46 protein-coding genes, 1 other RNA gene and 1 other annotated feature are annotated in these 44,911 nt (G+C 37.5%); of the genes, 36 read left to right on the forward strand and 11 right to left on the reverse strand.

What is annotated here, in order from left to right:
* Nucleotides 1-120: 120 nt before the first annotated feature.
* On the reverse strand, nucleotides 121-2,775 hold the full coding sequence (locus tag EGT49_RS08600; RefSeq protein ID WP_135373477.1) for an HAD-IC family P-type ATPase: 2,655 nt from the start codon (nucleotides 2,773-2,775) through the stop codon (nucleotides 121-123).
* Nucleotides 2,776-3,160: 385 nt separating this feature from the next.
* On the opposite strand from EGT49_RS08600, the gene nagE reads away from it, so the two are divergent.
* Nucleotides 3,161-5,143, forward strand: a complete 1,983-nt coding sequence (gene nagE, locus EGT49_RS08605; RefSeq protein ID WP_135373479.1) for an N-acetylglucosamine-specific PTS transporter subunit IIBC — start codon at nucleotides 3,161-3,163, stop codon at nucleotides 5,141-5,143.
* A gap of 238 nt (nucleotides 5,144-5,381) precedes the next feature.
* Here the strand turns inward: nagE and EGT49_RS08610 are convergent, their stop codons facing one another.
* From EGT49_RS08610 to EGT49_RS08620, 3 genes are all read right to left on the reverse strand, one after another.
* The gene (locus EGT49_RS08610; RefSeq protein ID WP_135373481.1) at nucleotides 5,382-6,419 is read right to left on the reverse strand and encodes a PTS sugar transporter subunit IIC; all 1,038 of its coding nucleotides are present in this window, start codon (nucleotides 6,417-6,419) and stop codon (nucleotides 5,382-5,384) included.
* 24 nt (nucleotides 6,420-6,443) lie between these two features.
* Complete coding sequence (locus tag EGT49_RS08615; RefSeq protein WP_135373483.1) at nucleotides 6,444-7,382, reverse strand: 2-dehydropantoate 2-reductase; 939 nt, start codon at nucleotides 7,380-7,382, stop codon at nucleotides 6,444-6,446.
* 85 nt (nucleotides 7,383-7,467) lie between these two features.
* Nucleotides 7,468-8,505, reverse strand: a complete 1,038-nt coding sequence (locus EGT49_RS08620; RefSeq protein WP_135373485.1) for a zinc-binding alcohol dehydrogenase family protein — start codon at nucleotides 8,503-8,505, stop codon at nucleotides 7,468-7,470.
* A gap of 137 nt (nucleotides 8,506-8,642) precedes the next feature.
* Here EGT49_RS08620 and EGT49_RS08625 point away from each other — a divergent pair, with 137 nt between their 5' ends.
* The 7 genes from EGT49_RS08625 to EGT49_RS08655 all read left to right on the forward strand — a co-directional run bounded on the left by EGT49_RS08625 (nucleotide 8,643) and on the right by EGT49_RS08655 (nucleotide 14,655).
* Complete coding sequence (locus tag EGT49_RS08625; protein WP_135373487.1) at nucleotides 8,643-8,984, forward strand: winged helix-turn-helix transcriptional regulator; 342 nt, start codon at nucleotides 8,643-8,645, stop codon at nucleotides 8,982-8,984.
* 554 nt (nucleotides 8,985-9,538) lie between these two features.
* Nucleotides 9,539-10,513 (forward strand): PTS sugar transporter subunit IIB, encoded by a 975-nt coding sequence (locus EGT49_RS08630; protein WP_135373489.1) that lies wholly within the window; start codon nucleotides 9,539-9,541, stop codon nucleotides 10,511-10,513.
* Nucleotides 10,514-10,559: 46 nt separating this feature from the next.
* Nucleotides 10,560-11,378, forward strand: a complete 819-nt coding sequence (locus EGT49_RS08635; RefSeq protein WP_135373491.1) for a PTS mannose/fructose/sorbose transporter subunit IIC — start codon at nucleotides 10,560-10,562, stop codon at nucleotides 11,376-11,378.
* A 17-nt stretch (nucleotides 11,379-11,395) separates the two neighbouring features.
* Entirely contained in the window at nucleotides 11,396-12,307 is a 912-nt protein-coding gene (locus tag EGT49_RS08640; protein WP_135373493.1) for a PTS system mannose/fructose/sorbose family transporter subunit IID, read from the forward strand.
* A gap of 106 nt (nucleotides 12,308-12,413) precedes the next feature.
* Nucleotides 12,414-12,776: a DUF956 family protein gene (locus EGT49_RS08645; protein WP_135373495.1), complete on the forward strand. Its 363-nt coding sequence runs from the start codon at nucleotides 12,414-12,416 to the stop codon at nucleotides 12,774-12,776.
* A 422-nt stretch (nucleotides 12,777-13,198) separates the two neighbouring features.
* The gene (locus EGT49_RS08650) at nucleotides 13,199-13,732 is read left to right on the forward strand and encodes a hypothetical protein (RefSeq protein ID WP_135373497.1); all 534 of its coding nucleotides are present in this window, start codon (nucleotides 13,199-13,201) and stop codon (nucleotides 13,730-13,732) included.
* A 182-nt stretch (nucleotides 13,733-13,914) separates the two neighbouring features.
* The gene (locus EGT49_RS08655; RefSeq protein ID WP_135373499.1) at nucleotides 13,915-14,655 is read left to right on the forward strand and encodes a CPBP family intramembrane glutamic endopeptidase; all 741 of its coding nucleotides are present in this window, start codon (nucleotides 13,915-13,917) and stop codon (nucleotides 14,653-14,655) included.
* 20 nt (nucleotides 14,656-14,675) lie between these two features.
* Here the strand turns inward: EGT49_RS08655 and EGT49_RS08660 are convergent, their stop codons facing one another.
* A complete protein-coding gene (locus EGT49_RS08660) occupies nucleotides 14,676-15,437 on the reverse strand; it encodes a DUF5067 domain-containing protein (RefSeq protein WP_135373501.1) in 762 nt (253 codons plus the stop codon).
* Nucleotides 15,438-15,641: 204 nt separating this feature from the next.
* On the opposite strand from EGT49_RS08660, the gene EGT49_RS08665 reads away from it, so the two are divergent.
* The 5 genes from EGT49_RS08665 to EGT49_RS08685 all read left to right on the forward strand — a co-directional run bounded on the left by EGT49_RS08665 (nucleotide 15,642) and on the right by EGT49_RS08685 (nucleotide 19,678).
* Nucleotides 15,642-15,851 (forward strand): hypothetical protein, encoded by a 210-nt coding sequence (locus tag EGT49_RS08665; RefSeq protein WP_246013822.1) that lies wholly within the window; start codon nucleotides 15,642-15,644, stop codon nucleotides 15,849-15,851.
* 139 nt (nucleotides 15,852-15,990) lie between these two features.
* Nucleotides 15,991-16,869, forward strand: coding sequence for a cation diffusion facilitator family transporter (locus tag EGT49_RS08670; RefSeq protein ID WP_135373503.1), 879 nt, complete (start codon nucleotides 15,991-15,993; stop codon nucleotides 16,867-16,869).
* Nucleotides 16,870-16,933: 64 nt separating this feature from the next.
* Nucleotides 16,934-17,608, forward strand: coding sequence for a 2,3-bisphosphoglycerate-dependent phosphoglycerate mutase (locus EGT49_RS08675; protein WP_135373505.1), 675 nt, complete (start codon nucleotides 16,934-16,936; stop codon nucleotides 17,606-17,608).
* Nucleotides 17,609-17,859: 251 nt separating this feature from the next.
* Nucleotides 17,860-18,717, forward strand: a complete 858-nt coding sequence (locus tag EGT49_RS08680; RefSeq protein ID WP_135373507.1) for a GRP family sugar transporter — start codon at nucleotides 17,860-17,862, stop codon at nucleotides 18,715-18,717.
* Between the two features lie 142 nt (nucleotides 18,718-18,859).
* Nucleotides 18,860-19,678 (forward strand): HAD family hydrolase, encoded by an 819-nt coding sequence (locus EGT49_RS08685; protein WP_167849810.1) that lies wholly within the window; start codon nucleotides 18,860-18,862, stop codon nucleotides 19,676-19,678.
* A 26-nt stretch (nucleotides 19,679-19,704) separates the two neighbouring features.
* Here the strand turns inward: EGT49_RS08685 and EGT49_RS08690 are convergent, their stop codons facing one another.
* From EGT49_RS08690 to EGT49_RS08715, 6 genes are all read right to left on the reverse strand, one after another.
* Complete coding sequence (locus EGT49_RS08690) at nucleotides 19,705-19,995, reverse strand: hypothetical protein (protein WP_135373511.1); 291 nt, start codon at nucleotides 19,993-19,995, stop codon at nucleotides 19,705-19,707.
* Between the two features lie 413 nt (nucleotides 19,996-20,408).
* Entirely contained in the window at nucleotides 20,409-22,496 is a 2,088-nt protein-coding gene (locus EGT49_RS08695; protein ID WP_135373513.1) for a KUP/HAK/KT family potassium transporter, read from the reverse strand.
* 117 nt (nucleotides 22,497-22,613) lie between these two features.
* Nucleotides 22,614-25,037: a Xaa-Pro dipeptidyl-peptidase gene (locus EGT49_RS08700; protein ID WP_135373515.1), complete on the reverse strand. Its 2,424-nt coding sequence runs from the start codon at nucleotides 25,035-25,037 to the stop codon at nucleotides 22,614-22,616.
* Between the two features lie 113 nt (nucleotides 25,038-25,150).
* The gene (locus tag EGT49_RS08705) at nucleotides 25,151-26,494 is read right to left on the reverse strand and encodes a C1 family peptidase (RefSeq protein WP_135373517.1); all 1,344 of its coding nucleotides are present in this window, start codon (nucleotides 26,492-26,494) and stop codon (nucleotides 25,151-25,153) included.
* A 16-nt stretch (nucleotides 26,495-26,510) separates the two neighbouring features.
* Complete coding sequence (gene rpiA, locus EGT49_RS08710; protein ID WP_135373519.1) at nucleotides 26,511-27,200, reverse strand: ribose-5-phosphate isomerase RpiA; 690 nt, start codon at nucleotides 27,198-27,200, stop codon at nucleotides 26,511-26,513.
* The gene (locus tag EGT49_RS08715) at nucleotides 27,201-27,503 is read right to left on the reverse strand and encodes a GNAT family N-acetyltransferase (protein ID WP_135373521.1); all 303 of its coding nucleotides are present in this window, start codon (nucleotides 27,501-27,503) and stop codon (nucleotides 27,201-27,203) included. It abuts the gene before it with no gap.
* 130 nt (nucleotides 27,504-27,633) lie between these two features.
* Here EGT49_RS08715 and EGT49_RS08720 point away from each other — a divergent pair, with 130 nt between their 5' ends.
* The 23 genes from EGT49_RS08720 (at nucleotide 27,634) to EGT49_RS08830 (ending at nucleotide 44,185) form a co-directional block, all read left to right on the forward strand.
* On the forward strand, nucleotides 27,634-28,176 hold the full coding sequence (locus EGT49_RS08720) for a dCTP deaminase/dUTPase family protein (RefSeq protein ID WP_135373523.1): 543 nt from the start codon (nucleotides 27,634-27,636) through the stop codon (nucleotides 28,174-28,176).
* 19 nt (nucleotides 28,177-28,195) lie between these two features.
* Nucleotides 28,196-29,572, forward strand: coding sequence for a DNA repair protein RadA (gene radA / locus EGT49_RS08725; RefSeq protein WP_135373525.1), 1,377 nt, complete (start codon nucleotides 28,196-28,198; stop codon nucleotides 29,570-29,572).
* A gap of 9 nt (nucleotides 29,573-29,581) precedes the next feature.
* A complete protein-coding gene (locus EGT49_RS08730) occupies nucleotides 29,582-30,859 on the forward strand; it encodes a PIN/TRAM domain-containing protein (RefSeq protein ID WP_135373527.1) in 1,278 nt (425 codons plus the stop codon).
* Complete coding sequence (gene gltX, locus EGT49_RS08735; RefSeq protein WP_135373529.1) at nucleotides 30,840-32,336, forward strand: glutamate--tRNA ligase; 1,497 nt, start codon at nucleotides 30,840-30,842, stop codon at nucleotides 32,334-32,336. The genes EGT49_RS08730 and gltX overlap by 20 nt, the downstream gene beginning before the upstream one ends.
* 320 nt (nucleotides 32,337-32,656) lie before the next feature.
* Complete coding sequence (gene cysS / locus EGT49_RS08740) at nucleotides 32,657-34,063, forward strand: cysteine--tRNA ligase (protein WP_135373531.1); 1,407 nt, start codon at nucleotides 32,657-32,659, stop codon at nucleotides 34,061-34,063.
* Complete coding sequence (locus tag EGT49_RS08745) at nucleotides 34,056-34,469, forward strand: Mini-ribonuclease 3 (RefSeq protein WP_135373532.1); 414 nt, start codon at nucleotides 34,056-34,058, stop codon at nucleotides 34,467-34,469. The genes cysS and EGT49_RS08745 overlap by 8 nt, the downstream gene beginning before the upstream one ends.
* Nucleotides 34,450-35,232 (forward strand): 23S rRNA (guanosine(2251)-2'-O)-methyltransferase RlmB, encoded by a 783-nt coding sequence (rlmB, locus tag EGT49_RS08750; RefSeq protein ID WP_179949629.1) that lies wholly within the window; start codon nucleotides 34,450-34,452, stop codon nucleotides 35,230-35,232. Before EGT49_RS08745 ends, rlmB begins: the two co-directional genes overlap by 20 nt.
* 137 nt (nucleotides 35,233-35,369) lie before the next feature.
* On the forward strand, nucleotides 35,370-35,936 hold the full coding sequence (locus EGT49_RS08755; protein ID WP_135373533.1) for a sigma-70 RNA polymerase sigma factor region 4 domain-containing protein: 567 nt from the start codon (nucleotides 35,370-35,372) through the stop codon (nucleotides 35,934-35,936).
* Nucleotides 35,937-36,028: 92 nt separating this feature from the next.
* Nucleotides 36,029-36,178 (forward strand): 50S ribosomal protein L33, encoded by a 150-nt coding sequence (gene rpmG / locus EGT49_RS08760; protein ID WP_082330626.1) that lies wholly within the window; start codon nucleotides 36,029-36,031, stop codon nucleotides 36,176-36,178.
* A gap of 14 nt (nucleotides 36,179-36,192) precedes the next feature.
* Nucleotides 36,193-36,381 carry a preprotein translocase subunit SecE gene (gene secE / locus EGT49_RS08765; RefSeq protein WP_135373535.1) on the forward strand — a complete coding sequence of 63 codons (189 nt, stop codon included), beginning with the start codon at nucleotides 36,193-36,195 and terminating at the stop codon, nucleotides 36,379-36,381.
* Between the two features lie 97 nt (nucleotides 36,382-36,478).
* Nucleotides 36,479-37,024: a transcription termination/antitermination protein NusG gene (gene nusG, locus EGT49_RS08770; RefSeq protein WP_135373536.1), complete on the forward strand. Its 546-nt coding sequence runs from the start codon at nucleotides 36,479-36,481 to the stop codon at nucleotides 37,022-37,024.
* Between the two features lie 119 nt (nucleotides 37,025-37,143).
* Complete coding sequence (rplK, locus tag EGT49_RS08775) at nucleotides 37,144-37,566, forward strand: 50S ribosomal protein L11 (protein ID WP_010018673.1); 423 nt, start codon at nucleotides 37,144-37,146, stop codon at nucleotides 37,564-37,566.
* A 105-nt stretch (nucleotides 37,567-37,671) separates the two neighbouring features.
* A complete protein-coding gene (gene rplA / locus EGT49_RS08780; RefSeq protein WP_135373537.1) occupies nucleotides 37,672-38,352 on the forward strand; it encodes a 50S ribosomal protein L1 in 681 nt (226 codons plus the stop codon).
* Nucleotides 38,353-38,382: 30 nt separating this feature from the next.
* Nucleotides 38,383-38,502: a sequence feature (ribosomal protein L10 leader region), on the forward strand.
* Nucleotides 38,503-38,551: 49 nt separating this feature from the next.
* Nucleotides 38,552-39,058, forward strand: a complete 507-nt coding sequence (gene rplJ / locus EGT49_RS08785; protein WP_135373539.1) for a 50S ribosomal protein L10 — start codon at nucleotides 38,552-38,554, stop codon at nucleotides 39,056-39,058.
* Between the two features lie 41 nt (nucleotides 39,059-39,099).
* Complete coding sequence (rplL, locus tag EGT49_RS08790) at nucleotides 39,100-39,468, forward strand: 50S ribosomal protein L7/L12 (RefSeq protein WP_057867318.1); 369 nt, start codon at nucleotides 39,100-39,102, stop codon at nucleotides 39,466-39,468.
* 71 nt (nucleotides 39,469-39,539) lie between these two features.
* Entirely contained in the window at nucleotides 39,540-40,142 is a 603-nt protein-coding gene (locus EGT49_RS08795; protein ID WP_135373540.1) for a class I SAM-dependent methyltransferase, read from the forward strand.
* A 43-nt stretch (nucleotides 40,143-40,185) separates the two neighbouring features.
* Nucleotides 40,186-40,500, forward strand: a complete 315-nt coding sequence (locus EGT49_RS08800; RefSeq protein WP_135373542.1) for a hypothetical protein — start codon at nucleotides 40,186-40,188, stop codon at nucleotides 40,498-40,500.
* 1 nt (nucleotide 40,501) lies between these two features.
* On the forward strand, nucleotides 40,502-40,978 hold the full coding sequence (locus EGT49_RS08805) for a nucleoside deaminase (protein WP_167849811.1): 477 nt from the start codon (nucleotides 40,502-40,504) through the stop codon (nucleotides 40,976-40,978).
* 43 nt (nucleotides 40,979-41,021) lie between these two features.
* Nucleotides 41,022-41,104, forward strand: an RNA gene (gene ffs / locus EGT49_RS08810) — signal recognition particle sRNA small type.
* A gap of 135 nt (nucleotides 41,105-41,239) precedes the next feature.
* Nucleotides 41,240-42,955 (forward strand): DNA polymerase III subunit gamma/tau, encoded by a 1,716-nt coding sequence (gene dnaX / locus EGT49_RS08815; RefSeq protein ID WP_135373543.1) that lies wholly within the window; start codon nucleotides 41,240-41,242, stop codon nucleotides 42,953-42,955.
* 33 nt (nucleotides 42,956-42,988) lie between these two features.
* The gene (locus EGT49_RS08820) at nucleotides 42,989-43,297 is read left to right on the forward strand and encodes a YbaB/EbfC family nucleoid-associated protein (protein WP_218960995.1); all 309 of its coding nucleotides are present in this window, start codon (nucleotides 42,989-42,991) and stop codon (nucleotides 43,295-43,297) included.
* Nucleotides 43,297-43,896 carry a recombination mediator RecR gene (gene recR, locus EGT49_RS08825; protein ID WP_135373546.1) on the forward strand — a complete coding sequence of 200 codons (600 nt, stop codon included), beginning with the start codon at nucleotides 43,297-43,299 and terminating at the stop codon, nucleotides 43,894-43,896. Before EGT49_RS08820 ends, recR begins: the two co-directional genes overlap by 1 nt.
* 1 nt (nucleotide 43,897) lies before the next feature.
* Nucleotides 43,898-44,185: a YaaL family protein gene (locus EGT49_RS08830; RefSeq protein WP_135373548.1), complete on the forward strand. Its 288-nt coding sequence runs from the start codon at nucleotides 43,898-43,900 to the stop codon at nucleotides 44,183-44,185.
* Nucleotides 44,186-44,911 lie beyond the last annotated feature (726 nt).

The following is a 44,911-nucleotide window of genomic DNA, read 5'->3' on the forward strand; positions in this document are numbered from 1 at the left end:
AGTTGGCAAGATTATTATCATATCCAACTGAATACCAAAAAAACACGATAGGAATTCCATATTTTATGGAAATTTCTATCGTGTTTTTTTAGAATCGGGAGTTATGTCCCGAACTCTTTGTTATCTATTCAGTTTTAGACGAATGATTTTATCAATTTCTGTGACAAGTAAAACAATTGCACCGGCAGCAGTTGCCAGACCCCATTCCAACATAGAAATCGGTCCAGTTGCAAAGATTGCTTGCATGAAAGGAACGTAAGTTAAAATCAGTTGCAAGATCATCATTAAGCCAACGAAGACGAAAACTTTTGAATTGGAGAACAGTTCTTTAGATAGAGCTAATTTTGGAGTTCGAATATTGAATAGGTAGAAAATTTTTCCGAGAATCAAAGTGTTCACCATAGTTGTGCTAGAGATTACATCACTAACACCACGACTCCGTAGGAAAATATCAATTATCAAACTGACAGCAGCAATTAAAATTGCTACATAGGTCATTTGGAAAACATCATGTCGGTTCATTAATTTACTACCGGTTTTACGAGGTTTACGTTTCATAATGCCGTCTTCAGCTGGTTCGAAAATCAAAGCAAATTGAATCGTAATTGCCGAAACCATGTTGATCCATAACAATTGACTCGGTTGAAGCGGGATCTCTTGTTTAGTCAAAATAGCATAGGCAACGATCAAACCTTCAGAGAATGAAATCGGTAGAAGATAGAGGATACTTTTCTTGATATTGTCGAAGATCCGGCGACCTTCCTTGATGGCGGAAGACATAGTTGCAAAGTTGTCATCAGTCAAAATCATGTCGGCTGAATCTTTCGCCACGTCGGTACCTTTGATACCCATAGCCACACCGATGTCAGCTTTTTTCAAGGCAGGGGCGTCGTTGACACCATCACCAGTCATGGCAGTAACTTTATTATCTTTTTGAAGAGCTTCAATGATCTCTAGTTTATTACTTGGAGTGGTACGAGCAAAGACTTGATTGTCATTAGCGGCAGCAATTTTTTCATCAGCAGTTAAAGCATCCCATTGAGTTCCGGTGATAGCATGGATCTCGTCAGCCAAGCCTAATTTTTCACCAATAGCTTTGGCGGTAATAGCGTTGTCACCAGTAATCATCTTAACTTCAACGCCAGCACTACGCATAACTTTTAGTGATTCAATAACTTCTTCTCGAGGAGGGTCGATGATAGCAACCAAACCTAAGAAGTTCAAGCCATCGACGATCATTTCGTGAGTTACTTCGTCAGTATTGTCAGGTTCTTTTTCAAAACCAACAGCGATGACACGTTTACCTTCTTTAGAGAAAGTTTCAACTTTTTGAACCCAATAATCGTAATTGAAATTACTATCTTGAGTTTTAGCCATTTCCAAGAGTTTATCAGGAGCACCCTTAACGAAAAGGATTCGCTCGTCTTGGTCGTTCTTAACAATTTTACCAATGTAGCGATAATCCGAGTCGAAAGGTAAGATATCTAATTCTTGGTAGTGTGGTTTTTCATCAAATGGGAATACTTTGTGATAAAGCGTTAAGAAGGCACCATCGGTCGGTTCACCACTGATTGTCCATTGACCATTTTCATTAATTAACTCAGTATCGTTAGCGTAATAGCCAGCTTCCAAAAGTAACCGCAATTTCTGATTTATTTCAACGGGTTGACCATTGTGAGTGATTTGACCAGTTGGTTCAAAGCCAGTTCCACTAACTTGCAATTCTGAATCGTCAATCAAAATATCAGTGACGGTCATTTCATTTTTAGTTAGAGTACCAGTTTTATCAGTTGCCACCACGTCGACAGAACCAAGTGTTTCAACCGCAGGCAAAGTTTTGACGATGGTGTTTTGCTTTTTAGCCATATCACTAACACCTTTGGCTAGAATAACTGAAGTTGTTGCTGGCATTCCTTCGGGGATAGCACCAACCATCATGGCCACGACGGCTAAAGCTAAGACCGGTAAAGCGTAGGTGTCAAAAAGTAGACCGATGATGAAGATAGCGATTGAGGCGATTACGATGAAGTAGGAAACACGTGTCCCTAGACTATCAATAATTGCCATCAGTGGCGTCTTTCGTTGTTTAACGGCACTAACTTCTTGGGAGATTTTTCCGATTTCTGTGGCACCTGCAGTGGCAACGACTAATCCTGTACCACTACCATTAGTGACCGCAGTAGAGGCAAAAGCCATGTTGGTTTGTTCGGCTAAAGGAATCTCTTCATTGGATAAAGCGAGTTCAGTTTTTTCAACCGAATTGGATTCACCCGTCAAAGCGGACTCTTGGATGCGAAGGTTGTCAGAGTTAATAATTCTTAGGTCGGCCGGCACGTTGTCACCAGCTTCTAAGAAAACTGTATCACCAACGACTAAATCTTCAGCAGGGATGTCTTTTCTTTGACCATCGCGGTAGACTGTTGCTTCGATTGAAAGCATCTGTTTAATTTTTTCTAGAGCATCTGAAGCGTTACTTTCCTGGTAGTAGCCGATGATAGCGTTGATGACGACTACTAAACCGATAATGATCGAATCGGAATAATGTCCCATTAATAATGTGATAATGGTTGATGCAATCAACACGTAGATCACCATATTATTGAACTGGCGTAAAAACATTTTCCATTTTGGCGTCTTATGTGATTCTAATTTATTAGGACCATCCTCAAGCAGCCGCTTTTCAGCAACTTGGCTAGTAAGTCCTTTAGTTAAGTCATTTGTCTTATATATTTCTTTTAATTTGTCAAAGCCTATCTGATAAGGTTTAGGTTTCAATTTACATCTCCTTGAATTTTGGGTTTAAAAAAAGCGCATTGCTAAAAAGTAATGTGCCAACTCAGCTTCGAATCCGATGTAAGAAATAAAAAAGTTTCGTTTTCAGTTAAAATGTCACTCCCTCAAATTTTGCGTAAGCTAAAGATAACAAGAATTCTATATCATGTCAATATTATAATCTGAATTAAATATTTCTAATAATATACAAATCGTAAATTTGGAGTATACCATTTTATTGGTAGTATAGTCCAATTACATTTATGTAAGCGGTTAACAATCTTACAGACACATATTTTTCGGATATAATTCTTGCAACATTGAATGTATACCAGTATCATAGGGTTTGTTAAAAATGTTCTACTCACACAAGGAGGAAAATAGGAAAATGAAAACCTATCTTCAACGGATGGGCCGATCCCTTCAACTTCCAGTAGCTGTTTTACCAGCTGCCGCTTTACTTGAAGGTATTGGTCACTGGTTACCACAAAATTGGGGCTTGTCACAGTTTTTACAAGTTGGTGGTACTGCGATTTTAAGTCAATTGGCATTGTTATTTGCCATTGGACTTTCAATCGGAATGTCAAAAGTTAAAGATGGAGCAGCTGCGATGGCAGGGGTCGTCGCATACATTGTTCCAACTTACGTTTTAGCACCCAACCAAGTTGCTTTACTAAAAGGTATTAATGTGAAGGCAGTCGATCCAGCTTTCAATGCGATTGCTGGGAATGTCTTCATCGGTATCGTTGCCGGACTAATTGCAGCAGCTTTGTTCGATCGATTCCATGAAACAAAGTTGCCCATGGCTTTATCATTTTTCAGTGGTAAACGTCTTGTACCAATCTTGGCTACTTTGGTAATGCTCTTAGTTTCAGTAGTCTTACTATTCATTTGGCCAGTTTTATACAATGCTTTGATCAGTTTTGGTAAATTCTTCGTCAGTCTGGGGGCTGTCGGTGCTGGATTATTTGGATTCTTCAACCGTTTGTTGATCCCAACTGGTTTGCATCAAGCTTTGAACCAAGTGTTCGAATTTAATATTGCTGGTATCAATGATATTGGTAATTTCTGGGCCAATAAAGGAACAAAAGGTGTAACTGGTATGTATCTAGCTGGGTACTTCCCAGTGATGATGTTTGGTCTTCCTGCTGGTGCTTTAGCTATTTATAAGAATGCTCTACCTGAAAGAAAGAAGACAACCGCTGGTTTGATGATGGCTGGTGCTTTCGCTTCATTCTTTACCGGTGTTACTGAACCACTGGAATTTTCATTTATGTTTGTCGCTTGGCCACTATATGTGATCCATGCTGTTCTAACTGGTTTATCAATGGCGTTTGCCGCATTTATGCATTGGACAGCCGGATTCACTTTTAGTGCTGGGTTAGTTGATTATATTTTAAGTTTCCACATGCCAATTGCTAATAAACCTTATATGTTGTTAGTTCAAGGTATTGTGATGGCATTTATTTATTACTTCGTATTTGATTTTGCAATTAAGAAATTTAACTTGATGACACCAGGTCGTGAACCACTAGACGATAGTAGTAATGCTCCAAGTGTTGAAGTAGCAACTTCTGATAAAGATGATAAGTATATGATTGCTGCTAAAAAGATTTATGCTGGTATCGGTGGTCACGATAATATTAGTGTGATCGATAACTGTACTACTCGTTTGCGTCTACAATTAAAAGACACTGGACTTGCTAATAAGTCTCAGATCATGAGTGCTAATGTCAATGGTATCAATGTTTTGGATAAAACTAATATCCAAATTATCGTCGGTACCGAAGTTCAATTTGTCGCTGATAATTTGAAGAAATTGTATGATGAAAATGCTACTGTTTCCGCTCCTACCAAGGAAGAAAAAGCTCCAGTAGAAGAAAAGCCAGTCGGTGATTTCAAATCTGGAGAAACTGATACTTTCTATGCCGTGGCAAACGGACAAGTAGAGGATATTGAAGAAGTTTCTGATCCTACTTTTGCTCAAAAAATGTTGGGTGATGGCTATGCGGTCGTTCCAACTGATGGAAAAATTGTTGCCCCAGTTGATGGAACAATCAGTTCGATTTTCCCAACTAAACATGCGCTAGGAATTAAGACTGAAAATGGTTTGGAAATTCTAGTTCACATGGGAATCGACACGGTTCAATTAAAGGGCGCTCCATTTGACATCAAGGTTTCTGAAGGCCAAACTGTCAAACATGGTGACCAAATTGCCGATGTTGATTTGAAGCAAATCACCGATGCTGGTAAGAAGACCGATATGATGGTCATTGTTACTAACATGCCAGGAGTTGCTTATATGAAGTACAACGTTTTGGATCAAACTGTTAAAGCAGATCAAGAAGTTGTTAAAGTTAAAATTAAGTAAATAAAAAGAGCCTCCAGAGAAATCTGAAGGTTCTTTTTTTTAACTGAAATGAGTTACATAAGCCAGGCCCAGCCAGATAGTCTAAGCGGGCTTGTTCCACTCTCTAACTGAAACGAGTTACACAAGAGCAACTCCCTCCGAGATAACAAAATTTCAGAAATCACTCGCAAAATGCGACGAGCAATTCCTGAAATTACGTTATCCTCCGGGAGCTGAACGCTCTTGTTCCACTCTCTACTTATCCAAGAAATTCGAAAACGTCTTTTCTATTATATAGATGTAGAACTTTTTCTAACAAAAATTGTAAAGCGATTGAAGCAACAACGGGAACGACTAACCAACTGATAAGTACTAGTAAAATATTTAAACCAGCTTCCATAGAGGCAAGTGGTCCAACTAAACCAACTAGTCCGAATCCAGCTGAAGCAGGAGTTCCTGACACGGTAAATAGTGCTACTGGAATGGCAGAAATTGCGGCGGTCAATAAACAAGGAATAAGGATGATAGGTTTGCGGAATAGATTAGGCATCATCATCTTCATTGCACCTAAAGCAATCGCAATAGTAACACCAGGCTTGTTGATCTTCCATGAATTAACTACTAGGACAATGGTTGTTGCGGCAACCCCCATCGCTGCGGCACCGGCTGAGATACCATTCAATTGGATCGCCATACCGATAGCAACGGTGGAAATTGGTGAAATGATAATTGCGGCAAAAGCACAACTGATTAAAATACACATGATAATTGGTTGTAAATTAGTAAATGAATTGATTCCGTCACCAATAGCTTTGGTAATGTCAGTTACGTATGGATAGAGGTAGAAACCAATCAATCCAGCACCGACACCGACGACAATTGGCGTTAAAACAATTGCCACGGAACCAAATTTATTACCGATCAAAAGAATTAAACCAACGGCAATAGCGGCGGTCAACATGGTATTGATGATGTCACCAGTACCAGCTCCAATATAAGCTTGGGCTTTACTATCAAATTTGATAACCCCGGAACCGACAAAGGAAGCACCGGCAACAACTACCATCGGCATTGGTTTAAATTCAAATTGTAGGGCGATCAAAGCCCCGATTAATAATGGTGTAGCGAGTTGAAAAATAATTGCCATTTGACCAATGGCTAAAGCAAAAGGATTGTTACCGAACAGTTTTAAAATAGCAGCTAAAACAGCATTGGGAATCAATCCTACGATAATACCGGTAGCGGTCCCTGATAAAATTTTGTTTAAGAATACTTTGGCTGTTAATTTCTGGTTCATAACAATTACCCCCTGTAATTTTAGTTATTTAGCACCAAGGATATCTTCCTTACAGTGAATTAATTGTGTTAATAGGTCGCAGTATGGTGTAGGGATGTTGTACTTTTTACCCTTACGAGAAACGGCACCATTGATGTAGTCGATTTCTGTTAGACGGTGATTGTTGATCAAATCTTGATACATTGAAGGGTAGTGTTTACCGATCGTATCAGGATCAAAGCAAGATTCAACGTGTTCAACGACTTCCTTAACGTCAAGATCAACGCCCTCATGTTTAGCAACGGCGGCAAATTCATTTACGACAGTCACAACGATGTCATGAGCTGGTTTTGTAGCACCAAATTCAGCCATATTAACATCAAGAATTGAACAGAGGCAGTTCATTGTTCCGTTAACACAAGCTTTACGGTAAATTGAATAGTGAATATTGTCAGAATATTTAGCATTCAAGCCGGATTCAGATAAAGTTTTAGCAAGATCTTTAGCAGCATCTTCTTGATCCTGACCAAGATTTTGTAGTTCAACTGAACCATTACCAAAGAGTTTAACTTCACCTGGTCCAACTAAACCAGCAGTCCACATAGTATTACCGATGAAGATATTCTTCATTGGAATGTACTTTTCAATAGTATCCTCGTGACCGATTCCGTTGAGTAAGCAAAGGATTTTTGTGTTCTCGGCGATAAGTGGTTTAACGTCTTGTAACATTTGAGCTAATTGCATTGATTTTGTGAATAAAATAATCAAATCAGCTTTGGTGTCACTCTTAACCTCAGATTGAAGCATTACGGGGATGTGTTCTGTAATATCTTCACCATTAAAGTTAGCCTTTAAACCGTTTTGACGAATAGCCTCAACGTGAGCTGGCCAGCCGTCGACTAGAGTAACGTCATTGCCTCCTCTGTGAAGCATAATTCCGAAGCGACTACCCATGGCACCCGCACCTGCGATGATAATTTTCATCATATCCACTCCTTTTGTGATTTCTTTAACTATATTATACTTTAACAGTTGTGAAGAAATCCACAAGTAATTAGTGTAAATGTTTTTATAAAATTGATGTTATTTTATTATTACTAATAACGACTTTACCAATCATATGATTGGTCTCTACTAATTGATGGGCTTTTTTCAAATTATCAACATTGATGGGGGATAACTCTTTAGTTAAGGTACTGTGAATTATTTTTTGGTCGAGAAGTTGGGAAATTTTCTCGAGGATTTGATGTTGGGTTATCATATCAGGAGTTTGATAAAAAGATTTTGAATACATCCATTCCCAAGCAAAATTAGCACGTTTTTTAGTCAATTTTTTGAGATCGATGGGATGATGGTTTTCAGTGATAGAGACAATTTTGCCACTCGGTTTGATAAGTTGAGCAATTTCGTTCCAGTGACCATCTAAATCGTTTAACCCCATGATGAAATCAACATAGGTGAAACCTAAATTATGAATTTCCGTTACCAAATTTTTCCGATGGTTAACCGTTAAGTCGGCACCATTTTGTCGTACCCAGGAAATAGTTTGTACTCGTGAGGCAGTGGCAATAACCTTTAATCCTGCCCAGTGGGCTAGTTGAGTGGCAATTGAACCTACACCACCGGAACCATTGATAATTAGAATTGTCTTTTGGTGATTCGTTTCCTTATTATATGTAGAAATAGCTAATTGTTCGAAAAGTGCTTCCCAAGCGGTCAATGAAGTTAGTGGCATAGCGGCAATTTCAGCATCGGACAAATTTTTAGGTGCGTGTCCTGTGATTCGCTCATCGACTAATTGATATTCGCTGTTACTGCCAGGACGAACAAACGATCCCGCGTAAAAGACTTTTTCACCAGTGTGAAATAATGTCACTTCTGCACCAACTTCAACGATTTCACCAACTGCGTCCCAACCAATAATTTTTGGCTGCTTAAGCTTATGGAAACCATTTTTTCTAACACCGACGTCGACGGGATTGACTGAGACAGCCGATATTTTGACGAGTAAATCATGGCCTTTAGCCTGAGGTTTAGGTAGTGAAAATTCAATTAAACTGTTATTAGCTTGAATAGGTAAGTGTTCCTTAAATCCGATTGCTTTCATAGTAATTCCTCCTGTGTCCTAAGTATTAATCGAAGGAAACTTTTGAACAATCGTGAAATTTTTGTTACTAGTCACAAATTATTGTTTCAAATTAAAAAAAACGGTATCTTATTGTTGAATTGATGAGGAGTGAAGACATGCCAAGGCATATTTATGATTGTAATGAGGGCTGTCCAGTAGAGAGTACCTTACAAATTATCTCAGGCAAGTGGAAGAGCGTGATTATTTATCATCTTTTGAATAAGGAAGTTTGTCATTTTGGACAGTTGCAACGCGAATTAAAAGATTGCTCGAGAAGGATGCTAGCTTTGCAACTAAGTGATTTAGAAAAAGATGGCATAATTCAAAAGAATATTTATCAAGCTGATCCCTTACGGACTGACTACCAATTAACAGAGTTTGGTAAGACCCTGGCTCCAGTTATTAGTTCAATGGCAGTCTGGGGAAAGCTTTATAATCAAAAAAGTATCCGTAAATAAAGGTATAGACCATTTTCTGCAAATTCGACGCCTATCTTTATTTTTTTTATATCCATAAAACGTTATTGAGGTCAAACATCATCATGTTATACAAAGAAAACAATTGAAAATGTAATATGAAGAAATGGATATTTGACACTAATTAAGCTAAGTTTCAATGATTGTTAGCGGTAACATTGAAAATATTGTAAAAATAAGAAGGCTTTCAAATATCACAATTTAACTAAAAAATGCCTAAAAATAATTGCATTAAAAATATTATCTTTTTTGATTTTAAGCATAATTATTGATATTTCGGCTTTAATTTGAGTGCCAATTTGATCAAAAACAATGCCAAAAGTACCCATTAGTTATTTATTTGAATTGTGGTCTAGACTTTTTTATAAAAAGGGGTGTTTTTTTTCTGAAAAAATGATATTATGTAAGGGTTCACATGAAGGGTGAGCTCTATTAAAGCGGTTTATTTAGATATTATTCATAAATTTTTAATTTGATTACTACAGGGTAGTCGAAGTAAGCGCTTTAATAATGTAAATACATAAGGAGGATGAAACATGGTTGGAATTATTATTGCAAGCCATGGTGACTTTGCCGACGGCATCAAGATGTCTGGTTCAATGATTTTCGGTGAACAAAAAGATGTTCAATCCGTAACATTGCAACCAAGCATGGGGCCTGATGATTTGAAGGCAAAATTGGAAGAAGCTGTTTCTAAGCTTGAAGATCAAGAACAAGTTTTGTTCCTAGTAGATCTTTGGGGTGGAACTCCATTCAACCAAGTAAATGGTTTGTTCGAGGCACATAAAGATAAGTGGGCTATCGTTGCTGGTCTAAACTTACCTATGCTTATCGAAGCTTATGCTTCACGTATGTCAATGAACTCAGCACATGAAATTGCTGCACATATCATTGAAACTGCCAAAGATGGTGTAAAAGTTCGTCCAGAATCATTACAACCAAAGACTGCAGCACCAAAAGCTGCTCCTAAGACAGTTTCAGGTGGTAAACCTGGCTCAATGAAGTACGTTCTTGCTCGTATCGATTCACGTCTATTGCATGGACAAGTTGCTACAGCATGGTCTAAATCAGTTGTTCCTACACGTATCATCGTTGTTTCAGATAATGTTGCAAAAGACGATCTTCGTAAACAATTGATCATGCAAGCTGCACCAGTTGGTGTTCACGCACACGTTATTCCTATTAAGCAAATGATTAAGATTGCTAAGGATGACAAACATTTTGGTGGCGAACGTGCACTACTATTGTTCGAAACACCACAAGATGTTGAAAGAGCAGTTGACGGGGGAGTTCCATTGAAGACAATCAACGTTGGTTCAATGGCTCATTCAGTTGGTAAAGTTCAACCTAATAAAGTTTTGGCTTTCGACCAAAATGATATTGATACATTTAAGAAATTGGAATCACAAGGCATCAAATTTGATGTACGTAAAGTTCCAACAGATTCTGAAGACAATCTTGATAATATTATGAAGAAAGCTCAAGCAGAATTAGATAAGAACAAACAATAATTTAAGAGTTATTTTTATTCAGAAATAAAACGGAGGATTAATAATCATGCAATTAAATGCTATTCAGATTATTCTTGTCGTTTTAGTATCATTCCTAGCTGGTATGGAAGGTATTTTGGATCAATTCCACTTTCACCAACCAGTTATCGCATGTACTTTAATCGGCTTAGTTACAGGTCAATTGTTACCTTGCCTTATCCTAGGTGGTTCACTACAAATGATCGCTTTAGGTTGGGCTAATATCGGTGCTGCCGTAGCACCCGATGCCGCTTTGGCATCTGTCGCTTCAGCTATTATTCTTGTTCTTGGTGGTCAAGGACAAAAAGGTGTCGGTTCAGCTATTGCTATTGCCGTTCCTTTGGCCGTTGCTGGTTTGTTACTAACAATTCTTGTTCGTACACTTGCAACTGGTATTGTTCACATTATGGATAAAGCTGCCGAAGAAGGTAGTTTTAGAAAAATCGATTTCTGGCAATATGTAGCTATTTGTTTACAAGGTCTACGTATCGCTATCCCTGCAGCATTGATCCTAGCTATCGGTGCTGGTCCTGTTAAGGCTATGCTAAATGCTATGCCTACTTGGTTGACAGATGGTTTGTCAATCGGTGGTGGTATGGTTGTTGCCGTTGGTTACGCAATGGTTATCAACATGATGGCTAGTCGTGAAGTATGGCCATTCTTTGCAATTGGTTTCGTACTTGCAACAGTTACAAATTTGACACTTATTGGTCTTGGTACTATCGGTGTTTCATTGGCGCTCATCTACTTGAAATTATCTAAATCAGGTGGCAATGGTGGTTCAAACGGTGGTGGAGGTTCCTCCAACACCGGTGATCCAGTCGGCGACATTATAGATAACTATTAAGGGAGGAGAACATAAAAATGGCAGATCAAGTTAAAATCTCAAAAAAAGATAGAATCTCCGTTTGGTGGCGTTCAACATTCCTCCAAGGTTCATGGAACTACGAACGTATGCAAAACGGTGGCTGGGCATATTCATTGATCCCAGTTTTGAAAAAATTATATAAGACAAAAGAAGACCGTGCCGCTGCTTTGAAGCGTCACTTGGAATTCTATAATTGTCACCCATACTTAACTTCACCTATTCTTGGTGTAACAATGGCTTTGGAAGAGGAACGTGCAAACGGTGCCCCTATCGATGATATTACAATCCAAGGTGTTAAAGTTGGTATGATGGGTCCTTTGGCTGGTATTGGTGATCCTGTGTTCTGGTTCACTGTTAAGCCTATTATCGGTGCTTTAGCTGCATCACTTGCTATGACTGGTAATATTCTTGGACCAATCATTTACTTTGTAGCATGGAATGCTATTCGTATGGCTTTCATGTGGTATACACAAGAGCTTGGCTACAAAGCCGGTTCAAAGATTACCGAAGACGTTTCTGGTGGTGTTCTACAAGACATCACAAAGGGTGCTTCAATTCTAGGTATGTTTATCCTAGGTTCCTTGATTAACCGTTGGGTTACTATTAAATTTACACCAACAGTTTCAACCGTTAAATTGGCTAAAGGTGCTTACATTGATTGGTCAAAACTCCCTTCAGGTGCACAAGGTATCAAGGAAGCTTTGCTTCAACAACAAAGTGGTCTATCATTGACTGCACACAAAGTAACAACTTTGCAAGATAACTTGGATCAATTGATTCCTGGTTTAGCAGCTCTTTTACTAACATTATTCTGCATGTGGTTACTAAAGAAGAAAGTTTCTCCAATTGTTATCATTCTTGGCTTGTTCGTTGTCGGTGTTGTCCTACACGTTCTACACGTTATGTAATTATTTGAAACTTTCAATGGAGTGAACTCATTTAGAGTTCACTCTTTTTTGATAATATGAAATGTTCGCTATATAATATTTTTAACAAAGTAAGGGAAGTGATGAGTTGGTCCAATCGTTGAATACAAAATCGGATTTAGTCATTCAAGGGACTTCGCATTTAGGTTTGACTGACTATGGGAAAATTATGGTCGGAGATAAGGGCTTTGAATTTTACGACGACCGTGATGTAAACAATTATATTCAAATACCATGGACAGAAGTTACCAAAGTGGTCGTTTCCGTGATGTTTGGGGGTAGATGGATTCCGCGTTACGCATTGCAAACCAAGAGTAACGGGATGTTTACATTCTCTTCGAAAGATCCAAAGAAGGTTTTGAGGGCAATTCGGGTATATGTAAAACCGGAGAATATCGTTAAGTCGTTGACATTTTTCCAGGTTGTCAGACGAGCTTTCAAAAGAAAATAAAGATGACAGTTTGCTACTCCAGACTAGATAGAAATTCTATTTTGTACCATTTGAATCTAAAAAAGCTGCACTAATGTAAGTATCATTAGTACAGCTTTTTTGGTCTCTCATAATCAAATCAAAGAAGAAATAAACTCCTATTTTATTATTTTCTAAAAATCAAAACAAATAAAGATTAAGGCGATAAAATATTAATTAATTTTACATTTCCAATGAATAGAACTGTATCCATTTCATAATTTATCAAATCTACTACAAAGAAGTTTCTATCCAGTTATTTCCCAGAGCTGTTACGGAAGACGGCACTAGAAATTTTTTTATGCCAACCAGCGACAAAATGTCTGTTTTTAGGACAAAATTTTGGATAAATTGGCTATTATGTCTTATCTTAAAGTTAGTCAAAAACAGTCAAGGTGATTGATATGGAAAACGAATTACGATTCGTCAGAAAACCCAGTTTCAAACCTCTGTTAGGCAGCATTTTTTTAGGAGTAGCACTTGGAATGATTGGACTCGTGATTTTTCATTGGGTTTTATTAAGCGTAGCTCTTGCAGTGAGTGGCTTTTTGGTTGATAGCTTGGTTTTATATCCAAGTTCGAAAGAATTAAATGCAAGCTGGTTTATTGATCAAAAGAATCTTCATTACATTGACGCTAGTTCTTGGTGGAAAAAGGTACGTTTAATATATTTACCTTTTGCTACTAAAATGAAGAGTCTACCGTTATCTAAAATCAAGCAGTATCAAATTGTAAAAGCACATGAAATTATGAATACGAACGAAATTTATGGTGGGAGTTTACAGACTCCCTTATTTACACAATGTCGCTACTTAATTATTCAAACCGATGATGAGACTTTAAAATTTGATTTAACTTGGAATCAATTAGGAGAGCAGAATACGTCTACACAAACTGATTTAGTTGAAAAGTTATTAAACAACAGAAATAGTCGCTAATTTGGATTGGCGGCTATTTTTTATACAAATAAATATTTAAGAAATACATGAAGGGTGGTTTTAAAAACATGGTTAGTTTTATGGTAAACCTGTATTTCAACACTTAAATAATAATTTATCGAACGCGTTCCATGTCAAGCAACTTTTCTATATAATCTTAAATACAAGGGATAGGAGGATTTATGAAAATTTTGAAGAGTAACGTCACTAAAGTAGTTGTCACGAGTCTAATTTTTCCCGTGTCGATGGTTATTTTGTCATTTTTATTGCGTAATCAACGCGTTAATAACGATATCTTACAAATAATGGCTGATTTATTGGCTTTTCTAATTGCCTACTTAATAAATTGGAAATATCTGCATGAAAATGTGTCATGGATAGGCACAGATACGACGATTTTTCAGCAATTGTATACGGCATTACCAGCTTTTATTATCATTGCTTTATTGAATTCAGCCACTTTAACAGCGCCAGATCTAACTTTTAAATTTAAAATAGTTTTAACTTGTCTAGCAATTGGTCTGGCGGAAGAATACATCTGTCGTGGGCTTTTGTTAGGATTGGCATTGAAGTTGTTTCATCAAAATGTCTTAGGAGCAGTCCTTTTTTCTAGTGTTATATTTGGTTCACTTCATTTAACGAATTTGGCATCGTTACCAATTGGCTATGTCGCAGGACAAGTTATCTTCGCTTCAGCAATTGGAATGTTGTTTGGAACCGTTTATGTTAAAACGAAGAGTCTTTGGATTGTAATTGGTCTTCACGCTTTGCGGGATATGTTTCCGATGTTTTCACCTAGTTTGATGAAAGAAGCTGGTCAAATGCAATTTTCAATGGTTACCCTTTATACGACTATCTTCATGTTTGTGATAGCTTTTATTATTTCTTATCAACAGTTAAAGAATTTCTCCGTACAAAAATAGCCGGCTTGCGCCGACTTTTTTTATTTCAATTTTAGTGGTTGTGTCATATCGAGAAAGCCATTAGTTTGAATATTTTTGAAGTACATTGTGACATCAGAGTCTGTATTCTTAACTTTCACGATCAAGGCTCCATCAAAGCTTTTGCCAGGTAAAACTAAACCGCCATTACTAGCATTAATCAGTGCTGCGTAATCACCTTTGGCACCGGTTGGAGAAAGCGTTTCACCATCTTGTTTTAAGATGATGGCATTGTTTTGGACCCGTTGTGGTATTTCAGAATTGGAAGTCTTATTGGTGTAGTTATATTTAACTAGTAAAGCTGCGTCACCATTGGCATCTTTTACTAACTTTACTTCGTTAGATATTTTGAAGGTATACCAATCAGTGTCATAAGTTAAGTCGTTATAAGTTCCCGCATTTTTAATTTGATTTTGGGGCTTTTTCTCAGTTTTTTCGGTTTGCTGATTGTCACTTTCTTGCTCTTTCGGTGTAGTCTCTTTTTCAACTTTTTGTTCTTTTGCCTTTTTAGGCGTCACTTTCTTAGGAGACACTTTTTTGGTTTTCTTTTTAGTTTCAACCTTTTCTATTTTATGAGTTTCAGAAGTTGGCTTGCTGGCTTCCTGCTTGGAGTTGATTTTCCAAAATGTCACTATACCAATTATCACAACGATTATTAAAATAATTGTGATATAAAATGGCTTTCTTTTGTAAAATGGCAAGTGTTTACGACGAAAACTCTCACGTGTCATATTAGATCTAGAATTATTGTTATGCCCATTCATAGCGTTTCTCCCAGTTAAATAATTCGTCAATAATGTTTCACCACCATCATAGCATATTTATTAACCGTCAATTAATTAACTAAAAAATGCTAAGAATTTTTTAAAAAAGGAAAATTAAATAAAAGTGTTGAACCGCCTTTTGAAAAGTGGTATAAATATCTGGTCGATATTGATGAGATGTTATTTTTAAAGAAGGGGGTCGCAATGATGATGTTGTTTAGAAATCATGGCGATTATGAAGTTACTTGTAATTTCTTGAGCAAAGAGGGGCAAGAAATTGCTAAAAAGCGCATTTGTCATAATGTTTCCAAAAAAGAAGCTCGTGAAGGTATGAGAGATTATGTTACCAACAGATTCTCTGATATCATAGATGTCGCTCATCCCATTAAAGTTGTTGCAAAACTTGCAAAATAAGAATCTACAAATTTATTAACTACTCAAGAAACGGAGTCAAATCTAACTGATTTGGCTTCGTTTTGCGTCATAAGAAAAAATGTTCAATTTTTTTATAATCCGTTAAGTGATTGTTATGATAGAAGCAGGAGGCTTGGTTATGGATCATGAAAAAGTAACAGGTAAACGCTTTTTTTATGTCACAGCACTGAATGTGATCATTACAATTACGGAATTTATTGGCGGTTTCGTTTCTGGTAGTTTAGGTCTTATCTCAGATGCGTTTCACAATTTGGAAGACTCACTTTCAATTGTGATCTCATTTGCTGCCAACGTGATTGGACAAAGAAAAAATGATGTCCAAAAAACTTTTGGCTATAAGCGAGCAGAAATCTTAGCAGCGTTTGTCAATTCAATTGTGTTAGTCGTCATTACAGTTATGATGGTTTTTGAATCTTTTAAACGCCTGACACAGCCGCAGTCGATTAACGGATCTTTGATGATGATTGTTTCACTGATTGGCTTAGCTGCTAATTTTGTGTCGATGTTGATTCTTTTTTCAGGTTCGAAAAACAATTTGAATATTAAGGCAACTTTTCTACATATGTTGTCAGATACGTTGTCTTCTGTTGGTGTGTTTGTAGCCTCAATTTTCGTCATTTTGTTTAAATGGAATTGGGTCGACCCAGTAATTACGATACTAATTGCAATTTGGCTTTTAAAAGAGGCTTTCAGCGTTGTTATTGAGACAGTTAATATCTTAATGGAGGCTAGTCCAAAAATTGATTTAGACGCTGTTTCAGCAGCCATTTTGACGGTTCCAGAAATTGTTAAGGTTCATCACGTTCATTTGTGGATGATCGATGAGAACCATATCATGTTGGATGCGCACATCAATGTGAAAAAGACTTGCAACATGGATCAATTGGATCATTTGTATGATGTGGTTGATAAATTGTTACTCGATAAATTTCAAATTACTCATGTAACCTTACAAGCTGAATGTTCCCGAGGCTTAGATAACTCGTTGATAGATTAATTCCTGATGGTAGATTGTGTTAAGATTAGTAAGTAATTTTATATGAAAGTTGGAATGTCTATTTATGGTAAAACTTGTTATGGTCAGACATGGTGAGAGTACAGCCAACGCATTGAATCAATATACAGGGTGGAATAATGTTGGTTTGACGACTGAGGGTAGAGTTCAAGCACATTACGCCGCAAAGCAGTTGCAGGGGTTTGAATTTGAACACGTTCACACTTCAGTTTTGAAACGAGCAATCATTACAGCCTATATTATTCAAGATGATTTAAAGCTTAATTATGTGCCAATCACGAAGACTTGGCGCTTAAACGAAAGACATTACGGAGCCTTGCGTGGTCAGAATAAAGATGAAACAAGAAGAGAGTTCGGCGAGCAACAAGTCCATTTGTGGAGACGCAGTTTCTATTCTGTCCCACCTAAATTAGCTCATCCGGATCCTAATGATGGCCCTTATAAATACTTTGAACCAAGAATCATGCCAGTGGCAGAAAGCTTGTTTGGTGCTTATAAACGAATCGTTCCTTATTATGTCGATCATGTAGCCAATCGCTTACTCGATGGTAAAAATCAATTGATTGTCGCTCATGGTAGCACGATTCGTGCTTTGATCAAGTATATAGAAGGTATTAGTGATCAAGATATTGATGGAGTCGAAGTTGCTAATGGAATGCCTTTGATTTATGAATTTGATGATCGTTTAAATATTATTAGTAGTAACCGTCAAAAAAAGTAGTGTCCCTAAAGTTGAAAGACTTTGGAGACCTTTTTATTTAAAAAATCTACTTTCTTCAAAATAAAATGCTTTCATTTTATAGATTATGAGGTACACTATTTAAATGGTCTAGATATTTGAAAAGGTTTTATGCCAAGTAGACAAAATAAACAAAAAAAGTAATAAATGTGTTATTCTAGAATTTATGTTTTTAATACATACAGTTATTACTTGTAAAAGTATCAATATTTTTTGAATTAGAGGAAATTTTTATGAATATTTTAATTGCACTGATACCAGCACTCGGTTGGGGCTTTATGCCAATCATCGCTGGAAAAATTGGTGGCTCTCCAGTTAATCAAATGTTTGGAATTGGTGCTGGAGCAACCATAGTTGGATTCATTGCTTACTTAATTACGCAACCAGCTGTTAATACGACTGCTTTTTGGTTCTCGGTCTTGTGTGGAGCTTTATGGACGATTGGTCAAATAGGACAATTTATTTCTTTCAAACGAATTGGCGTTTCTGGAACTGTTCCTTTATCAACTGTCTTTCAATTAGTCGGTAATTCGATTATTGGGATGTTGATCTTTGGTGATTGGAGTGGCGTACAATCTAAAATAATCGGTATTATAGCTTTATTGATCGTTGTTGTAGGTGCTTTGTTGACATCCGTTTCAGATAGCACAGAAGGCAATAAAATGGAATTTAAAGATGCCATGTTCTTACTTTGTACAACAGTTGGATTTTGGATCTACTCATCATTTCCAAATATGCCGATTGTTAAGGATCAAAGCGGTACAGCCATCTTCTTACCAGAAATGCTAGGAATTCTTGTTGGAGCAATGATTTTTGCATTATTCACAGACGTGAAATCATTTAAACAAAAAGAACAATATTTGAATATTTTTGCTGGTGTAGCTTGGGGAATTGCGGCTTTCGCCTACATTTTCTCAGCTAAAGCTAACGGAAATACTTCCGCTTTCATTTGGACACAATTGAACGTTATTATCGGAACGTTTGGTGGAATTTTCATCTTGAAAGAGAAGAAGAGTAGCCGTGAGATGAAATTTACAATTCTCGGAATTGTTTTGATTGTTGTCGGTAGTGTTGCTACATCATTTGCGTAAAAGAGCGTGAAAATAGGCCATGGTAATCATACTTGATTGCTATGGCCTTATTTTTTTAAGGAAAAAAATATATAGGCTCCGGACTCATTTTTTATCATTAATTTGATAGACTGAAGGTAAAGTAAAAATGAGGTGGGTCAAAATGATTAAGCATATTTTCTCTGACATGGATGGTACTTTGTTAAATAACGCTTGTCAAATTAGTGATGGCAATGTTAGAGCTATTGAAGATAGCCAAATACCTTTCACTTTAGTTTCTGCACGCTCTCCTAAAGAAATGGTCGAGGTAATCGATAAATTACATCTGACGGAGCCACAGATAGGTTTTAACGGAGGTTTGATTTTCAAGAAAGTCGATGGCGAGATTCAACCTTTGAAAAGTGAAACGATTGAATTTTCTGAAGTAAAACGAATTATTCAAATTGTGAAGGATGAGTTTAAGTTAACGAGTTACAGTTTTTATGACTTAAACAATTGGTATGTGGAAAAGCTTGATCGAGGGATTGAGTATGAAATTAAAATGGGTGGACAGACGCCAACTGTGACTGACTTTGCACCGCTTTTTGAACAGGAGTTAAGCGTGTTCAAAATAATGTTGATAACTTTTGATGAAACCGAGATGAAAAAGTTAGTCACCAAATTAAATAAATTTAATCCTGGCAATCTAAGCATCTATCAATCGACACCTACTTATTTGGAGATAACTAGTACTAAAGCTCAAAAACACTTAGGAATTGAATATATTAAGAATTTAGAGGATTTACAAACTAGTGAGTTAGCCGCGTTTGGGGATGGTTTGAATGATCTTTCGATGCTGCAAAATGTTGGCACACCAATTGTGATGGAAAATGGTTTTGAAAGTTTGAAAAAACATGCCAAATACATTACTAAAGATAACGAGCATGATGGAGTTGCATACGGAATCAAGCAATATTTATTAAATGAAAAAACTGGCATATGAGATGTCAGTTTTTTTGATAGAAATGGTTATTGGGCATTGACGCAATGAATCAAATGACGCTTAAAATAATTGGCTTCACCATATCCACTGTTGATGATGTAGAACTTCTTGTTCTGATAAATAAAGCTGATCCGTTCATAGCCAAAGGAATTATCGAACAAGAGGTCAGTTATTTGATCAATAGAGATATTGATGTGATGAGCAGTTTTAAAACCACGAGTAATCGTCATAGAAAGCTGATTCTTATGAAACCGATAATCTACATAGCCACAAAATTTCTTTGAATTATTATCGATGACTTGAATATACGTAAACATAATAATCGCTTCTTTATGAAAAATTCATCAAAACTCTTATAGTTTTGATTGTCTTAGATTATAAACAGGAGATGAAAATAGACAAATAATTGTGTTTGTTGTTCCAAAACGTCTAACAGAGCTGTTGCTCCAGACTAGATAGAAAATTTTTTGCAGTTGATTTGGTAACTATGAAGTGGATACGGTTCTATTCATAGTAAATATAAAATTGATTGATGGTCTGGATAATGTTGTCTTAATATTTAGTAGCTATGATTTTTAGAGAGTAATTTAGAAACAGAATCTTTTTTTTATTTGATTATGAGAGACTAAAAAAGAAGCTGCACCAATGTTATTCACATTGGTACAGCTTCTTTTTCTGTTTTAGCAAATAGAATTCTATTTAGTTTGTTGCGGAAGACGGCGGTTAACTACTATTCGTCGTCTTCATCGTCATCAATTTCTTCATCGATCTTAATATCTTTCAATGCAGAACGATCTTTTCTAACTAAACGAAGACGATTGAGTGAAACTTTTCCGAGTACCAATGGAACTCTTTCTTCAACTACATCACTGTAAGAGAGTCCGAACCAGTTGGCTGGGGAAATGAATTTTTGCAGTAAGAGTCTTAAATGAATAATACTCTTCTTGAGGTTACTGATCTTCGTGTCAGGTGAAAGGACTTCTTTAATGATAACGAAGGAGAAGTCACCGACGTCACGGTCAGGAATCGTAGTATATTTCTGTGGTTGAGATTTGATCTCACCATTTGACATCATGTCGTTAACTACTTGACGAAGGTAAACATTAACTTTTTGGTCAACTCTAAATCCAAGATAAAGCTGAACGCTGACCATATAGTCGGTATCGAAAGTTTCAACACTGTAAGCTGCCGTGTATGGTTCGTCAGTAACGTTGACAGTTACAAACCAGTAAACTTGAGCTCGTTTTGGCCGCTTATCGAGGATTGAATAAAGAATATTCTTCTTGATCCGGTAGCCGTCATGAACACGAGTTAAGTAAACTAGGTTAGTTGTGTAGAGTGGATAACTTGGGTCTTTTCTCAAATCGTTTAATTGACGTTTAAAGGCCAATAAGGAAGCGAAATGGCTCCGGTAAGTGTTATCGTCCTTGAGTCGTTCTCCGTATCTCCAAACGAACATTACAGCGATTAAAACGGCGGCAATGAACATTGTGATATAAGCACCGTGGAGGAACTTATTACTATTTGTCACGAAGAAAATACTTTCGATTACGAAGAAGAAGGCAATGATCACGGTTGTAAATAGTCGGTTGACTCGTTTCATCAACAACCATTGGTGAAGCAAGATCGTGGTCATTAACATGGTGATGGTGATTTCTAGACCGTAAGCGTTAGACATGTTTTCTGAAGTTTTGAAATAGAAAACGATGAATAAACAAACGACCCAGATAATTGAGTTTACAGTTGGAATGTAGAGTTGTCCTTTGAAATTAGTTGGATAGTAAGTCTTTAATCTTGGGAACATTCTCAATTTAGTTGCTTCAGATACTAAAGTGTATGAACCAGAAATCAAGGCTTGTGAAGCGATGATAGCGGCGGCAGCTGACAAAAGAATTCCAAAGAGTCGAAAATCATCTGGAATTGATTGATAGAACGGATTCATTGATGAACCCATCTTTTGCAAAGTCGCATTGTCCTTAACACTGATGATCCAAGCTGCTTGACCTAGATAACTAAGCAATAGGCAAATCTTAACAAAAGGCCAACTAGTATAAATATTTGGACGACCAACGTGGCCCATATCTGAATAAAGGGCTTCAGCACCAGTTGTAGCCAAGAAGATACTACCTAAGATGAAGACGCCTCGAATATTGATTGGACTTCTCAGAAGTTCAATTGCATAGTAAGGATTCAAAGCACGAATAATTGTCCAGTCACCAGAAAGGTTAACGATGCCGATTATTCCTAGAAATGAGAACCAAACTAACATAATTGGGCCAAAAGCACGACCAATCATTTGGGTACCAAATCTTTGAATAAAGAACAGGGTCGACAGGATAATTACGGTTACGATAATAACCTGATTTTGGGTGCTAATTAAAACGGCGTTATGGATCTGGATTCCTTTGAGTCCTTCAATTGCCGCTGTAACGGTAACTGCTGGTGTCATCATTCCATCAGCTAAAAAGGTTGCCCCACCAATCATAGCTGGGATGATCAACCATTTAGCCCGCTTTCTAACTAAGGTGTAGAGGGCGAAAATTCCACCTTCACCGTTGTTATCAGCCCGTAAGGCAATCAACACGTATTTAATTGTTGTAACTATGGTCAGTGTCCAAAAAATTAAAGAAACACTGCCTAAAATAAAGTTGGCGGACATTTTTTCAAGTCCACCATTCCCAACCATCAATGAATGCATTACATATAGAGGTGAAGTACCAATATCTCCATAGACGATTCCTAAAGCAATTAAGAATCCAGCAATGCTCATTTTTGAATGGGGGTTATTTTTAATTGAATTCAGTTGTGTCTTTTCCATATAAATAATCTCCAAAAATAAACAGTTCAACGGGTATTGTAACATTAAGTGCCAGGGTATGGAACCACTTATTTTTACCTAGTTAAATTCCCAACGTATCAAGGCTTAACCCGCTTTTTAGTTTGTATGTAATGGAACAATTAGTGATGATTGATCCAGTTGAACTGTGTATTCAATATTTTGATTCCCGCGAACAGTCATACCAAAGTCAGTCGCATAAACGATCAAGCCTAATTGGTGCCGGGCTTTTAGTTTAAAGAAGGTTGGTTGTAAGTCAACGTTTACATTGTAGAAGATATTAGGTTTTAATTCATCAACTTTATAGTTATTTTCACGATTTTGTAAATTAATGTGACCCTTTGTAATCATTTTGGCAGACGTTTGTTTACCGAGAGTGAACTCACGTAAATTATCTTCACGCCAGTCATAAGTTGAGGCAAGACTGTTTGCCGATAAGATACTAGGAGAAACGTTCAAACGCTTAGCATCTCCAAAGTCAACAACTTGGAAACTCAACATTCCCAAATCTTTACTTGAAGAAACTTTTAAGTTCACATTGATTTTACCGTCGAGTAAAAGGTCTTTAGTTAAAGGCTCAGTTTTGAAAGTCAATTGGTGACCAGTTAGTTTTTTGCCGCCAACTAATAAATCACTTTGCCATGTAGCGTTATTATCACGGTATAATTCAAAGTCAGCGGGTTTTAATTGGTCAGTGAACGAGGCAGTTGATTCATTTACCTTTTGTGTAGTTAGTTTATCATTTGATAAGTTATAATTGATAACCTTATTGTCAGCATTACTCCAGTCTTTATAAGCAGTCCAAGTCTCTGGTTTAACATTATCTTGAACGATGACATTAGGGATAATTTCTTTAGCTTGGTTATCGACACCTAGTAGTTCGTAAGTCAACCAAAGATTGATGATGTCGCTATAGTCGATTGAACGAAAGGCATTGATGTAAATGTGTTGTCCTTGATGAAGAATGATCTTTTGCGTAACGCCGTTATGTTTGATACCATTCCAAAGTCTTTCAACGTTACGAGGTTTAACGTTCCAATCATTTAAACCATGAACCATGAAGACGTCAGCCGTGATATTCTTGAAATCTTTGTGATAATTACGGGCGTCCCAGAAAGTATTGTAATCACCGCTGTTACGATCTTGACCAGCGTCAATTGCTTTGATTTGTTTATCCCAAGCGTCCTTAATATTGTGGAAATCACCTGGTTGCAAGCGACGACTAAAGGTTTCTTCAGCTAAAACGTCAGCATCTTCACCAGGGAAGCCGTCAGGAGCAATCACTAAACCACCGTCACGATAGTAGTCGTACCAACTGGAGATAGCTGCTTCACTGATAACAGTTTTCAAGCCCTTGACCCCAGTAGTTGCGGCAGCTGTTGCCAAAGTACCAAGGTATGAGCGACCAGTCATAGCAACTTTTTTATTGGACCACCAAGCTTTGATCTCAATATTGTCGATGCGATTGGTGAAGGCAGGTAAGTCACCAGTTAACCACTTGATAATTGAAATGGTTGAGATAGTTTCTTCCTTGTCGCCAGTAGTTCTAAAGCCGTCAGAATCCTTAGTACCGATTCCCGCCATATAAATTACTGCAAAACCACGAGCTAAGAAATAGTTATTCAAAGTATAAGAACTCTCACGAGCAAAAGTTTCCTCAGCCTTTTTAGTTTCACCGTTGATAACACGAGGGTTAGGTAAGTCGGCCTTTGGTTCGTGATATTCAATATCCTCATATTTAAGATTGTTAGGTTCTTTGTGAGTCAAAGGAACATTGACGTTATGCATTAGTTTTTCGCCAGTTTCGTCGTTCGTTCCTTGGTTGTAAGGACTAGCCGTGTATAAAACAGGCACCTTTAGACCGTGTTCAGTTTCGTAAGGACGCAAAATTTCCGCTTTGAGAAGATCACGTTTGCCGTCATGGTCACTGTCTTGAGGAGATTCAACGTAAACTACTTCGCGAATTAACTTGTGAGGATCGAAAACTGGTAATGTTTTACCGTTGAAAAGCAGTGGTTTTGTGACCTTGCCATAAAATTTAGTGAAGTAACCCTTTGAAGCTAATGAGTCAACAAAAGTTTGACCATCTTTGTTGTGAGTGGCTAACAACCAGTACCAAGCTGATTTGAGTTCGGGGACAGTGAAATTGTCACCTTGATGGTCAGCAATCAACAATTGAATTTTTTCCATTGCTGCAAGTGGTTCATCAAATGAGAAATCAACATCCGGGTTGAATTTCAATAACTGTAACGCAACATTGTAAAACGCAGCGACTGAAACACCAGTTGAAGTATCTAAATATTCGCTCAAATTTTGAGTTGGAGTTGCCATGTAAGTGCTCAACTTCTGTTCAAAACTAGTTGAAGTTTTATCTTCAATAAAAGCTTTACTCAAAAAGCTTGTCCATAGTTTGATGGTATCTGTTTCGGAACTATTATCTTTGTCCAAAAAATCGATTTCAGTTAACTCTTTGAGTTGATCGTTAAACTCTGTGGGACGAATTGCAAATTGGTTATTTTTCATGCATGACACTCCTTAAAATTATTAGTATTCTTAAAACTTATTATAAAGAACTGTAATGCAAAAAGCCCGTCAATTCAAATAAGAATTGGCGGACCATTAAAAAATTATTAGAATTAAGCTAATGCACCCATTGGATCCCAAGGAGCAAGAACTTTAGGATCTTTAGATTCTGTTTCGAAGGTATTCTTGAGATCATCACTCAAGTACTTCTTGTTGATAACTAGTTGATAAACGAATTCATCGAACCATGAGTCGCTCATAACGAAGTAACCCTTAGTACCAACTTTTTCACCCCATGAGTTTTCGACCTTCCACTTGAGTGGGTTGCCGTTTTCATCAAGGTCAACACCAGTAATAACCATGGCATGTGTCATCATACTTTCAATGTAATCAAGACGTTCTGCTTTAGTCATTGAAAGATCTGTGTCGAGTAAACCTTCAAGGTCATAGATGTTTGTGTCCATGATACCAATCTTACGGTCAGAACTTTGACCAACATCACTACCGAACCAAACTGTTTCACCAGCTTGAAGTTGTTTGATAGCAAGTTTCTTGAAGTCAGAGTTTTCAAGGTTCAAGTGACGAACTTGACGACCACCAACAACGTTACCAAGCATTTCAACTGTGTAAACGTGATTGTATGGTTTGTCAGCTGTTGGAGCATTGATAGTTGAAATGTAGCTGTCTAAGTCCCAACCAACATACTTCTTGAAGAATTCTTGAGGTGTGATACCAACTTCTTTGTGATAATTCTTATCGTCATCACGGTAAGCCCAGTCAAATTTTGTAGGTGGAACACCAACTGTGTAAACCAAGATCTTGTAAATTTCGCTGAGAAGTTCGTTCTTCTTACGTTCGATATCTTCTTCAGATTTGTTGTCATTAACAAGGTCACGTAAGATAATAGCATCTTTACGTAATTTCTTATTAAGAACGTTATTTAATTCAGAAGAATTTGTACGACTGAATGTATCTGGCATAACGCTCTTTGGAACAACACCATATTTTTGAACTAGAGCCATGACCATATCCCATTGACCACCATCTTGTTGAGGTGTTGCCATTAGGAAGTCAACTTTACGGTCGCCAGTTGGAAGTGCAGCTGTCTTTAAAACATTTTCAAAGAAGTAGTTTGATTTTTCTAGTTTGTCCCAGAAAAGCATGTAACCTTGTGATAATTCGAAGCCCTTGATCTTGAAATTATCTTGAAGAGGGTGTCTCATTGTATTCAAGGCTGCGAAAACCCAGCAAAGGCCAGATTGTTTTTGATCAGCAACTTTACCAGTGTCGATTTCAACTGAGAAAGTTGGGTCCATAGCAACTTTAGATGCCATAGTTTCACTTGATTTGAAAAGACCGTTGTTAGCAACAGCGTTTTTAATAGCTGAAGAACCTGGTGTATTTTCAAATGCAGTTTGGAATTTTTCTAAATCTGATGATGTGATTTCTTTTGTCATACAAAAATTCTCCTTCTTATCTGATATTGTCGATTACTTTTGGTCCATCCTCATAACCGACGATAATAGTATTAACTATATCAAGAAATAGTCCATGTGCAACTATTCCAACTTGATGATCTAACCAATCAGCCAACAAATGGGGATGATTGATCGTACCGATCTTCAAATCGATGATGTAGTTTTTGTTGTGGGTCAAGAAGCGGCTGCCATCTTCGTTAAGACGATAAACCGGGTTCAAGCCTTCTTTTTCTAAATCTTTAAAAGTCTTTTCACAGCCAAAAGGAATTACTTCCGTTGGAAGTGGAAAACTACCTAGAGTGTCGGCCATTTTTGATTGGTCAACGATCCAGATGTTGCGATTAGAGTTAATAGCGACCATCTTTTCGAGTAGGTGAGCGCCACCGCCGCCTTTGATACCTTGACCGTTTTTGTCAATTTGGTCAGCCCCATCGATCGTTAAGTCGATGTGGTCAACTTCATTCAAATCTTTAGTTGGAATGCCTAGTTCTTTGGCTTGTTTTTCCGAACGTGAAGAAGTTGTTACAGCGGTGATATTTTTAATTTCGCCAGCCTTTAATCTACGACCAAGTTCCTCAATCATAAAATAAACAGTCGAGCCGGTTCCAAGTCCGACGATTGAGTTGCTTTTGAAATAATCGACTGACTTTACGCCAACAGCTTTCTTTAATTCATCTTGGTTCAACTAATTTTCCCCCTTTAAGAGCTTTTGGTAATTTTCGGTAAGAACAAATCTGATTTCTGGACGAATCTTGAAAGCAACTTTGGCATATTCACAAACGGGAACAACTTTTAAACCTTTTAAGTCGGAGAAATCAACGACAGCGTTGAGTAGTCTTTTAGCTAAACCTTGTCCGCGATATTCTTCATCGACGAAAGTGTGATCAAGTGAAATCACGCCATCTTCAACAGTTGAATAAGTTAATTCACCAATTGTTTTGTCATTGTCTACTAAGTAAAAACGACCTTTTTCATGATTTAATTCCATAAAATTACCTCCTGCACGATTGTTTAATATAATATTACTCTATTATAAGAAGAAAGTCAGTTGAATCAATAGTTTTATAATGGTTAAAATGCTATTATTTTAGTTATCTAATGCAAAAGGAGTTTTCAATTTGGCTAAAAAACGTGGATTTGAAATTGTGAAAAAGTACGAGGGAAAAGGTATCAATTTGCCAGTTCGTCAAACTAAAAATGCCGCTGGCTATGACCTAGAAAGTGCAACTGATTTCGTTGTTCCTTCAATTTGGAAATTTGGTTTCTTAAATGTTTTAAAATTTATCTTGAACAAGGGTAAAATGGATGAGGATAAAATTAATGAAGTCCAAAAATCAATCAAACCAGTGCTCGTACCAACTGGGATCAAAGCTTACATGCAAGAAGATGAAGTGATGATTATCGCCAGTCGTTCAAGCAATCCTTTGAAGCGTGGTTTGTCAATTCCTAATGGTATTGGAGTCGTTGACGCTGATTATTACAATAACGAAAGTAATGAAGGCGAATTATTCGTTCAATTGATCAACTTTTTTCCCGTCGACTATAAAGTTAAAAAGGGTGAACGCCTAGCCCAAGCAATCTTCATCAAGTATCTGACAACCGATTCGGATCAAGGCGGTTTGAAGAAACGTAATGGAGGATTTGGTACGACAGGAATATAATAAGAAAGGAACTATTTTATTGGCTAAAGCAAAAACAAAATTCGTATGTCAAAATTGTGGCTACGTGTCACCCAGATATTTAGGACGCTGCCCTAATTGTGGAGCTTGGAATCAAATGGTCGAAGAAGTCGACCAACCAGAATCAGTTAAGGCCAAAGCTACACCTAGCCGTCGTGTGAGTGATTTGGAATCTAAGCCGGTCAGTATTGATAAGGTCTCCTTTGAAAAAGAACCGCGAGTTAAAACTGAACTGTCAGAATTGAATCGGGTGCTCGGAGGCGGTATCGTACCGGGATCACTTATTTTGATTGGTGGAGATCCAGGAATTGGTAAATCGACCCTTTTGACCCAAGTTTCAGGGCAACTTGCTAAAACTGGTGGTAAAGTATTATATGTATCTGGTGAAGAAAGTGCGTCACAAATTAAGATGCGCGCTGACCGTCTTGGTATCACTGGCAAGAATTTGTATCTCTACCCTCAGACTGATATGAGTTACATCCGTCAAACGATAGCTGATATGAAACCTGATTATTTGATCATCGATTCTGTTCAGACGATGGATGAGCCAGAGATCACTTCGGCAGTCGGCAGTATTTCCCAGATACGAGAAGTCACCGCTGAATTGATGAATATTGCCAAACAAGACAATATCACCGTTTTTGTTGTCGGACACGTGACTAAAGGTGGTGCCATTGCTGGTCCTAAGATTTTGGAGCACATGGTTGATACGGTGCTTTATTTTGAAGGCGACACGCATCACAGTTATCGAATTTTACGTTCAGTTAAAAACCGTTTTGGTTCAACTAACGAGATCGGTATTTTTGAGATGAGAACTAAGGGTTTGGTGGAAGTAACTAATCCTTCAGAGATTTTCTTAGAGGAGCGTTTAGCTGATACGAATGGTTCTGCAGTTGTTGTTTCAATGGAAGGAACACGACCAATTTTAGTTGAAATTCAATCTTTAATAACCCCAACCATTTTCGGAAATGCCAAGAGAACGGCAACCGGATTAGATCATAATCGTGTTTCTGTGATCATGGCAGTGCTTGAGAAACGTGGCAATTTGATGTTACAAAATCAAGATGCTTATTTGAAATCGACAGGTGGAGTTAAGTTGGATGAACCGGCAATTGATTTAGCCTTAGCGATGTCGATTGCTTCCAGTTATAAGAATCGGGGAATTCCCGCAGCTGACTGTTTTGTTGGTGAAGTCGGTCTGACTGGAGAGATCCGTCGGGTCAATAGAATCGATCAAAGAGTCAACGAAGCTGAAAAGTTAGGCTTCAAACGGATCTTCGTTCCTAAGAATAATCTGGGAGATTGGTCAAAAGATAATAAAATTAAAATTATCGGTGTCAGCACAGTGTCTGATGCAATGAACAAAATTTTTAACTAGGAGGTATTTATGCGAAAGATAGTAATTAACATAATTTTTGCACTCTTTGGTATTGCGGTCGGAATTAGCGCTTTGCCAATCTTGTGGGAAATGACAGGTTTAGCAGGAATTGCTTTTATTAACAACGGCTATTTTGACGGACTTATTGGTGGTATCATATTTTATTTATTGTCGTTCTTATTTGTTAAACCAATTATAAATTTGAACCAAAGAATCGAGAAGTATTTGAACTCTCGCTCACCAGGTTGGATCATTTACGGAGCTGGATTTTTGATTGGTGGTTTAGTTTTAGCCAATGTTATTTCCATTCCGTTCTATATGATGAGTAACATGTTTTCAAATGTTATCCCGGTCATTCTGATGATTGTCTTTGGTTGGATCGGTTTTCGAATGGGAACTAGTCGTCGTAATGATTGGAGTAACTTCTCAATCACTAAGCGCAACACCAAGAATACGACGGAAAAAAGTGAAGAGTTAGCATCTGAAGGGGAAGTCACTCGTCGCAGCAACAAGAAGGAATATTATCCATACAAAATTTTGGATACTTCAGTTGTAATTGATGGTCGGATTCACCAACTAGCTCACACGGGCTTTTTGGAAGGAAAACTGATGATTCCTGATTTCGTAGTGCACGAGTTGCAACTGATTTCAGATTCTAGTGATAATCAAAAACGCGAACGTGGTCGCCGTGGACTTGATATTTTGAATGAAATGAAAATGGATAAAGGTATCAATTACACAACTACGACGCGTGATTATGATAATATTCCAGAAGTGGATATGAAATTGCTTAAATTAGCTAAAGAAATCGGTGGTGCTGTCATCACAAATGATTATAATTTAAGTAAGGTAAGTGAATTTCAAAATGTTCAAGTACTTAACATTAACGAATTAGCCAAAGTCTTGAAACCAATGGTTTTGCCAGGCGAGGCAATGACTGTTAAAGTTATTAAAGAGGGTACTGAAAGAGAGCAAGGTGTCGCATACCTAGAGGACGGTACAATGGTTGTTGTTGAAGAAGGTAAATACTTCATCAATAAAGAAGTTGAAATCGTCGTAACTAGTGCATTGCAAACTGATGCTGGTAAAATGATATTTGCAAAGCCTAAGCATTCAATGCATGGTATCCAGGAAAAGAGTAGTGCCAAGGAGAATTCCAATAACCATAACGGAAACAACAACCATAACAATGGCAACCGTAACCGCAATAATGGCAATCGGACTTCGAATAAAAACAACTCAAGAAATAAAAGGGGAGAACATAGAAATGGCAAAAAAGTCAGATAACAAAATTCGTGTAAGATATGCACCAAGTCCAACAGGTCACTTGCACATTGGAAACGCTAGAACAGCTATCTTTAACTACCTATTTGCACGTAGTCACAAAGGTACATTCGTAATCCGTATCGAGGATACAGATACAAAGAGAAACGTTAAAGGTGGAACAAAGAGTCAACTAGAAAACCTTAAATGGCTTGGTGTTGATTGGGATGAAGGTCCAGATGTCGGTGGTGACTATGGTCCATATCGTCAATCAGAAAGAAAAGAAATTTATCAAAAATACATCGATGAATTACTTGAAAAAGGTCTAGCTTACAAATCATATCTGACTGAAGAACAACTAACACAAATGCGTGAAGACCAAGAAGCTCATGGTCAAATGCCTCATTACGAATACGAATTCGAAGGCATGTCTGAAGAAGAAAAGGCCGCTAAGATCAAAGAAGCTGAAGACAAAGGTTTACAACCAGTTGTTAGATTCCACGTACCAGTTGGTAAGAACTATGAATGGGACGATATCGTTAAAGGTAAAGTTTCCATTGGTTCAGACACTATCGGTGGCGATTGGGTTATCCAAAAGCGTGACGGTATGCCAACTTACAACTTTGCGGTTGTTATTGATGACCATTTGATGGAAATCAGTCATGTTCTTCGTGGTGATGATCACGTTGCTAACACACCAAAACAATTGATGATTTATGATGCTTTAGGCTGGGAAGCTCCAAAATTCGGTCATATGACATTGATCATCAACACTGAAACAGGTAAGAAGTTGAGTAAACGTGACGAATCAATCCTTCAATTCATCGAACAATATCGTGAATTAGGTTACTTGCCAGAAGCTATGTTCAACTTCATCACTTTACTAGGTTGGTCACCGGTCGGTGAAGACGAATTGTTCACACGCAAACAATTCATCAAGATCTTTGACGAACACCGTTTGAGCAAATCACCTGCTAAATTCGACCAAAAGAAACTCGAATGGGTCAACAACCAATATGTTAAGCACGCTGACGTTAGTGAAATCACTGACCTAGTCTTAGCAAACTTGATTGAAGCCAAACGAGTATCAGAAGATCCATCAACTGACGAAATCCAATGGGTAAGACATTTAACAGAACTATACATGCCACAAATGTCATATACACAACAAATCGTTGACCTAGCAGATGTCTTCTTCAATCAACCAGAACACCTAACAGATGACGAACAAAAAGAATTAGCAGACGATGATGCCAAAGCAGCTATTGAAGATCTAAAAGGTAAGTTAGAAAACCTACCACGCTTCACAGCCGCACAAATCATGGATGCAATTCAATCAGTTAGAGCTGACACTGGTGTTAAAGGTAGAAAACTCTATATGCCAGCAAGAATTGCTACAACAAGAACAATGCACGGTCCAGCAATTGCTGAAACAATCGAATTGTTCGGTAAGAAACAAGCTCTTGCAAATATCGATAAGACTTTATCAGAAATGAACTAAAGCTAATTTTTGTTAGAATAGGATAGAATGTTTTTAGTGAATAGAGGATATTCAAAAAGAATTACTATCTAGTTCGGAAGGACAAAACCGATTGGCTCAGTGGTGAAGTTTTACTTAGCGCTTTAGCGCTTACGTAAAAGGCCGAGCTTGGAAATGCCGCGCACTTTGCGGTAGTTTCAAGTCGTGCTCACCACGTTCCAGCCAAAATCGGTTTTGTCCTTTCGGACGGCAAGCCAAAGCAACAAAAAATAAAGAAAAGAAAAAGAGGTTGAAGGAAAACTTAGTTTGCCTCCAAGCTCTTTTTTATATAGGTGAAGATTATGTTGAAGATTTTCAATACATTGACCCGTGAAAAAGAAGAATTTAAACCAATAACACCTAATCAAGTTAATATGTACGTCTGTGGACCAACCGTGTATAACTATATTCACATCGGAAATGCCCGTTCCATCGTGGCTTTTGATACCGTTCGTCGTTATTTAGAATTCTTAGGATACAAAGTGAAATTTGTTTCTAACTTTACTGATGTTGATGACAAAATGATCAAAGAAGCCAATCGTGAGGGTATTACCGTTCCTGAAGTCGCTGATCGGTTTATCAAAGCTTTCTATGAGGATATTGCTGCAATCAATGTTCAAAAGGCAACAATTAATCCCCGAGCTACTGATAACATTCAAGACATTATTGATTTCGTCAAAGTTTTGATTGAGAAAGGTTATGCCTATGAATCTGATGGGGATGTTTTCTATCGGGCTAGAAAGTTCAAACACTACGGTGAATTGTCTGACCAGAATATCGACCAATTAGTTGAAGGTGCCAGTGAACATATCGGTGAAACTGAATTCGCCAAAAAACAAGATCCAATTGACTTTGTGTTGTGGAAAAAAGCTAAGCCAGGTGAAATCAAATGGGATTCACCATGGGGTGAAGGTCGTCCTGGTTGGCACATCGAGTGTTCAGTTATGTCGACAAAATACCTAGGTGATACTTTTGATATTCACGGTGGTGGCCAAGACTTAGAGTTCCCTCACCATGAAAATGAAATCGCTCAAAGTGAAGCTAAGACGGGTAAGAAGTTTGTCAACTACTGGATGCACAATGGATTTGTGACAGTTGAAAACAATGAGAAGATGAGTAAATCTTTGGGCAATTTTGTGACGGTTCATGATCTTGTGCAAAAGACGAATCCACAAGTTTTACGATTCTTCCTTTCATCAACTCACTATCGTCGACCACTCGAATACTCGCAAGCTAATCTTCAAAAAGCTGCCGATAATTTGGATAAGATCAAGACAGCTTACAACAATTTGAAATTTAGATTAGATGATGCTAAGACTGGCGATGATAACGAGGTAAATACTCAAGTTAACCAAATCACTGAAGACTTTAAGACGGCGATGAATGACGATTTCAACGTTCAAAATGGTTTGACGGAAATTTTCAATTTGGTCAGTTTTGCCAACAACTATTCAACAAGAGATACAGTTGCTAAAAATGCTGTAAATGTTATCCTAAAAGCTATGGCTGATTTGACAAGTATTCTCGGAATCAACTTGGACAATCAACAAGACCTTTCAGAAGAGATTCAAGAAATGGTCGATAAACGTGATCAAGCGCGCGCTGACAAAGATTTTGCCACGAGTGATAAATTACGTGACCAACTAAAAGAAATGGGTGTAATCCTCGAAGATACACCACAAGGAACACGGTGGCATATTAATGACTGATGTGAAACAATTTAACGGCGTGGCGCTAGCTTATTTGGGCGATGCCGTTTATGAAGTATTTATTCGTGAACATTTGATGGGTAAAGATATTACCAAAGTTAACGAATTACAAAAACAAGCTAAACATTACGTTTCAGCCAAAGCTCAAGCATCATTGATCACTTTGATGCTCGACAAAGAAATTTTGTCTGAAGAAGAAGTTAGAATTTACAAAAATGGCCGTAATGCTAAAAAATATACCAAAGCTAAAAATACCAGTGTCGTAACTTATCACATGTCGACTGGTTTTGAAGCCTTATTTGGTTATTTAGATATCACAGGTGACAAAAAACGAGTTCAAGAACTAGCACAATGGTGCATAAATGAAGTGGAAACAGGTGAAGCAGATGACCGCAAATTCGAATAAACGTAACAATAATAATTTAGAAGATAATGAATTAGTTTATGGTGTGCATTCAGTACTTGAATTATTGAAGTCCGCTACTGCTGATCAACGTGTTAACAAAGTATTAGTTCAAAAAGGACTTTCTAGTGAACACATCGCTGAAGCTATCAAGTTGGCTAAACGTGACCGCTTGATCGTTCAAGAAGTTCCTAAGAACAAATTGGATGATATTAGTAACGGTGGTAACCATCAAGGGATGGCAGCTTATGTGGCTCCTTATCAATACGCCGAAATGGAAGACATCTTCAAGAGTGCTGAAAAGAAGGGGACTGATCCCTTTATTTTAATTCTGGATAAGATTGAAGATCCTCATAACCTCGGTTCGATTATGCGGACAGCTGATGCCGTTGGTGTTGATGGAATTATCGTACCTAAGCATCGCTCAACAGGTTTAACTTCAACGGTTGCTAAGACTTCAACCGGTGCTATTGAACACGTGCCAGTTGTGCGCGTGACTAATTTGGTTAATACCATCAAAGATTTGAAGAAACGTAACGTCTGGGTCTTTGGAACCGCAATGGAAGGTGACAATTACCGTAACTGGAATGCCAAGGGAGCAGTCGCTTTGATCATTGGTAACGAAGGCAAAGGAATTTCACCACTAGTTTTGAAACAAGCTGACCAAACTTTGAATATTCCGATGGTCGGACATGTCCAAAGTTTAAATGCCTCTGTAGCAACTGGAATCCTGTTGTATCAAGCATTTGCGTCACGCAATAATTAAAGTATAAAAATTATAAACAATAGCTTAACGAATTATTTTTCGTTAGGCTATTTAATTTGTTGTAAACATACGTTCGCTTAAAAACGACTGGTTTATATGGTATTTTCAAAGTGCAAAGTTATTATCTAAACATTTGAATGACAGCCGAAGCAGAATGGATTAAACAAGTTAAACTATATCGAGATTCAGATGCACTAAATTTATTGGTTCAAAAGTATCGACCAATGATCGATAACTTATATGGCCAGTACTTTATTGAAGGTTTTGAGCGCAGCGATTGGTATCAAGAAGCTTATTCAGTTTGTTTTGTAACATGTCTAAATTACGATGGCAGTAATGGTTCCAAGTTCGGCAGTTTTTATAAAATGAGATTTACGAATCATATGATCGATTTGATTAGAAAAGAAAGTGCAGCTAAGCGAAAAGCTAATCAGCAAACAACAAATATTGAGACTGTAATTAGAAGTGGAAAACTTGATAAGTTGAAGGTTTCGGAAGATAATTCAGTTGAATTTATTAGTGAAATAAAAAAAGCTATTCCTAAATTCAGTCGCCTTGAGCTAATTGGTTTTCAAATTGAATTAGGAGGCATTTCTGCTGAGACGGTCCGAAAGAAAACTAAACTTGAAAAGAGAAAACTTAAACGCGCAATTGCACGTTGTAAAAGTAAATTAAGAAAATTAGAAGATCAAGAAGAAGACTAGATAAATATTTGTCATGAGTTTGCAATGGACAATTCATGTTTGAGAGTTTACAATTAGTAAGATTAAGATATTAATTGTGTTTGGAGATAAACATGGGATTAAGAAAAGTTGCACTAGCTTGTACAGTTTGTGGTTCACGTAACTACACAATTACTGAAAACCCTAGTAGAACAGAGCGCTTGGAAGTAAAGAAGTTCTGTAAGCACTGTGGTAAGCATACATTACATAAAGAAACTAGATAATCGCGGAGGAATACATGAAGTTATTTAAATTTTTTGGTAGTGTCAAAAAAGAAATGAAATTAGTTGTTTGGCCTACATTTAAAGAAAACAGACGCGATACATGGACAGTTATCGCTACATCATTAATGTACGCAGTCTTCTTTGCATTAGTTGACTGGGGATTACTTACATTACTACAGAAATTTATCATGGGTGGTAAATAGTTTGTAAGTGTGTAAGAAATTTGCTATGATATTAGCAATAGGAAAAACTTCGACTGTGGTTCGGAGTTTTTTTATTTTGATTTTTTTGGAGGAAATTATGGCTGAAGCTGGCGAAAAACAATGGTATGTTCTACATACCTATTCAGGATATGAAAATAAAGTTAAGGAAAATCTCGAATCACGTGCCCAATCAATGGGTATGGAAGATTACATTTTCCAAGCAGTTGTTCCTGAAGAAGAAGAAACAAAAATGAAGAACGGTAAAGAAAAGAAAGAAATGGAAAAAACTTTCCCTGGTTACGTTTTAGTACAAATGGTTATGAGTGATGAATCATGGTTTATCGTTCGTAATACACCAGGTGTTACCGGATTTGTCGGCAGTCACGGTTCTGGTAGTAAACCTGCACCATTATTACCTGAAGAAATTGACAACATCATGAAGCAATATGGTATGAGCGCAAACAAACCATCTGACTTCGAAATTGGCGAAACTGTTAAGATCACTGATGGTGCTTTCACTGATACAACTGGTAAAATCACTGAAATTGATGATGAACATAGAAAACTTAAAGTTGACGTTGATATGTTTGGTCGTATGACTTCTGCTGAAGTTGACTTCACATCAGTTGAAAAGCAAAAATAGTTATTGCTAAGACTAGTAGACCGTGCTACTATATAACGGTATGTTTTTGACACATACATGTGGGAGAGAAAATTTTCATTCTCATCATGACCACATCACGGAACAAGGAGGTATGCACCGTGGCTAAAAAAGTTGCTAACGTAGTAAAATTACAAATCCCTGCTGGACAGGCTACTCCAGCTCCTCCAGTTGGTCCTGCACTAGGACAAGCTGGAATTAACATTGTTGCCTTTACAAAGGACTTCAATGCGCGTACACAAGATCAAAAGGGTATGATTATCCCTGTTGTTATCTCAGTATATGAAGATCGTTCATTCGATTTCGTTACTAAGACACCACCAGCTGCTGTTCTATTGAAGAAAGCTGCTGGCGTTGAAAAGGGCTCTGGCGAACCTAACACAAACAAGGTTGCCACTGTTACTGAAGACCAAGTTCGCGAAATTGCTGAAACCAAGATGAAAGACCTAAACGCTGCTAGTGTTGAATCTGCAATGCGTATGGTTGCTGGTACTGCAAGAAGTATGGGCTTTGAAGTAAAGTAAAAGACTAGATTGAGCAGTTTACAAAGAGTGTGAAAGCATTCTTAACAAGTGGGAGGAGAAAATTTAAATTCTTCGCAAAGACCACAAAGCAAGGAGGAACTTAGCATGGCTAAGCATGGAAAAAAATATTTAGAAGCAATGAAACAAGTTGATAAAAACAAGAAGTACACTGCAGAAGAAGCTGTTGACTTACTTAAGAAGGTTAACTATGCCAAATTTGATGCAACTGTTGAAGTTGCCATCAACTTGGATGTAGATCCTAAGCAAGCTGATCAACAAATTCGTGGTGCTCTTGTCCTACCTAACGGTACTGGTAAGTCACAAAAGGTTATCGTCTTCGCTGAAGGACAACAAGCAAAGGATGCAGAAGCAGCCGGTGCTGATGTTGTTGGTTCAGATGATCTTGTTGAAAAGATCCAAGACGGTTGGTTAGACTTTGATGTTGCCGTTGCTACACCACCTATGATGGCTAAAGTTGGTCGTCTAGGTCGTGTTCTTGGACCTAAAGGTTTGATGCCAAACCCTAAGACAGGTACAGTTACAATGGATGTTACAAAGGCTGTTAATGATATTAAAGCCGGACAAGTTACATACCGTGTAGATCCAAATGGTTTGATTCACGCACCAATTGGTAAGTTGTCATTCGATACAGAAAAGATCACACAAAACTTTGATGCCTTCTACGGTGCTATTGTTAAAGCCCGTCCTGCATCACTTAAAGGTAATTATGTAACAAGTGTTAACTTGACATCTACATTTGGACCTGGTCTAAAAATTAACGCTTAATGTTGACTAATAACCAAAATAATGATAAATTAGTATAGTTGATTTCTACCGAAGACTCAGGTGATGAAAGTCTTAATATCCTGCCGAGGCCAGAAGATTATTTCACTTAATCTCTGTGTCCTTTGGGCACAGAGATTTTATTATTTTTAACCCTAATTTGTAGATATTAACTAAAAAATTGTGGAGGTGAAACGTAATAATGAAGCAAGAAGTATTAGCACAAAAACAAGCACAAGTTGATGAAATTGCTAAGCAACTTACAGGCGCAAAGTCAGTTATCGTTGTTGACTACTTGGGTCTAACTGTTGAACAAGCAACAGAAATGCGTGCCGAATTACGTGAACAAAATGCTACTATGCAAGTTGTTAAGAATACAATCTTGAGACGTGCAGCTGAAAAAGCTGGTGTTGAAGGTCTAGAGAAGTTCTTCGTTGGACCAACAGCTATCGCTTATTCTGAAGAAGATCCTGTTGGACCTGCTAAAGTAGCTGCTAAGTTTGCCAAAGATGTTGAATCCGTTGAAATCAAGGGTGGAATCATCGAAGGTAAAGCTGCTTCTCTTGAAGAAATTCAAGAACTTGCAACACTACCAGACAGAGATGGCTTGCTATCTATGTTGGTATCTGTATTACAAGCTCCTGTTCGTGACTTTGCTATGGTTGTTAAGGCAATCGCAGATAAAGAAGACGAAGGCCAAGAAGCTTAATTTAATTTAAAAAAAACTCATAATATTTGGAGGATACAATAATGGCTTTAGATACACAAAAGATTATTGATGATTTAAAAGATGCTTCAATTCTAGAACTTAACGACCTTGTTAAGGCTATTGAAGAAGAATTTGATGTTAAGGCTGCTGCTCCAGTTGCTGCTGCCGGTGCTGCTGGTGGAGACGCTGCTGCTGAAAAAGACTCATTTGATGTTGAACTTACAGAAGCAGGTCAAGAAAAGGTTAAGGTTATCAAGGAAGTTCGTGGTATCACAGGACTTGGCTTGAAGGACTCAAAGGACCTTGTTGATGGTGCTCCTAAGGTTATCAAGGAAGGCGTTGCTAAGGCTGACGCTGACGACATGAAGGCTAAACTTGAAGCTGTTGGTGCAACAGTTACATTGAAGTAATAACTTTATGTTAAAATTAATCCTCGTAAGAGGATTTTTTTTTACCCTCAAATAGAGGAAAGGGGAAACTTATGGCTAATCAATATTTTGACAATACGCCTGATCTAGAACATGAGTTAAAAAAATTCGATTTCACTTTGAGAAAGCATAATTTACATTTTATTTCTGACAGTGGAGTTTTCTCACGCCAAACAATTGATTACGGCTCTAGAGTTTTGATCGATGCAATTGATTTTCAAAATGTTCCTGAAGGTAATATTTTGGATGTCGGTTGTGGATATGGACCAATCGGTTTAGCCTTGGCTAAAGAACAAACTAGTCGGACGGTGACGATGGTTGATGTTAATTTAAGAGCGTTGGATCTAGCTAAGCAAAATGCTGAAAATAACAACATTAAGAATGTCGATATTTTCGAATCGGATGTTTACAAAAATGTTCAAGAAAACTATGCTCTAGTTGTATCAAATCCGCCAGTCCGCGCTGGTAAAGCAGTCGTGATGGCTATTTTGCAACAGGCGAAAGATCACTTGCTCAAAAACGGTGAATTGTGGATTGTCTTGCAAAAGAAACAGGGTGCACCTTCGGCTAAAAAGTTGATGGATGAAACTTTTGGAAACGTTGAAATCGTCACGCGGGCAAAGGGTTATTATATTTTGAAAAGTAAATTGATTTAAAAATTTGCGCAGTATGTTATATTCTTGTTGGAGGCGTTTACATATGAAGAAGAAAATTTTAATCGTATCAATTTTATCTGTAGTTTCAGCAGGACTATTTTTAGCAATTTATGCATTGATTCATTTTTTAAAGAACCGCTCGATTAAAAAAGACCGTGAAAAATTGGAAAGTATGGTCGACAAATATTTACACGGCAATGATAAATTAATGGAATTCGTGGGGACTTTGTCTGATAGTCAAGTTCGTGAATTGGTTGAAATTCTTGACTCACTGCAAAGACAAAGAGAGCAATTGAAGTTGAAATCTCCTAACATTCCCCAATATTTAGAACAGAAAGTAACCAATTTAATTAGTTAAAATGATATTTTCAGAAACAGAAATTGATCAATATATGGATCTAGCGATTGCCGAAGCTAAAAAGGCTGAGACTAGAAGAGAAGTACCGATTGGTTGTGTCATCGTTGATAACACTACTGGTGAGGTTATTTCGACTGGCTCTAATGAACGTGAAGAGACCCAAAATGCTATCAAGCATGCCGAAATCATTGCCATTGAAGCTGCCTGTGAAAAGATTAGTAGCTGGCGTTTAGAACACACGAGTTTATTTGTGACTTTGGAACCTTGTCCAATGTGTGCTGGGGCCATCATTAATAGTCGAATCGAAGAAGTTATTTTTGGAGCGAGTGACCCGAAAGCTGGGTCGGTTGGTTCAATCAATAATTTGTTAGCTGAGACGGCTTACAATCACCAACCAGAGGTTTTAGGTGGCGTTAAGGCAGAAGAAACGGGCGACTTATTACGCAATTTCTTTCGGGAAATTCGCCGGAAAAAGTAGCAAAAATGTTTTATTTATAGTATCATAGTTATTGCCGCAAGGCCTTAGGGCAATGGTGCTCTTACAAATCGTGTCAGATCCGGAAGGAAGCAGCACTAAGTAAGGTGTATCATGTGCCTTTTGTTATGTATATTAGCCTCCTAACCAATTTGGTTAGGAGTTTTTTTGATTACTCAAAAAATTTTGCGTAATTTTTTCCAGACGGTCTTTGGCAAAAGTCTTGTGGTAAAATTTAGATATTAGATTTTTAAAGGAGAAAATATGGCATATCAAGCACTTTATCGAGTTTGGCGTCCCCAAACTTTTTCTGATGTAATCGGCCAAGATGTCATCACGCAAACCTTGAGAAATGCGGTCGCTAGTCATATGACCAGTCACGCGTATTTATTCAGTGGTCCCCGTGGTACTGGGAAAACATCTTGTGCCAAAATTTTAGCCAAAGCGGTGAATTGCCTTAATCCACATGACGGCGAACCTTGCAATGAATGTGAGATTTGTAAAGCTGCCAATGAGAATCGTTTAAATGATGTGATTGAAATCGATGCTGCTTCGAACAACGGTGTTGAAGAGATCCGTGATATTCGTGACAAAGTTAAGTACGCACCAACCGAAGCTAAGTTCAAAGTCTATATTATTGATGAAGTTCATATGCTTTCTCAAGGTGCTTTCAATGCCTTGTTGAAAACTTTGGAAGAGCCACCTGAGAACGTCATGTTCATTTTGGCGACAACTGAACCGCAAAAGATTCCCGCTACAATTATTTCTCGGACGCAGAGTTTTAATTTCCGCAGAATTTCCAAACAAGACATTTTGCAACGAATGGAATTTATTTTAAAAGATAAACAAATTGATTTTGACGAAGAAGCACTGAACATTATCGCTGCCTCTGCTGAAGGTGGAATGCGTGATGCTTTGAGTATTTTGGATCAAGCCTTATCATATGGTGATGATCAATTGACGTTGAAAAATGCTCAAGAAGTTACCGGTGCTTTAAGTAATGAACAGATTACTTCATACATGCAAGCTATCGCTGATAATAATCCGGCCGAAGCGTTGACTAGTTTGTACCAAATTTTAGCCAGTGGACGCTCAGCTTTGAGATTCACGGAGATGATTATTCGGGTATGTCGAAATCTAATTTTGTATAATTCGGATTCCGATTTGTCCGAAAAAATGGATAAGTCAGTTATGACCAAAGAATTGTTGGCAATTGCTGATAAATTCGATAACGCACGCCTGTTTTACATCGTCGATCAAGTCAGTGCGACTCAAAAGAATCTCAAGAATTCCAATCAAACTGACATTTATATGGAAATTTTGACCGTTAAGATTTCTGAACCAAAAGTTGCCCAAGCACAAACGCAAGCAAATCTTCAAGAACCAAGTGAAGCTGTGGACAATGAAGTGATCGATAAACTTCGTGATGAAGTGTCACATTTGCAAAATGAAGTGAAGAATTTAGCAACTGGTGAAGTTAAAAAACCGGTTGTTAAAAAGACTCATCGTCGCACGAAGAATAACACTCGTCTCAATAAGACGGCCATTTACAAAGTTCTCGGTAGTGCCACTAAGTCTGACTTAATGGAAGCGCGAGATATTTGGCCCGATTTAATGAGTATGCTTTCAATCACCCAACGTGCTATGATGAAAGTCGCTGATCCGGTAGCGGCCTCAAAAGATGGCATCGTCGTAGCTTTCGATTACGAAATGTGGTTTGAACAGGCTCAAGATGATACCGAATTTTTATCTGAATTAAGTAATAATGCTGGTCGACTTTTGAAGAAGGACTGTCAAATAGTACTTGTTCCTAAAGCCGATTGGCCTAAGATTCGAAAAGAATATATTGATAACAATATTGATTTAAACAATCAAGGTAAAGTAGAATCTAAGCAAGAACCAAAAAAGAAAACTGATCCCACCGTTGATGAAGCAGTAAAATTATTTGGTGACGATATAGTTGATATAAAAAATGACTAGGAGGATTTTTTCATGAGTAAAGGAATGCCAAATATGGGCGGAATGGGTGGCAACATGGCCAACATTATGCGCCAAGCTCAAAAGATGCAAAAAGAAGTCCAAGCAACAACTGAAGAATTGAACAAGACAGAATACACAGGTAAGTCAGTTGATGATTTTGTCACAGTTAAAGTTACCGGTGACAAGAAAATTGCTGATATGACAATCAGTGAAAAGATCATCGATCCAGATGATCCAGACACATTACAAGATATGCTGATCGATGCTTTAAATAATGCCTTTGAAGCTGTCGATAATGATAAACAAGCAAAATTAGGTAAATACACAAACGGGTTGATGTAATGAAATATCCAGAACCAATATCAAAATTAATTGATAGTTATATGATGTTACCAGGAATCGGTCGTAAGACCGCAACCAGAATGGCTTTTTTTACACTTGGATTAGATAAAGACCAAGTGCAAGAATTTGCCAATAATTTAATTTCCGCTAAGACAGATCTAAAGACTTGTCGAATTTGTGGAAATATTACCACTGAGGATGTTTGCAACATATGTGCCGATAAGAATCGTGATCAGTCGACTATTTTGGTAGTTGAACAAGCTAAAGACATCATGTCACTCGATGATATGAATGGCTACAACGGCTTATATCACGTGCTAGGAGGGGTCTTATCACCAGTAGATGGAGTTGGCCCAGAAGATTTGAATATTAAGTTATTACTAAATCGTTTGAAGGAAAATCAACACGTCAAAGAGTTGATAATTGCTACCAACGCAACCCCAGAAGGAGAAGCAACCGCTCAATATTTAGCCAAATTAGTTAAGCCAGCTGGAATAAAAGTAACTAGACTAGCACACGGACTAGCTGTTGGATCTGATATCGAATATGCAGACGAGATGACTTTGAAGAGTGCGGTACTAGGTCGCAGGGAGATTTAACATGTTTGGTAGAAATAAAGTATCCGTTCAAAAAATGGAAGATGATCGCCTTTTAGATAATATTCACCAAATTCAACAACGAATCGGTAATACACAAAGAATGATCAATAATTCAGTGGACGTAGATGACGAAACCAGAATTAGACTGAAACTAGATCAGTTGAAATATCAATTCTTGTATTTAGAAGCAAGAAGAAGAAAAGCCACCGCAAAGGCCACAACGAATATTATCTTTGGAGACGAAGATACATTTTTGAAGCAACCTAGTAGAGCGGAGAAACATTGGTAGAACAGAGAGCGGAGTAAGGGCGGTCAGCTCCCGGAGGATAGTGGAACTTCACGAATTACCCGTTGAACTTTACGGGTAGTTTGGGAAGTTCCACTATCTTGTAGGGAGTTGCCCTTACGTAGCTCATTTAGAGAGCGGAACAAGCCGCTTAGAAGTACACGCATAGCCTAGCTTCACGAATTGCACGCCGCACTTTGCGGGCAATTTGTGAAGCGTAGCTATGTGGGTACTTCTGGCTTGTACAGCTCGTTTTGACTATAAAACTAAGAACAATGGTTCTAAAACAAAAGAATAACCCCTATTCGAAACAGACCTTAACTAACATAAGTTTAAATCTGTTAAGAATAGAGGTTTTTTTTATAGAAAATGATAAGATTTCTTTTCTAGTTATTATCACTATCTAAAATACAGAAACACAATAAATCTACAAAAATCTCAAGTACAAAATAAGAATAGAAGTAATATTCCTAAATGAATGGAAGACAAATAAATTATAAACGTGAAATTCAGTCCGGAGTACAAGTCCTGTGATGGCTCAGCCGCCAAATTATCCTTAGTGCTTTAGCACTTAGGATAAGGCCAATCTTTGAGATTTTGCGCACTATGCAAAAGCTCAAAGTTGTGCCGGCCGCGTTCTGCGATAATCCTTATATGGTTGACATTTCAAAATAGTATAAAAATGTTAACCCAGTAATGGAGGGATTTTATGCAGAAATATACACCTAA

It is taken from the genome of Companilactobacillus suantsaicola, from assembly GCF_004745525.1.
Classification (GTDB): domain Bacteria; phylum Bacillota; class Bacilli; order Lactobacillales; family Lactobacillaceae; genus Companilactobacillus; species Companilactobacillus suantsaicola.

Coding starts and splice junctions, on each gene's coding strand:
- nagE (WP_135373479.1), top strand. CDS start 3,161: ATGAAAACCTATCTTCAACGGATGGGCCGATCCCTTCAACTTCCAGTA.
- EGT49_RS08610 (WP_135373481.1), bottom strand. CDS start 6,419: ATGAACCAGAAATTAACAGCCAAAGTATTCTTAAACAAAATTTTATCA.
- EGT49_RS08615 (WP_135373483.1), bottom strand. CDS start 7,382: ATGAAAATTATCATCGCAGGTGCGGGTGCCATGGGTAGTCGCTTCGGA.
- EGT49_RS08620 (WP_135373485.1), bottom strand. CDS start 8,505: ATGAAAGCAATCGGATTTAAGGAACACTTACCTATTCAAGCTAATAAC.
- EGT49_RS08625 (WP_135373487.1), top strand. CDS start 8,643: ATGCCAAGGCATATTTATGATTGTAATGAGGGCTGTCCAGTAGAGAGT.
- EGT49_RS08630 (WP_135373489.1), top strand. CDS start 9,539: ATGGTTGGAATTATTATTGCAAGCCATGGTGACTTTGCCGACGGCATC.
- EGT49_RS08635 (WP_135373491.1), top strand. CDS start 10,560: ATGCAATTAAATGCTATTCAGATTATTCTTGTCGTTTTAGTATCATTC.
- EGT49_RS08640 (WP_135373493.1), top strand. CDS start 11,396: ATGGCAGATCAAGTTAAAATCTCAAAAAAAGATAGAATCTCCGTTTGG.
- EGT49_RS08650 (WP_135373497.1), top strand. CDS start 13,199: ATGGAAAACGAATTACGATTCGTCAGAAAACCCAGTTTCAAACCTCTG.
- EGT49_RS08655 (WP_135373499.1), top strand. CDS start 13,915: ATGAAAATTTTGAAGAGTAACGTCACTAAAGTAGTTGTCACGAGTCTA.
- EGT49_RS08660 (WP_135373501.1), bottom strand. CDS start 15,437: ATGAATGGGCATAACAATAATTCTAGATCTAATATGACACGTGAGAGT.
- EGT49_RS08665 (WP_246013822.1), top strand. CDS start 15,642: ATGATGATGTTGTTTAGAAATCATGGCGATTATGAAGTTACTTGTAAT.
- EGT49_RS08670 (WP_135373503.1), top strand. CDS start 15,991: ATGGATCATGAAAAAGTAACAGGTAAACGCTTTTTTTATGTCACAGCA.
- EGT49_RS08675 (WP_135373505.1), top strand. CDS start 16,934: ATGGTAAAACTTGTTATGGTCAGACATGGTGAGAGTACAGCCAACGCA.
- EGT49_RS08680 (WP_135373507.1), top strand. CDS start 17,860: ATGAATATTTTAATTGCACTGATACCAGCACTCGGTTGGGGCTTTATG.
- EGT49_RS08685 (WP_167849810.1), top strand. CDS start 18,860: ATGATTAAGCATATTTTCTCTGACATGGATGGTACTTTGTTAAATAAC.
- EGT49_RS08690 (WP_135373511.1), bottom strand. CDS start 19,995: ATGTTTACGTATATTCAAGTCATCGATAATAATTCAAAGAAATTTTGT.
- EGT49_RS08695 (WP_135373513.1), bottom strand. CDS start 22,496: ATGGAAAAGACACAACTGAATTCAATTAAAAATAACCCCCATTCAAAA.
- EGT49_RS08700 (WP_135373515.1), bottom strand. CDS start 25,037: ATGAAAAATAACCAATTTGCAATTCGTCCCACAGAGTTTAACGATCAA.
- EGT49_RS08705 (WP_135373517.1), bottom strand. CDS start 26,494: ATGACAAAAGAAATCACATCATCAGATTTAGAAAAATTCCAAACTGCA.
- EGT49_RS08715 (WP_135373521.1), bottom strand. CDS start 27,503: ATGGAATTAAATCATGAAAAAGGTCGTTTTTACTTAGTAGACAATGAC.
- EGT49_RS08730 (WP_135373527.1), top strand. CDS start 29,582: ATGCGAAAGATAGTAATTAACATAATTTTTGCACTCTTTGGTATTGCG.
- gltX (WP_135373529.1), top strand. CDS start 30,840: ATGGCAAAAAAGTCAGATAACAAAATTCGTGTAAGATATGCACCAAGT.
- cysS (WP_135373531.1), top strand. CDS start 32,657: ATGTTGAAGATTTTCAATACATTGACCCGTGAAAAAGAAGAATTTAAA.
- EGT49_RS08745 (WP_135373532.1), top strand. CDS start 34,056: ATGACTGATGTGAAACAATTTAACGGCGTGGCGCTAGCTTATTTGGGC.
- rlmB (WP_179949629.1), top strand. CDS start 34,450: ATGACCGCAAATTCGAATAAACGTAACAATAATAATTTAGAAGATAAT.
- EGT49_RS08755 (WP_135373533.1), top strand. CDS start 35,370: ATGACAGCCGAAGCAGAATGGATTAAACAAGTTAAACTATATCGAGAT.
- rpmG (WP_082330626.1), top strand. CDS start 36,029: ATGGGATTAAGAAAAGTTGCACTAGCTTGTACAGTTTGTGGTTCACGT.
- secE (WP_135373535.1), top strand. CDS start 36,193: ATGAAGTTATTTAAATTTTTTGGTAGTGTCAAAAAAGAAATGAAATTA.
- nusG (WP_135373536.1), top strand. CDS start 36,479: ATGGCTGAAGCTGGCGAAAAACAATGGTATGTTCTACATACCTATTCA.
- rplA (WP_135373537.1), top strand. CDS start 37,672: ATGGCTAAGCATGGAAAAAAATATTTAGAAGCAATGAAACAAGTTGAT.
- rplJ (WP_135373539.1), top strand. CDS start 38,552: ATGAAGCAAGAAGTATTAGCACAAAAACAAGCACAAGTTGATGAAATT.
- rplL (WP_057867318.1), top strand. CDS start 39,100: ATGGCTTTAGATACACAAAAGATTATTGATGATTTAAAAGATGCTTCA.
- EGT49_RS08795 (WP_135373540.1), top strand. CDS start 39,540: ATGGCTAATCAATATTTTGACAATACGCCTGATCTAGAACATGAGTTA.
- EGT49_RS08800 (WP_135373542.1), top strand. CDS start 40,186: ATGAAGAAGAAAATTTTAATCGTATCAATTTTATCTGTAGTTTCAGCA.
- EGT49_RS08805 (WP_167849811.1), top strand. CDS start 40,502: ATGATATTTTCAGAAACAGAAATTGATCAATATATGGATCTAGCGATT.
- dnaX (WP_135373543.1), top strand. CDS start 41,240: ATGGCATATCAAGCACTTTATCGAGTTTGGCGTCCCCAAACTTTTTCT.
- EGT49_RS08820 (WP_218960995.1), top strand. CDS start 42,989: ATGGGCGGAATGGGTGGCAACATGGCCAACATTATGCGCCAAGCTCAA.
- recR (WP_135373546.1), top strand. CDS start 43,297: ATGAAATATCCAGAACCAATATCAAAATTAATTGATAGTTATATGATG.
- EGT49_RS08830 (WP_135373548.1), top strand. CDS start 43,898: ATGTTTGGTAGAAATAAAGTATCCGTTCAAAAAATGGAAGATGATCGC.